Origin of the sequence: Nocardia sp. NPDC056952 (genome assembly GCF_042674185.1) — a bacterium.
In the GTDB taxonomy this organism is placed as follows: domain Bacteria; phylum Actinomycetota; class Actinomycetes; order Mycobacteriales; family Mycobacteriaceae; genus Nocardia.
This window is the reverse complement of the sequence record NZ_JBHURA010000015.1, coordinates 1-55,824: the sequence shown is the minus strand read 5'-3', so window position 1 is coordinate 55,824 and position 55,824 is coordinate 1. Positions and strand designations below refer to the sequence as shown.

Genomic DNA, 55,824 nt, shown 5'->3' with positions numbered 1-55,824 from the left:
AGCGAGACCGAGTCCGACTACTCGCGCTGGAAGGGCTACGACACCAAGACCACCGGCAAGGACTACGACCACGGCCCGGTGAGCGGCCTCGGCACGGAGGCGTACTACGCCAGCGAGCAGCACACCTACGGCTCCATCCCGAGCGACTACTCCGTCGTGGTGGCCGCACACGACAGCAACATCTCGGTGAAGGTGGAGATCGAGGTGTCGACGATGCGCACCGTCGACAAGGCGGCCATGCGCACCGCCGCCGAAACCCAGGTCCGCAAGGTACTGGCCGCTCTGAAGAAGTAGCAGGTCAGAACCGGTCGCGGGGGTCCGGTTTGGCATCGACCCCCTGCGACCCGCTATGCTGCTCCACGGAGGATTCGCCTAGTGGCCTATGGCGCTCGCCTGGAACGCGGGTTGGGTTAACGCCCTCAGGGGTTCAAATCCCCTATCCTCCGCAACAGCAGGGCCCTGATCGGTTCGCCGGTCGGGGCCCTGTTCGTTTAATCGGTGGATCTGTCAGTGGGCTTCCGTAGAGTGAGCCCCGATGGTGCGGGAGACCCCCACCACACCCACATACCGTCGTCGCCGCCCCAACACAGATGTGCGTGCCGACGCAGTCCAGTGGGTACCCAGCCTTCGCGCCGATCCGGAGTTCGGATCGCGCCGGTCGATGCCACGAGCGCGTCGATCGCACAGAAATCAGAAAGTACAGAACGAAGTGAATACATCACCTGAAACGAGCATCGGGCGCGACGCGTCCGGGCCGATCCGGCTGATGCTGCGTGACCGCACAGCCACCACCGGGCCGATCGACGGCGCCTGGTGGCCGCGAACCGACCAGCCGATGACCGAGTTGCACCAGTTGGTGACCGCGGTCGGACCGCGGATCGGCAAGCTGGCCCGGCTCGGATTCGACTGGACCACCAGCGAATCCGGCGACAGCACAGCCCGCAACGACCAGGCCGCGCGCATCATGCACGTGGTCGGCAGCAACGGCGCCGCGCTCGCGCTGCTGGTCATCCCCGCGGCCACCGAGGCACCCGCAGCCCGCAGCCAGATGCGCTGGGCGGCAGGAAAACCGCGCATCCAGGACCCGGCGCCCGCCGACACGGCGGCCGACGGGCCACGCACGCTCGTGCAGATCTGAACCTCGCCGATCTACCTCATCGGTCGCTGGTGAACGACGGATCGAAGTCGCGCGGCGCACCACGACGACTCAGCAACCGGTCGAACCATTCACCCAGGATGACGCCCGCGGCCAGCGCGCAGCCGACACCGAACGCCCCGAGGATCTGCCCGAAACCGAGCAGCGTTTCGTCCTCGAGCAGGGCATACAGCCCGCGATATACCTTCAGACCCGGCAGCAGCGGCGTGATGCCCGCCGCCGCGACGACCAGGGGCGGGGTGAGCGCGCGACGCGCCATCAGACCACCGGCGAGGCCGATCACCGTGGCCGCCAGGCCGGCGGACACCACCGGCCCGAAGCCGATGTCCTGCGCGCCGAGGAAGGCCATGGTGCCGCCCGCACCGCTGAGCCCGGCCGCGAACAATGCCCGCCGCTCCGCGTAACAGGCCATCGCGAAAGCGATCGCCGCGACCGCACCGGCCACCAGCTTGATCGCCAGATCATCGGTGTCGCGGCCCGCGCTGGCCGCGATCTCGGGCACCGCGATCCCCATCATCGTCGAGATCCGCAGGGCCAGACCGATGCCCGCCACGATGCCGCCGGTCATCATCACCACTTCGAGCATGCGGGCGGCCGCGGTGATCGGCGCGCCGGTGATGGCATCCTGCACCGAACCCACCAACTGCTGACCGGACAGCAGCACGGTGATGCCCGCCGCGACGATCAGCGCCGCGTCGGAACGCCAGTGGTCGCTGATCGAGGCGAGCGCGATGGCCGGGATCGTGGCGATGACACCACCGACCATGTGCTGGAAGAACATCGGCAGACCGAGCTGATGCAGGTACCGGTTCACCACATCGATCGCCGCGGTGCTCACGAAACTGATCGCGGCGAGAACGAACCCACCGCCGAGCAGCACCGCGATCGCCGCCGCCAGCAGCGACCAGCCCGCCGTCGACACCCAGCGCGGGTAGGGGTGGCGCGACGAGATCAGTTCGTCGAGGGCGGCGTGCGCCTGGTCCACGGGGACGATCTGGCTGCGTATGCGGCGCGTCAGCCGGTCGACCGCGGCCAACCGCGTGAAGTCGAGCGAGCGGTACTTCACCACGCGCATATCGCTGGCCGGTGGCAGGCTGGGTCCACGGTCGGCCCAGATACGGATCGCGTCGAAGGTGACGTCGATATCGCAGCTGTTCAGACCGTAGGTCGAGGCGATGAAGCGGACCTGCGCGGACGTGTCACCGACACCGGTACCCGCGGAGAGCACGACCTCACCCACTCGCACGGCCAGGTCGAGTACTTGCGACACCTCGGCGTCGTCGGCGAGGTCGATCGGTTGCAGCGGGGTGGGTGCGGCGACGATGTTGTCGGCGGTGGCCCGTTGCGACGGCAGGACGAACGGCCTGCGCAAGCGCCACCATCGCTGGCGCAGACCTGGGCGTTCGAGGATGGTGGCGCCGTCGCCTTCCGCCAAGGGGTCCGCACTCATACCTCGACGGTAACGGCGATCGCAGCACCTTCGCCGTCTCGCAATCAGTTCGTCAACGTGTCGGGTCCGGTTTCGGTGGTAGCCGCACGCGTGGTGACGTCCGGGGTCGCGCCGTAGGGTCAGATGTCGTCGATCAATCCGGTGCTGTAGGCCGTCGCCGCCAGGTGCTGTAGGCAGCGCGGGCCGCATCCGTTGTGCTGAGTCAGCACGAAACGGGCCTGCTGGAGCGAAGAAATGGAAGAATCGGCCAGACAGTCGGCATGTGCGGCGCGCCAGTGGTCTTCGTAGCGGAGGGTGGCGGCCCGCGATGTCGGCGGGTCTGGTGCGGAAGTGTCCAGCAGGGTGTGACGGGAGGGGCAGGCAATGGAGGCGATGACTGTATGAACACCGGGACGGGGAAGGTGATCCAGGAGCGGCGCAGGCTGCTCGGGCTCTCGCAGCCCGCGCTGGCCACCGCGATCGGGGTGAGCTCGCGCCAGATCACCAGGTACGAGTCCGAGGAGCAGTCGCCGACGCTGCCGGTCGCGGTCCGATTGGCCGACGCGTTGCAGGTCTCGCTGGCGGAGCTGGCGGGCATCGTCGACAACCGCGTCGACCTGGCGGGTGACTGGTGGGCAGCCTGGCAGAAACCGGCGAACCACGCGGACGAGGTCGAGGTAGCGGCGGTGACCATCCGGCACGAGGGTGACCATCTGATGCTCGACTCGGCCGCCGAACCGCCTGCGCCCGAGGCCGATCCGGTCACCCAGGTGCGTGGTGAGATGCGGGTCTGGGAGGGTGAGGCGCTCACCGGCTGGATGCGCGGCATGGATATCGCGTTCCCGGTCGGCACCATCTACTACTCGCTGCATCCCCAGGGTGCTCATGCCGTCGGCTCGTGGACGACGAAATCGGGCCCCGACGGTCTGGTGCGCGGCTGGAGCGTTCTGGCGCGGGAGAAATCCGACGCCGAGAAGCTGCTGGCGGAAATGCTGCGTACCGACGGCAATGTCGAGTCGTGGCCGGGACCCTCGCGCTCGGCCTGAAGCCGCCGCCTGATCTCGGCGACGCTCGGGCGCCCGCGTTCGGCGGGCGGTGTGAGTAGTAGGTAGCGGCTCAGCGCCCCGAACACGAACAGCCCCACGGCAATCCACAGATAGATCTCCATCGGTTCCCCTCCGAACGAGTCAGTGCTTGCACGAGTGGCGCGGTATGGTGGTCGCTGAGCCGCCACGAAAAAGTATGGTCGCCGACAAGACCTTTTGGACAGCAAAAAGCGTCTACAAACGTCTACAGTTCTCTACGATGAGCCCATGTCCAGTCGGGGCGAGCAGGGGAACGGCGTCGTCGGAGCTCGGTTGCGGCGATTGCGGGAAGAGTCGGGGTTGTCGCTGGCGGCGTTGGCCGCGCGCGTTCCGTACAGCAGGGCAGCGCTGGGACATTACGAAACCGGCACGCGAGCAGCGTCTTTCGAGGTGATCGCGTGGTACGAGCGGGTACACGCGCAATCGACGCCCGCGCTACCGGGTGCTCGTCGACGTGATCCGCGAGCTGCCGATGCTGCCCTCGCGACGGCGATCGCCGCGGCGCATCGGACCGGCCCGCTGATCGAGATCGGGCGGCCACACCGGGGAGACAGCGGAACCGGATACTTCTGCCCGTTCCGGATCGACGGGGTGATCGAGGGTGAAGCCGCGGGAACCGACCCGGCGACGGCCCTGCGCTCGGCGCTGCTCGCGGTGGGCGCGGAGCTCGATCGCGCGGGAAACAGCGTCGGCCACGGTCGACTTCGGTGAAAACCGGCCCTGCCCCGTGGATCAGCGGTGCGCGGCGACGACCGTATCGAGCGCGACGGCGAGCAATTCCAGGTAGCGGTCCGGATCGGACAGCACCCGCGGATCGGAATGCACTGACAGCGTGATCGTTTCGCCGATCCCGTGGACGCCGTGAGTCAGGTGCATGACGGTACCGAGGGCCGGAAAACCCCCAGTGAACAGGACCGGGGCGCCCGCGAAGGCGAGATCGGCCGGCCCGCGATACACACTGGACACGACGGTATTGCCATCGAGCGCCGCGGGGACATTGTCCAGTTCGGCCCGTTCGACATCACGCACCGCCAGGACCGCGGGGACGACGTCGCCGACTCGATCCCGCGCGGAGAGCAGCGGATTCAGTGCTCGTTCGCGGCGGGCAGCGAGTTCATCGGCGATGAGATTCGCGCGCGTAGGCAGGTCGGGTTCGTCGATGTGCAGGTCGATGGACAGTCCGCGGTAGTTGTTGCGGGCCGCACTCGGCCCCGGAAGTGCCATCGGTAATGCGGTACCCAGCCGTTCCGGTTGCTCGCCTCGCTGCGAGAGATAGTCGACCAGCGCACGCGAAATCGCCGTCAGAGCAACAACAGTGACGGTTTTGCCCGGAATGCGGAGGTCGTCCGCATCGACGACGAGCATTCTCACTGTGTGACCGTCGACCGCGGTCGCCGGATTCAGCGCACAGGGCGCGAACCCGGTTGTGGCCGCGGGGACCTCACCGGCGGCCGTCCGGGCCGCCAATTCCCGCTGCGCGAGGTACGCGGCCCGCCCGCGCCACACCGTCGCCGCGAGCTGCGCGGGAAGACGCAGCACCCCAAGCACTCTCGGATCGACCCGCCGAGCGATCCATCCACAGGGTTGTCCACAGGAATCCACAGGCTGTTCAGAAGTTTTACCAGGTCCGACCGGGTGATCTGCCGAGTTGTCCACAGGCGCATCGGGTGTGCTGTGGACAACGGCTTCATCCACAGTCATCCCGAAGAGCGCTCGCGCGATCGCGGCGGCACGGGTGCCGTCGGCCAGTGCGTGCGAAAGTTGCAGCACCACCACCACAACGGGCTCGGCCGACCGGGGCGCGGAGTGAACCGACCGGAAAACATGGACACGCCAGGGATATTCGGTCGCGACGACACCGGTTCCCAGGAGTTCGCCCAGATCCGCGAGCAACGCCTGCCACGACAGGCCGTCCGGCCGGTGGTGCACGAATTGCTGGGACGCGAATTCGGCCGGAACCCAGCGCGGGTAACCGAGATCGCCCGGAATCTCCTGCAACCGGATCCGCAGATCCGGAATGCGCGCGGCGCGCGCGGCGATGAAAGCGCGGAGTTCGTCGGTGGCGGAATCGGTTTCGGCGAAAGAGTAGAGCAGGAACACGTCGTTGGCGGTGCGCCGCGACAGCCAGTACATCGTCGCGTCACGCGCGGCCATCGTGGTCATCCGGCCACGATAGGCCACCCCGCCGAGATCACTGAGAAGGCCCCGAGTCCGCTCGACTCGGGGCCGGCATTGCCCATTCGAGATGCATCCCGCGGTTCAGCCGCGCGCGAACTCTCCCGCGGTGACATCGGCGAGGAAGGCTCGCCACTGCCCTGGACCGAAGGCCAGTACGGGTCCGCGACCGCGATCCTTGGTGTCACGAACGGCGATGTCGCCGCCGGCGAGAAAGGCTACTTCGACGCAGTTCCCATCGGGTCCGCTGTAGGTGCTCTTCCGCCACACAGCGTCGGTCACATCAACTTCCACGGCACTTGCTCCTTTGGTTCATCGAGAAGAGGGGATAACTCCTGGAATCGTTGCAACATTCCGAAATCCGGCGCGACCGATGAGTTACTTCGTGGCACACAAGGCACTGCCACACGGCGCGCGCAACCGACCGGCACGAACCAGCGCATCGAGGCGTTTCCGCCTCCGGGGGCTGCCCCCGCGGAAGAAACACTAGCAGGTCTTCCGCAATGTTGCGGAAGAGAATTTGCTTTCCCATATCGTTTTGCCAACCTTGCGAAGCTTCACGTTTGCGGGGGCATTGCCAGGCCCCTTACCCATTCCCGATCTGGTTGACACATCCCCATTTACTTCCATGTGATTAGTCCGTGATACGTCAATTTCTCGCGTACCTCAGCGGTCACATGAGCACCATCGAGGGCAGGCGTGGATCATGGGGGAATGATCTCCCGTGACCGTGACACCGCAGGTCGTGCCCGTAACGACCGCCCCCGCGATCGACTCGGCCGACCGCTGCCCCCAGGCAGTGCCGGAGTCGCCCGAATTCCCGACGACCTCGAGCTCGGGCCCCAGCAAACTCTCACCTTCGCTCAGCAACTGCTGGACGACGGATTGGCATTCAATGCCCACGAGGTATTGGAGGCGGCATGGAAGAACGGGCCGGTTGCCGAACGGATGCTCTGGCAAGGACTGGCCCAATACGCCGTCGGCCTCACCCACATCCAGCGCGGCAACGCCAAAGGCGCGGGTACTCTTCTGCGCCGCGCGAGCGAGCGGCTCGGGTCCTACCCGGCGAATGCCCAGCAGCACGATGTCGACCGCGCCGGACTGATCGCGCACGCGCGGGAGCTGCTCGACGCGCTCGATGCCGGCGACGTCATCGCCGAGGAGCGGCTACGTACGCGGCTGTGCCGCGAGCCCACCTAGGATCGTGGAGTGCCAACGAGTCGAGGCGCGGGCCGCTACGCGCCGAGCCCATCGGGTGAGCTGCACGTGGGAAACCTGCGTACCGCGGTGCTCGCCTGGCTTTTCGCGCGAACTTCCGCGCGCGAGTTCCTGATCCGCGTCGACGATCTGGACCGGGTCCGGCCCGGCGCCGCCGAGGGACAGCTCGACGACCTCGCCGCGATCGGCATCGACTGGGACGGCCCCGTGGTCTACCAATCCGAACGGCTGCCGAACTACGCGGCCGCTGTGGCCGAACTGACCGCAGCCGGGCGCACCTATGAATGTTTCTGCACCAGACGCGAAATCCAGCAGGCCGCCACCGCGCCGCACGGGCCGATGGGCGCCTACCCGGGCACCTGCCGTGAGCTCAGCGACGCCGAGCGCGCGGCCAAGCGGGCCGAAGGACGCGTCGGCGCAGTGCGATTGCGCGCCGATGTCACCGAGTACGAGATCACCGATCTCCTGCAAGGCCGATATCGGGGCGCTGTCGACGATTTGGTGTTGCGCCGCGGCGACGGTGTCCCCGCCTACAACCTCACCGTCGTCGTCGACGATGCCGCCCAGGGCGTCGACCAGGTGGTTCGCGGCGACGATCTGCTGCCGTCCACCCCGCGCCAGGCGTATCTCGCGGAACTGCTCGGACTCGCCGTCCCGACCTACGCCCACGTGCCGCTCGTGCTCAACGAGCAAGGCAAGAGGCTGGCGAAACGTGACGGCGCCGTGAGCCTTTCGGACCAACGTGCCCTGGGCCACACGCCCGAGGACGTCGTGGCGGCGATCGCGGAATCACTCGGGTATTCCGCGCGGACCACCGGCGAGCTGCGCGATGTTTTCGACCCGGCGCGCATCCCTGAGAAACCATGGATACTCGAGCCTATCGGGTTGTTCCGACCAGAGGGATGTCCGTAACGTACGCATCGACCGATCTAGAAGATCAAAACGAGGACTGAGATTATGACCAGCGGTGGTTACGACCCCAACCAGTACCCGCAGGGCGGTCAGCCCGGCGGCTACGGCCAGGACCCCTACGGCCAGCAGCAGCCGCAGCCCGGCTACGGCCAGCAGCAGCCGTACGGCCAGCCCGGCCACGGCGGCGCACCCCAGCCCGGTTACGGCCAGCCGGACCCCTACGGCCAGCAGCAGCCGGCCTACGGGCAGGACCCGTACGGTCAGCAGCAGCCCTACCCGCAGCAGGGCCAGTACGGTCAGCAGCAGGGCTTCGGCGGGGTACAGGCCGCCGACCTGGGAATCCGCCTCGGTGCGCGCGCGATCGACGGTGCGATCGTCGGCATTCCGATGTTCTTCGTGAACATCGGGCTCAGCTTCGCTTTCATCGACAGCCCCTTCCTCGGCGGCATCGTTATCTGGCTCCTCGCCGGTATCGCGCTCGTCGGCTACAACGTCGGCCTCGAGGTGACGCAGGGCGCCACTCTCGGCAAGAAGCTGCTCGGCCTGCGCGTGCTCGCTCCCGGCGGTGCGCCGAAGCTCACCCCCGAGGCTTCGCTCAAGCGCAACATCTTCCTGGCGCCGATGGTGGTCTACTGCCTCGGCGGCCTGGTGACGACCGGCCTGGCGATCTACATCGCGGTCACCATCAGCAACGACCCGAACAAGCAGGGCTGGCACGACAAGTTCGCCGGCGGCACGCAGGTCGTCAAGGGCTGATCCCCCACACCTGACGAAAACAACAGGGGCGCTTCCGGAATCCGGAAGCGCCCCTGTTTCGTTGTGCGATCAGTAGGTCGTGGACGAGTCGAGTCCACCGGCGATGCCGAGCACCACGAAGAAGAGAATGTAGAGGACCCAGCCCACGATCGCGGCGACACCGATCCAGATGCCTGCCTGCGCCATGCCCTTACCCTCGCCGCCGCGCTCCTTGATCTGGTTGAGCGCCATCACGCCGAGGATGATGCCGACGATCGCGCCGACACCGCAGCTGCACAGACCGATCAGCGAGGAGACCAGCGCGCCGATCGCCAGACCGTTGGTGCCCTGCGGCTGCGGGTACTGCCCGTAGGGCTGGTACGCGCCCGCCGCCGGATAGCCGCCGTAGCCGGGCTGCTGCCCGTACGCGGGCGGCTGCTGCGGGTACTGCGGCTGATTGGGCTGCTGGTACTGCGGCTGCGACGGTGGCTGCTGCGGGTACTGCGGCTGCGAGGGGGGCGGCGCCGGCTGCTGGGGATACTGCGGCGACGACGGGTATTGGGAAGGCTGCGACGGCGGGGCGGTCGGATGCTGCGGCACCGAACCCGGCGCGCCGGACTCCGGGGACACGCCGGAGCCGCCGTACTGCTTCCACCACTCGTCGGAATCGCCGGGATTCGTCATTGCTACAGGGTATTCCATACGCGTCTGTTGAGCGCTGGCGCGCTCGAGGCGGGGCCCTTCGGGCCGCCCTTGATAGAGACACATCAGGTTTGGCGGACCTGGGAGAATATGGGCCGTGACTGATACGAATTCGCTCGACAAGCCCGCCGAATCTGGGCACCCCGCGCCGGAACATGCGGCATTCGCCCAGGTTGCGCGGGGGTTCTATCCGGTAATCGTCGCCCTGTTCACCGCGACGCTGATCATCTCCAACATCTGCGCCACCAAAGGTGTGGAGTTCTTCACCGACAGTTCGGTGATGCTGGGCCCGATCCAGATCCTGCCGATCGCGACCGACGGCGCCTTCTTCCTGTTCCCGCTGGCCTACATCCTCGGCGACGTGCTCAGCGAGGTCTACGGCTTCCGCGCCACCCGCCACGCCATCTACACCGGTTTCGCCGCGCTGCTGCTGACCGTCGCCTGCTTCGCCATCGCCATCCAGCTGCCCCCCGCGGGTTTCTATGAGAACCAGGAAGCCTTCCGCACGGTCCTCGGCACCACCCCCCAGCTGGTGCTCGCCGGTCTCGCCGGCTACTTCGTCGGTCAGCTGCTGAACTCGGCCACCCTGGTACTGATCAAGGAGCGCACCAAGGAAAAGCACCTGTGGGCTCGCCTGATCGGCTCCACCGTTGTCGGCGAGTTCGCCGACACCCTGATCTTCTGCTCGATCGCCGCTACCGCCATCGGCATCAACACCTGGCAGTCGTTCATCAACTACGTCATCGTCGGCTTCCTGTGGAAGACCCTGTGCGAGGTGCTCGTCATGCCGATCACCTACCGCGTCATCGCCGTCCTCAAGAAGACCGAACCGACCTACGCCCCGGCGAAGGTCGACGCACTGCACGACTAGCCCGCAGGACGGGCGGCGGATCGCAAGGTCCGCCGCCTACTCCCCCGGCACCTTGATCCGGCCCCGCCACTGACCAAGGAACTCCTTCTTGAACTCGTCGAAGTAGCCGCCCTCGATGCTGGCCCTGATCCGGTCGACGAGACGAATCGTGAAGCGCTCGTTGTGGATTGTGCACAGCGTCGCCGAGAGCATTTCCTTCGCCTTGAACAGGTGATGCAGGTAGGCGCGGGTGTAGTGGGCGCAGGTGTAGCAGTCGCAGTTCTCGTCGATCGGAGTGAAGTCGCGACGGAACCGGGCCGTATTGATGTTGAACCGCCCCTCGTCGACATAGATCGCGGCATTGCGCGCCACCCGGGAGGGATTGACGCAGTCGAACGTGTCCGCCCCGTTCTCGATCGCGGTGAACATGTCCTCCGGTTCGCTGATTCCCAGCATGTGGCGCGGTTTGGCCTCGGGCAGCTCATCACAGCACCACCCGACGATCGTGCCGAGATTGTGCTTCTCCAGCGCCCCGCCGATGCCGTACCCGTCGAATTCCGTTCCACCACTGCCCCGGATCGACTCCAGCTCGCGACAGGCCTTGCGCCGCAGGTCTTCGTACTGCGCACCCTGGATCACCGCGAACAGCGCCTGATACGGCCGATGACTGCGCACGGCGGTGAGCCGTTCGTGTTCGTCGATGCACCGCTGCGCCCACTCGTGCGTGCGCTGCAACGACTTCTCCTGATAGCCACGGGTATTCATCAAGGTGGTCAGCTCGTCGAAGGCGAACATGATGTCGGCCCCGAGTTCGTGCTGGATGCCCATCGACACCTCGGGTGTGAAGCGATGCTTGGAACCGTCCAGGTGCGAACGGAAGGTGACCCCGTCGTCATCGACGGTGGCCAGGCGCTCCTTGCCCGCCGCGATCACCTGATCGGACCGGATGTCGACAGCCTCCATCGCGAGGACCTTCTTGAACCCGACCCCCAGCGACATCACCTGGAACCCGCCGCTGTCGGTGAAGGTGGGCCCCGGCCAGTTCATGAACTTCCCGAGCCCACCCGCCTCGTCGACAATGTCGGCGCCGGGCTGCAAGTACAGGTGGTAGGCGTTGGCCAGCAGCGCCTGCGCCCCGATCTCGCGCATCGTCTCCGGCAGCACGGCCTTCACCGAAGCCTTCGTCCCCACCGGAATGAAAGCGGGCGTGGCGATCTGGCCGTGCGGGGTGGAGATCACCCCGGTCCGACCGTGCCTGCCCCCGTCCAGACGGGTGCCTACTTCGAAGGAGAACTCGCTGCTGTCGGCCACCGACCCATCGTGCCAGGGCCTTACTGAGCGGCCGCGAACTGGGCGTTGTACAGGTTGTAGTACGGCCCGCGCTCGGCGAGCAGCCGCTCGTGGGTGCCGTGTTCGACGATGCGGCCCTTGTCCATCACGACGATCAGATCCGCGTCGCGGATCGTCGAAAGCCGATGCGCGATCACGAAACTGGTGCGATCGCGGCGCAGGGCCGCGGTGGCGTGCTGGACCAGCGACTCGGTGCGGGTGTCGACCGAGCTGGTCGCCTCGTCCAGGATCAGGATCGACGGCTTGGCCAGGAACGCGCGGGCGATCGTGATGAGCTGCTTCTCGCCCGCGCTCACCCCACCACCCTCTTCGTCGATGACCGTGTCGTAGCCGTTGGGCAGCGAGTGCACGAACCGGTCGACGTAGGCCGCCCTGGCCGCAGCCTGGATGTCGGCTTCCGGCGCCGTCGGATTGCCGTAGGCGATGTTCTCGCGGATGGTGCCCTTGAACAGCCAGGTGTCCTGCAGCACCATGCCGATGCGCGAACGCAGGTGGTCGCGAGTGATGGTGGTGATGTCGACGTCGTCGATGGCGATGGTGCCCGCGTCGAGTTCGTAGAAGCGCATCAGCAGGTTCACCAGCGTGGTCTTGCCCGCGCCGGTCGGGCCCACGATGGCGACCACGTGGCCGGGATCGGCCACCAGCGAAAGCCGTTCGATGACAGGGGTTTCCGGGTCGTAGCCGAAGGACACCGCCTCGAACTCCACCCGCCCGCGATCCACCGGGCGCGCGATCTCCACCACCGGATCGGGGGACTGCTCCTCGGCGTCGAGGATCTCGAAGATCCGCTCCGCCGAGGCGACGCCGGACTGCAGCAGGTTCGCCATCGCGCCGATCTGGGTGAGCGGCTGGCTGAACTGGCGCGAGTACTGGATGAACGCCTGTACGTCACCGAGCGACAGATTGCCGGTGGCCACCCGCAGCCCGCCGACCAGTGCGATGAACACGAAGTTCACGTTCCCGAGGAACATGATGGCGGGCATGATCAGGCCGGAGATGAACTGTGCCTTGAAGCTCGCGTCGTAGAGCTTGTCGTTGCGCTTGTCGAACTCCTCGCCGACCTCGCGACCTCGGCCGAACGCGGTGATGATCTCGTGGCCGGTGTAGGCCTCTTCTACCGAGGAGTTCACCTCGCCCGTGAATTTCCACTGGTTGACGAAGTGCGGCTTGGACCGCTTGGCGATCTGCGCGGTGACCACGATCGCGGCGGGCACCGTGAGCAGCGCGATCAGCGCCAGCAACGGCGAGATCCAGAACATCATGATCAGGATGCCGACCACGGTGAACAGCGAGACCAGCAGCTGGCTCATCGTCTGCTGCAGGCTCTGCGAGACATTGTCGACGTCGTTGGTGACGCGGCTGAGCACGTCACCGCGCGGCGCGGTGTCGAAGTAGCGCAGCGGCAGCCGGTGCAGCTTCTGCTCCACCTCGTCGCGCAGCCGCTTCACGGTGCGGTTGATGGCGATATTGAGCAGATAACCCTGCAGCCAGCCGAAGATCGCGGCGGCCACGTACAGCGCCAGCACGAGCATCAGCACGCGGCCGACGGCGTCGAAGTCGATGCCGGTACCCGGGATAACGTTCATCGCCGAGAGCATGTCGGCGCGGGTGGTCTCGCCTTGGCTGCGCAGCAGCTCGACGGTCTGGTCCTTGGTGAGCCCTGGTTCGAGCTGCTTGCCGACGAAGCCGTCGAACACCAGGTTCGTCGCCTTGCCGAGCAGGTACGGGCCGAGCGTATTGAGTACCACGGAGGTGATCACCAGCGCGACGATCAGGCCGACGGTGAACTTCTCGGGAGCCAGCCTGCTCAGTAGTCGCTTCAGCGACGGCTTGAACGACTTGGCCTTCGTTCCCGGCGCTCCGGGAACGGGTCCACCTGGCCTCATCGGGCTTCCTCCACGCTCAGCTGGGACTCGACGATCTCGCGGTACTCCGAGCAGCGCTGCATCAATTGGTCATGGGTTCCGATGCCAGCCATCGCACCGTCTTCGAGGACGACGATCTGGTCGGCGTCGCGAATCGTCTGGATCCGCTGGGCCACGATGATCACCGACGCGTCGGCGGTCTCGGGCTTCAGCGCGGCACGCAGCCGGGCGTCGGTGGCGACATCGAGCGCGGAGAACGAATCGTCGAACAGGAAGATCCGTGGCCTGCGCACCAGCGCGCGGGCGATACACAGCCGCTGGCGCTGACCGCCCGACACCGTGGTGCCGCCCTGGGCCACCGGAGTATCGAGACCCTGTGGCATCTCCCGCACGAAATCGGCCGCCTGGGCGACCTCGAGCGCATGCCAGAGTTCGTCGTCGGTGGCGTCGGGCTTGCCGTAGCGCAGGTTGGTCGCGATGGTGCCGGAGAACAGATAGGCCTTCTGCGGCACCAATCCGATCCCGCTGCGCAGGAGTTCGAGGTCGAGGTGGCGCACATCGGTGCCGCCGACGTAGACCGCGCCGTCGGTGACGTCGATCAGGCGCGGGATCAGGTTGATCAGCGTGGTCTTGCCCGCGCCGGTGGAACCGACGACGGCAGTGGTGGTACCGGGCGACACCTGAAAACGGATACCGCGCAACACCGGCTTCTCCGCGCCGGGGTAGGCGAATTCCGCGAACTGCAGGTCGACCGTGGCCTGGTCGCCCTTGAACGACTGCGGCAACCGCGGCGGGCGCACCGAGGACTCGGTCTCGAGCACCGCGCCGATCCGATCGGCGGACACGGCCGCACGCGGAGCCATCATCGCCAGGAACGAGGCCATCATGACGGCCATCAGGATCTGCATGACGTAGGACAGCATCGCGGTGAGCGAGCCGATCTGCATCGTGCCGTTGTCCACATGGTGACCGCCGAACCAGATCACGCCGACAGCGGTCAGATTGCTGATCAACATCACGGTCGGGAACATCAGTGCCATCAGCTTGCCGACGCGCAGCGACGCGTCGGTGAGCGCGGTGTTGGCCATCCCGAAGCGCCAGATCTCCTGCCGCTCACGCACGAACGCGCGGACCACCCTGATACCGGTGATCTGCTCGCGCAGCACCCGGTTGACTGCGTCGATGCGTTCCTGCATCTGCCGGAACCCCGGCACCATCCTGGCCACGATCGTGCCCATGGAGAGGGCGAGGGCGGGCACCGCGATCAGCAGCAACCACGAGAGCCCGAGATCCTCGCGCAGCGCCATGATGACGCCACCGACGCACATGATCGGCGCCATCACCAGGATCGTCACCGACATCACGATGAGCAGCTGGACCTGCTGAATATCGTTGGTCGAGCGGGTGATCAGCGACGGCGCGCCGAACATCCCCACCTCTCTGGCCGAGAACGTCTCCACCCGGTGCAGCACGCCACCGCGCATGTCGCGACCGGCGCCCATCGCCGCCTGCGCGCCGAAGTACACCGACGCGGCCGAGGCCACGATCTGCACACAGCTCACCGCGAGCATCCACAGACCGGTGGTCCAGATGAAACCGATGTCACCCTTGGTGACACCGTCGTCGATCAGATCGGCATTGAGACTGGGCAGGTAGAGCATCGCGATAACCGAGATCAGCTGGAGTACGAGGACACCCGCCAGCTGGGCGCGGTACGGGGCCAGGTAGGTCCGCAGCAGGGTGATCAACATGATGGTCGAAGGCTACAGCGCGCGGGTGAGCAGCGCCGAGCGCTTTTACCTGCCCTGTGGACAACTCTCAGCCTGTGGATAACTTCATGTGCCTGCGGGTGTACGCGGCTCGCGACGCGCCCAGGCGCCGGGGTCGGCGACCAGTTCACCGATGAAACCGGGCAGCCGGTCGGTGGCGACGTCGGCGATGGAGACGTTCTCCAGCACGGCGCGAATATTGACCCGCAGCGCGATCCATACCTGCTGCAGCGGTTCCGCCGCGCCCGGATACCGCACATCTTCGGGCCGCTGCCCGCGCACCGACGCCAGCGGCGACTCCACGGCGCGGATCACATCGGCCACCGAGATCTCGGTGGCGGGCCTGCCGAGGCGATACCCGCCGTCGGGACCGCGCCTGCTCAGCACGAGGTCGGCGCGACGCAGTTCGGCCAGCACCGTTTCCAGCACCTTCGGTGGGATCTGTGCGGCGGCGGCGATGGCCTCGGACTTGACGACTCCGTCGGCCGCGGCGAGCTCGAGCAGCGTTCGCACCGCGTAATCGACCCTGGCGGTGATATGCACGGTGTCGAACTTACGCGGTGCTCCTGGCGTGAGCGGTCAGCGGCCGGAGGCGGTAGCGAAGCGTCACCACGCGGGCCGCCCGCTCACGCCGGATTGACACAGCCGGTCAGTACGCAGGTTGCCGCGTCGAGGAGGGTTTTCTCGACCATCTCGTCGGTGGCGCCCGGTGCCAGCTCCGAGGACAGCAGCGCCACTCCGAGCACCTCGATGGCGGCGGCGGCACGCAGCATCGAGTTCTGGGTCGGACCGGGCCCGGCCAGCCACAGCCGCAGCTCACGGGTGGGTTCCATCAGGTCGGGGTAGCGATCGGCGATGGCGTTGACGATGGCCGCGGTGTCGCGCACGCACAGCGCGCCCGCGTCACGATGGCGGATCATGCCGCGCAGGTAGGTGCGCAGGACCGCGCGAATGCCCTCGTCGTTGTAGGGAACGGCCTCGATGTCCTCGACGATGTCGCGCATGTGATCGATGATCGGATCGATGATCGCCAGAAGCAGATCGAGCTTCGACGCGTAGTGGTAATAGAGCGAAGCCTTCGTGATTCCCACCACATCCGCCACCTCGCGCAGGCTCGTCTGTTCGAAACCCTTGGCGGCGAACAGCTGTACCGCGGCGTCGCGGATCGCCTGTTTTGTACCCCCACCTGCGGTGACGGTGTCGGCGATGTCTCGGGCGGGCATGGCGGCAATCCTCCCATGATTCGGTGTGACGGATCCGGCTCCCCCAATATTGAGGTTGCTCCTCCACTTATCCACTAGGTAGTCTACCTACCGCACGGTAGGCAGAAAACGATGTTGTGGAGGCGGGTCCCGCAGGGGTGGCCCGCGAGTGCTGTCTACGAGCCATGCCACCCACCCGTTCTTCGCGCTAGGAGCACACGCGTGTCCGTATACCTGTACAGATGGGGAAAGTTCGCTTTCCGCCGTAAATGGATTGTCCTGCCGGTCTGGCTACTGCTGTTCGTGCTGCTCGGCGGCCTCGGCGCCACCCTGAGCAAGCCGATGTCCAACGACTTCAGCATGCCCGAGCTCCCGTCGGCCCGCGCCAACGAGATCCTCGACAAGCACTTCGAAGGCATGTCGGAGCAGTTCTCGATGGATGCCGTCACCGGCACCTACGTGATCGGCGCGCCGGAGGGGCAGAAACTCACCGACCCGGCCAACCGGGCCGCGATCGACGCGTTCATCGCCAAGCTCAACGACCTGTCGATCGTCGATCACGAGAAGAAGCTGGCCAGCCCGGTCGCGGCCACCGAGGAGATGGGCTGCCTCGCCGCCCCTGACCCGTCGAAGTGTTCGTCGGCCCCGCTCAATGTGCTGAGCGAGACCGTACCCGGCACCGTCGGCGTGCTCAGCGTCCCGTTCACCATCAAGGCCGTCACCGACGTGACCGACGCCGAGCGCGATGCCGCCTTCGAGGTCGGCGCCGAAGCCCGCAACGCCGGGCTGACCGTCGAACTCAGCGGCTCGATCGCGATGAAGCAGGAACAGCCCAGCGGCAAGTCCGAACTGATCGGCATGGGTGTCGCGCTGATCGTGATGGTGGTGGCCTTCGGCGCCATCGTCGCCGCGGTCGTGCCCATCATCACCGCCATCGTCGGCCTCGGCGCGGCGACCTCGCTGATCATGCTCGGTACCTCGGTGATGGAGGTGCCCGGCTTCACCACCTTCCTGGCCTCGATGATCGGTATCGCGCTGTCGATCGACTACGCGCTGTTCATCGTCTCCCGGTACAAACACGAACTGGCCGTGCGTGATTCGGCCGAAGAAGCCGCTGGTACCGCGCTCGGTACCGCCGGTTCGGCCGTGGTGTTCGCCGGTCTCACCGTGATCATCGCGCTCGGCGCGCTCGGCATCGTCGGCGTGGAGTTCCTGACCTTCATGGGTCTGGGTGGCGCCATCGCCGCCGCGTTCGCCGTGCTCACCGCCGTCACCTTGATGCCGGCGCTGATGGGCGCCTTCGGCAAGTCGCTGTTCAAGCCGAAGCTGCCGATCGTGGCGCAGCACGATCCGGACGACGACACCTCGGTCACCAACGGCCAGCGTTTCGCCAAGGTGATCGCCAAGGCTCCGTGGGTCGCGCTGATCCTGTCGGTGATCGTGCTCGGTGCGCTCGCCGCGCCCGCCGCCGGCCTGAACCTCGGCCTGCCCGGTGACGACAGCATGCCGAAGACCTCCACCATCCGTAAGGCCTACGACCTGCGGACCGAAGGCTTCGGCGAGGGCAGCAACGGTGTACTCATGGTCGCCGCTGACCTGAGCGCGACGCCCGAGGGTGAGCGCGAGGCCGCCGTCGGCGCGCTGCGCGCCAAGCTCGAGTCCTACGAGGGCATGGATTACGTCACCGAGCCGATGTGGAGCAAGGACAACCAGGGCGCCATGCTCAACGGTGTCCCGAAGTCCGGTCCGAACAACCAGGACACCAAGGATCTGGTCGCCGAAGCACGTGGCGCGGAAGCGGATCTGAACGCGCAGTACGGCATGGAGTACGGCATCACCGGCACCACCGCCATCTACGCCGATGTCGACCATGTACTGCTCAGCAAGATCCTGCCGTACCTGGCGATCGTGGCCGGTGCCGCGTTCATCCTGCTGATCCTGGTGTTCCGCTCGATCCTGGTCCCGCTCACCGCCGCGCTCGGCTTCCTGCTGTCGATGGGCGCCACCTTCGGCGCGACCGTGCTGATCTTCCAGCAGGGCAAGTTCGGCCTGATCGAGGATCCGCAGCCGCTGGTGAGCTTCCTGCCGATCATGTTGATCGGCTTGGTGTTCGGCTTGGCCATGGACTACCAGGTGTTCCTGGTGACCCGGATGCGCGAGGAATTCGTGCACGGCAAGTCGCCCAAGGACGCGATGGTCGCCGGTTACCACCACGGTGCCCGCGTGGTGACCTCGGCCGCGATCATCATGATCTCGGTGTTCGGCTCCTTCATCCTGGAGACCGACGTCACCGCCAAGTCGTTCGGTTTCGCGCTGGCCGCCGGTGTGGCGATCGACGCGTTCATCGTTCGCATGGTCGTGGTGCCCGCGCTGCTGGTGATCATGGGCAAGTGGGCGTGGTGGATGCCGAAGTGGCTCGACCGCGTCGTGCCCGATATCGACGTCGAGGGTGCGAAGCTCGAGCAGCTGCGTACCGAGAACGTCGAAACGGTGAAGCACCCGGTTTCGGTCGGCTGACCCGCGACCTCCAGCACGGCCCCGCAATCCGCTACCGGATTGCGGGGCCGTTCGTTTTCGGCATCCGCGCTGCACCGGTGCTTGATATCGCCGTTGCTGGGCACCAGACTCAGGGCTAGTTCGACCCGGCTACACCTCCGATCCGCGCTCCGCACCGATCCACGAGGAGAAGAACCGTGTCCATCTATCTCTACCGGTGGGGCAAGCTGGCCTTTCGCCGCAAATGGATTGTGCTGCCCGTCTGGTTGCTGCTCTTCATGGTGCTCGCGGGGCTGGGATCCTCGTTGCAGAAGCCGATGACCGACGACTTCAGCATGCCGAACCTGCCCTCGGAACGGGCCACCGAAATCCTCGACAAGCACTTCCCCGGTATGTCGGAGGCGTTCGCGTTCGACGCGGTGACCGGCACCTATGTCGTGGGAGCGCCCGCGGGCCAGAAGCTCACCGACCCGGCCAACCGCGCCGCGATCGATGACCTGATCAGCAAGCTCGAGCAGCTCGACATCGTCGACCATGCCGAACCGATCGTGAATCCGATTACCGCGACCGAGAAAATGGGTTGTCTCACCGGGCAACCCGATCCGTCGACATGCAGTGGCGCGCCCCTGAATGTGCTGAACGAGACCGCACCCGAGACCGTCGCGTACTTCAGCGTCCCGTTCGCGATCAAGGATTTCGCCGACATCACCGCCGACGAACGCGAGGCCGCCTACAACGCCGGCGACTCCGCCCGCGCGGCCGGGCTGACGGTCGAGATCAGCGGCACCATCGCGATGGAACAGGAGATGCCGAGCGGCAAGTCCGAGATGATCGGTATGGCCGTGGCATTGGTGGTGATGATCGTGGCGTTCGGCGCCATCGTCGCCGCGTTCGTGCCGATCATCACCGCGATCGTCGGCCTCGGCGCGGCGACCTCGCTGATCTTCCTGTCGACCTCGGTGCTGTCGGTGCCGAGCTTCACTACGTTCCTGGCCTCGATGATCGGCATCGCGCTCTCCATCGACTACGCGCTGTTCATCGTCTCGCGCTACAAACATGAACTGGCGGTGCAGGATTCCGCCGAGGAGGCGGCCGGTACCGCGTTGGGCACGGCGGGCTCGGCGGTGGTGTTCGCCGGGCTCACCGTGATCATCGCGCTGGTCGGGCTGAGCATCGTCGGGGTCAGGTTCCTGACGTTCATGGGTCTGGGTGGCGCCATCGCGGCGGCGTTCGCCGTGCTCACCGCCATCACCCTGATGCCCGCGCTGCTCGGCGCCTTCGGCAAGGCGCTGTTCAAGCCGAAGCTGCCGCTGATCGCCCAGCACGATCCCGAGGACGACAGTGTCGTCACCAACGGCACCCGGGTGGCCAGGGTGATCGCCAAGTTCCCCGCGGTCACGATGATCCTGGCCATCGTGGTGCTCGGCCTGCTCGCCGCACCGGCACTGAACCTGAACCTCGGCCTGCCGGGCGAGGACAGCCTGCCCAAGTCGACCACCGTCCGTAAGGCCTACGACCTGCGCACCGAAGGCTTCGGCGAGGGCAGCAACGGTGTCCTGCAGGTGGCCGTCGACCTCAGCGACACCCCCGCCGACCAGCGGCAGGCGGCGCTGAATGCCTTGCGCGACAAGCTGCAGTCCTACCCCGACATGGATCTGGTCACCGAGCCGCAGATGAGCAAGGACGGCGCGGGCGCCCTGATCAACGGCATACCCAAGACCGGGCCCAACGCGCAGTCGACGAAGGATCTGGTGCAGTCGGCGCGCGCTGCGGAATCCGATCTGAACGAGCAGTACAAGATGTCGTACGGCATCACCGGAACCACCGCCATCTACGCCGACATCGACCATGTCCTGTTGAGCAAGATCGTGCCGTACATGGCGATCGTGGCCGGCGCGGCGTTCATCCTGCTGATCCTGGTGTTCCGGTCCATCCTGGTCCCGCTCACCGCCGCGCTCGGCTTCCTGCTGTCGATGGGAGCCACCTTCGGCGCGACCGTGCTGATCTTCCAGGAGGGCGAACTCGGGCTGATCAAGGATCCCCATCCACTGGTGAGCTTCCTGCCGATCATGTTGATCGGCTTGGTGTTCGGCTTGGCCATGGACTACCAGGTGTTCCTGGTAACCCGGATGCGCGAGGAATACGTGCACGGCGCCGACCCCACCGAGGCCGTGATCAAGGGGTATCACCACGGAGCGCGCGTGGTGACCTCCGCGGCGATCATCATGATCTCGGTGTTCGGTTCGTTCCTGCTGGAATCCGATGTCACCGCCAAGTCGATGGGCTTCGCGCTGGCTGCGGGCGTGGCCCTGGACGCGTTCGTCGTCCGGATGGTGCTGATTCCCGCTTTGCTTGTGCTGCTGGGCAAGTGGGCGTGGTGGATGCCGAAGTGGCTGGACCGGATCGTGCCCGATATCGACATCGAGGGCTCGCGGCTGCGCGAGGTCCAGGCCGAACAGCGGCAGGTCGTGCCGCTACCGCAAGGCTGAGCGCCGACGGCCGGGGAACTCTGGTTTCCCGGCCGTTTCGCTACTGACTCGGTTGCGGCACTTGGCATTCGGTGACGCGCGGATTGAGCCCGATGTAGTTCGCGGGCCCCGCCGCGGCGGTGACCGCGATGGTCGCCCAGTCCGAACACTGCTTGGGCAGGTGCGCGAAGTGGTGGCGCTGGCCTGCCGCGAGCAACCCGACAGCGACCCAGCCGAGCACGATGAGAACCAGAAGTTTTCCCCCGAGCCCGATCCCGGACTTCGCGGGTGGCGGCTGTCGCCCGCGCATAATCATCGTTCCTTCCCGGATTCGGTGTAACCCAGTCTATTACGCGAGGAATACACCGCAGGTCGGACGAGGTGAATACCCGACGACAGATCTTGCCGTTACCGGGTGGCCCGCGCTCCCCCGCACCGCGGCTTCCGGCTTTCGGGCCGAGCCGCGACAGGTGGGCGGATGCCGTGCCGGATCGCGTTCGCGGTGTGGATTCCGATGGCGAAGTCCTTCAGTTGCTTCAACATATCTCCATGGTCGGACTTCCGTGTCATCGGGAGAAGTGGCGTAGAAGACGACTATCGCTAAGATTTAGACATGAGGTCTGTCTCCGTGCTGGCGTACGACGGGATGACGGCGTTCGAAACCGGCATCGTCATCGAGGTCTTCGGCCTGACCTGGCCCGATATCGACCAGCCCTGGTACGACCTGAAGATCTGCACCGAAACCCCCGAACCCGTCCGCGTGATCGGCGGCGCGACCATGACCAGCCCCTATGGTCTCGCGGAATTCGCCGCCGCCGACACGGTCGTGGTCCCGAGCGTCGCCGACCCACGCGCGCGAACCTCACCGGAGTTGATCGACGCGCTGCGCCGGGCGCACAGCAACGGCTCCCGGATCGTGTCGATCTGCTCCGGCGCGTTCGCTCTCGCCGCCGCGGGCCTGCTCGACGGCCGCCGGGCCACCACTCACTGGCGATACGCCGACCTGTTGCGCGAGCGCTACCCACTGGTCGAGGTCGACCCCGAACCCCTCTACACCGACGAAGGCGACATCCTGACCAGCGCGGGCTGCGCCGCCGGGCTGGACCTGGCGCTACACCTGGTTCGCCACGACCTCGGCGCGTCCGTCGCCAACGCCGTCGCCCGCCGCCTCGTCATCCAGCCCCACCGCGCGGGCGGCCAAGCTCAATACATCGAATCGCCCATGCCCCCCGAACCCCTCGACGCCCCCATCGCCCGCAGCCTCTCCTGGGCACTCGAACACCTCGCCGACCCGATCGGCGTACCCGATCTGGCCCGGGTCGCGGGCCTCTCACCGCGCACCTACCTGCGCCATTTCGTCCGGGAAACCGGGGCGACACCGAGCAAATGGCTGATCGCCCAGCGGATTCAGGCGGCACTGGCCATGCTCGAGACCGGCGACGCACCCATCGAGGAAATCGCGACCGCGGCCGGTTTCGCCACCCCGGTTACCTTCCGGCACCATTTCACGCGAGCCGTGCGGACCTCACCGTCGTCGTACCGGCGCGCGTTTCGGACAAGAAAAAGCCCCCCACCTGCGTGAACAAGTGAGGGGCTCTTGGCGGTGGCGGAGGGATTTGAACCCTCGGAGGGGGGTTACCCCTCACACGCTTTCGAGGCGTGCTCCTTAGGCCGCTCGGACACGCCACCGCCGACTACGGTACCGGAGTGGGTGCGAGATTGTTAAATCGGCTGGTCAGCGTTGGTTTTTGAAGAAGGTGTCGAGGAGGGCGACGCAGTCCGGTTCGAGGATGCCGCCGCGGACTTCGGGGCGGTGGTTGAGGCGGCGATCGCGGACGACGTCCCAGAGCGAGCCGACGGCACCGGTTTTGGGTTCCCAGGCGCCGAACACGACCTTGCCGATTCGCGCCAGGACCAGGGCGCCCGCGCACATCGTGCACGGCTCGAGGGTGACCGCGAGGGTCGCGCCTTCGAGTCGCCAGCCGTCGCCGTGGACTGCCGCGGCCGCGCGCAACGCCAGGACTTCGGCATGCGCGGTGGGGTCGCCGAGTGCTTCACGCGCGTTGGTGGCGCGGGCCAGTTCACGGCCTTGCGCGTCGAAGACGACGGCGCCGACCGGCACATCGCGCGGGTCGGCGTCGGCTGCGGCCGCCAGGGCGGCGCGCATCATCTCCTCGTCGGTCACCTCGGCATTTTGTCCAGGACCGCGGCGAATTCGTCGGCGAAACCGAGCCGCTGGGCGATCATGCCGAGCTGCTCGTCGGGGTAGAGGTCGGTGTCGGCGATGATCACGCTGAGAACCGGTTCGGGCAGGCCCAGGTCGGCCAGGACGCCCAGGTCGCCCTCTTCCCACGGTTCGACGTCGTCGAGATCGTCGGGGTCGATGTCGGGGATCTCGACATTGAGCGCGTCGAGGACGTCGGCGGCGATGTCGTAGTCGATCGCCGCGGTGGCGTCGGAGACGAGCAGCCGGGTGCCGCTCGGCGCGGGACGCAACACGATGAAGAACTCGTCGTCGACGTCGATCAGGCCGAACACCGCACCTGAGCTGCGCAAAGCCTTCAGTTCGGTCTCGGCGGCCGACAGATCGTGCAGGGCATCGGAGCTGAGCGGGCTGACCCGCCATGTACCTTCTTCGCGGACCACGGCCACTGCGAACCCTTCGACGTCGAAGTCGTCATCCGACGTCGCCCTGTTCGTGCCCGAGCGCTGTGCTGCCATGGACCAAACGGTAGTCTGTCCCACCCCTAATGATGAACTCGTGTGCCAATCTGTTCCGATGAGCATCGACGAGCGTGGGGCTGTGTGTGTCCTCGGGACCGGCCTGATCGGCGGTTCACTGCTGCGCGCCGCCGTCGCGGCGGGGTATCGGGCATTCGGCTACAACCGCTCCGAATCCGGCGTCTCCGCGGCGTGCCAGGACGGTTACGAGGTGTCCGGCGACCTGTCCGCGGTGCTCGTGCGGGCTGCCGAGCTGGACGCGCTGCTGGTGATCGCGGTGCCGATGCCCGCGGTCGAACACCTGCTGGCCGACATCGCCGCGCTCGCGCCCCGGTGCCCGCTGACCGATGTGGTGAGCGTGAAGGGGCCGGTGCTGGACGCGGTGCGCAAGCACGGACTAGAGGCTCTGTACGTTGGCGGGCATCCGATGACAGGAACATCCCACTCTGGTTGGGCTGCCACTGATTCCGGCCTCTTCCAGGGTGCGGTGTGGGCGGTCGGAGTGGACGAGGGAACACGGGTGGATCCGTGGTCGCGGGTGGTGCGGCTCGCGCTGGACTGTGGTTCGGTGGTGGTTCCGGTGCTCGCCGAGGAGCACGATCGAGCTGTCGCGCGGATCTCGCACCTGCCGCATGTGCTGGCCGAAGCGCTGGCCGCGGCGGGGGCCGCGGGTGGGAAGCTGGCGCTCGGCCTGGCGGCGGGCTCGTTCCGAGACGGAACCCGCGTCGCGGGCACCGCGCCCGACCTCGTGCGCGCCATCTGCGAGCCGAACGCGGTCGCGCTGGAACGGGTGCTCGACGAGGCCATCGAGACACTCGTCACTGCCCGCGATTCCCTGCGCGCGGACAGCCGTCTCGGCGAACTCGTCGAGACGGGTTTCCGTGGCCGCACCGCCTACGACGACCGCACGACCTGGGACATCACCGGCATCACTCCCGGCGCCGGCGACTGGCTCGGTGAGCTTCACCGCGCCGGTCGTGACGGTGGGGTGCTCCGCGCGCTCTGACTACTTCTCGCGAGATCAGGCGCGTTCGGCCAGTCCCGGGTAGTCGAGGACGAAGCCTTCCGGATCGACCGTCAAGGTGGCGCTCGAGACCGGCGAGAGGACGTTGATCCCGTCGGACGCGCTCGAGTAGGTGAGCTCGGCCTCCTGCACCAGCAGATCGGGTAGTCGCACGTAGACGACGGGGACCTGGACGTCGCCGACGGCGTTCTGCAGGCCGAACCGGCGGATCGGCAGGGTGTTGAAGAACGGGCTCAGCACCACGTCGACGTCGAGGGCGCCGCCGAAGGTGGAGCGCACGTGGGTGCCGCCCGCGTCGACGAGCCAGTAGTTCTCTTCGTCGCGCGAGATCGAGGCGTGGCGTTCACCGGCCGCCGTGGTGGTGCGCAGCGACAGCCGTCGCGTCGCGCCCGCTTCGTCGGTGACCAGGTCGTACGACGCGCTGAACGCCGGGTGCTCATCGCCGGCGCAGCCGATCATCCGGCCCGCCGCCCTGATCCGATTGCCGTTCACCGTCACCCGCACCGATTCCATGCGGGTGTTGTCGTGGGCACGCCAGGTGAGCACCGCAGGCCACCGGGAGGCAGGTCTGATCTCGGTGGGGCCGTCGGCCGGGCCCGGGGCTGGGGTCGTCACCTCTCTACGGTAAGCGACACCAGCCCCGGCGCCGCACAACACGGGCGCATCACACCAGCGAATCCCGCCATGCGGCGTGCAATCCTGCGAAGCGGCCCTGGCCCGCGATCAGCTCGGCCGGTGCGCCGTCCTCCACGATCCGGCCGCCGTCGAGCACCAGCACCCGGTCGGCAATGGCCACGGTGGACAGCCGGTGGGCGATGATCACGGCCGTGCGGTCGCGCAGCAGGGTCTCCAGCGCGTGCTGCACCAGCCGCTCGCCGGGGATATCCAGGCTGGAGGTGGCCTCGTCGAGGACGATCACCGCCGGATCGGCCAGGAACACCCGCGCGAAGGCCACCAGCTGACGCTGGCCCGCCGAGAGCCTGCCACCGCGCGTGCGCACGTCGGTGGCGTAGCCGTCGGGAAGTCCGCCGACGAAGGCGTCGAGCCCCACCGCGCGCGCGGCCGCGGTGACCTCGGCGTCGGTCGCGTCGGGCCTGCCGAGCCGGATGTTGTCGGCGATGGTGCCGGAGAACAGGTATGCCTCCTGCGTGATCATCACGACGTGCCTGCGCAGCTCGACATCGGCCAGGTGGCGCAGATCCACGTCGTCGAGCGTGATCACGCCACCGCTCGGGTCGTAGAACCGGGTGAGCAGTTTCGCCAGCGTCGACTTGCCCGCACCGGTGGCACCGACCAGCGCCACCACCTGTCCGGCCGGGATCTCCAGGTCGAATTCCGGCAGCACCGACGTGGTGTTGTAGCCGAACCAGACCTGGTCCATCCGCACCGCACCGGTCGCCCGCTCGAGTGTCACCGGGCGTTCGGGTTCGGCGACCGCCGGTTCCTCCTCGAGCACGCCGGAGATCTTCTCCAGCGCCGCGGCGGCGGACTGGTAGGAGTTGAACACCTGCGCGAGTTCGTCGAGGGGACCGTAGAACTGGTCGAGGTAGAGCAGGTACGCGGCCAGCACACCGATCGCGAGGTTGCCCTCCATCACCTGCCAGGCGCCGACCAGCAGCACGATCACCGTGGTCAGCTTGCCGATGAAGTTGGAGAGCCCGACGTAGTCGCCCATCCCGCGGACCGCGGTGGTCGTCGCCTTCTGGTACGCCGAATCCTCGACGCCGAGGACCTCCTCGTTGCGGTGTTCGCGCCGGAACGCCTGCACCGCGCGCATGCCGCTCATCGACTCGACGAACTGCACGACAACGCGCGAGATCGCCCCGCGGGTGCGTCGGTAGCCCGCCCGCTGACGCCGCTGCGCCCACCGGGTGACCAGCACCAGCGGCACGAACCCGATCAGCACGATCGACGCGAGCAGCGGGTCGAGCCAGATCAGCAGGGCCGCGATGGTCACCACCGAGATCACCGCGCTCAGTGCCTGATTCAGCGCGCCTTCGAGCAGTTCCTGCAGTGCTTCGATATCGCTGGTGAGCCGGGTGACGACCTTGCCCGAGGTGTACTTCTCGTGGAACGACACGCTCAATCGCTGCGTGTGCCGGAACGCGCGCACCCGCAGGTCGAACAGCACCCGCTGACTCAGCGACCCGGAGGCCCGCAGAAAGGCGAAGGTGGTGAGCCCCGACAGCAACGTCACCGCGACGAATCCGGCGACGGTCGCGATCATCGGCGTCCAATTGCCCTGGCGGCCTTGGCTGATGCCGTGGTCGAGCCCGTAGGCGATGAACAGCGGCAGCGACACCTTGGCCGCGTTGTCGAGCAGGATCAGGACGAAGGTGAGAATCGCCTGCTTGCGGTAGGGCCGCACCAGATCGAGGAGCAATCGCCGGGATCGCCCGGCCAGCACCAGGTTTCCGGTGCCGGTGACGGCGTCGTCCTCTTTGGCGATACCGCGCCAGTCGGCCGCAAGATCGGACTTCTCCTCCGGCACATCCTTTTCCGTCGTCACCGTCTCGGTGCTCATGCTTCACCTCCCATCAGTTCGCGGTAGTGGCTGCTGGTGCGCAGCAGTTTCTCGTGGCTGCCCTCGGCGACAATGCGTCCGTCGGCGAGCAGCGCGACGCGGTCGGCCAGCGCGGCAGTGGACGGCCGGTGCGCGACGAGCAGAGTGGTAGCGCCGGAGAGCACCGCCCGCAGCTGATCCTGCACGCGCTCTTCGGTTTCCACGTCCAGCGCCGACAGCGGGTCGTCGAGGACCATGATCCGGCCGTGGGCGGCGGTATCGCCGGTGAGCACAGCGCGGGCCAGGGCCAGACGCTGACGCTGTCCGCCCGACAGACTCATGCCCTGCTCACCGATGCGGGTGTCGAGCCCCCACGGCAACGCGTCGACGAATTCGCTCGCCTGCGCGATATCGAGCGCCTGTCGCACGTCGACGTCGGTGGCACGCGCGTCGCCCAGTGCCACGTTCTCGCGCACACTGGCCGAGAACAGCACCGGTTCCTCGAAGGCCACCGTCACCACCCGGCGCAGCTGCGCCAGGCGCAGCGTGGCGATGTCGACGCCGTCGATGGTGATCCGGCCCCCGCTGACGTCGTAGAGCCGGGGAATCAGTTCGAGCAGCGCGGTCTTGCCGCTGCCCGTCGCGCCGACGAGCGCGACCGTCTCCCCCGGCCGGATCCGCAGCGAGATCTCCTCCAGCACGGTGTGTTCCGGACCGTCCCCGGATCGCGGGTAGGCGAAGCGGACCCGGTCGATGACCAGTTCCCCGCGCAGCGGGTCAGGGAGTTCCGCCGGGTGCGGCGGGTCGGTGATGTCGAGCGGGGTGTCGATGATCTCCCAGAAGCGATCGGCGGCGGTGCGCGCCTCGAACAGCTCCGACAGCAGGAAGCCGAGCCAGATGATCGGCCACTGCAGGAACGTGGCCAGCGTGATGCTCGCGACCAGCGTGCCCATCGTCATCGAGCCGTGCACCACCGAGTAGCCGCCCACCCCGAGTGACACCGCGATCGACACGGTCGGCAAGGTCACCAACGCCGCCCACAGCGTGGCGTCCAGGCGCACCTTCTCCATTTCCGTGCGCTGCAGCTCGCGCGAGAGCGCGGTGAAACGCGTCCCGAAGAAGCGGCCGCGCCCCAGCGCCTTGAGCACCCGCACGCCCTGCGCCGATTCCTGGGCGATGGTGGCCAGGTCGCCGGACTGGTCCTGCGAACGCCGCGAGGCCACCTCGAAGCGGCGGACGAAGCGCGCGCAGAACAGCGTCAGCGGCAGGGAGGTCACCGTGAAGATCAGTCCCACTTGCCAGTTCATCGCGAACAACACGATCAGCCCGGTGGGCATGATCACCCCGTTGACGATGAGGAACGGACCGGCGAACGCGACGAACCGCCGCAGCACCGACAGATCGTCGATGGCGCGCGAGAGCAGCTGACCCGACTGCCAGCCGTCGTGGCGGCCGATCGCGAGAGCCTGCAATTGCGTGAAAAGCTTGGCGCGCATGGTGATTTCGAACATCGTCGAGGGCTTGGACACCAGCCATCGCCTGCCCCACATACCGAACGATTCGAGTGATCCGAGCAGGAAGATCAGCGCGACCGGCGCCAGCAGACCGACGAAATCGCGTCGCGCGATCGGCCCGTCGACCACCCGTGCGATGACGAGCGGAATCGCGATCGCGGTGCTCGCGGTGACGATCGCCAGCACGTTGGCCAGCAGCAGCGGCGCCCGGTACGGCCGGAGAAAGGGCAGAAATCGCCGCAACGACCGCATTCCCCCACTCGGCTGCGGCGACGGCCGCTCCGATCTGTCGGCCTCCGATTCGGCGGCCGCCAGCTCTGATGTGACAGACAAAACTCCCCCTTGATGCCCGGTCGGCTGGTTGGGTTTCCGGTACGGACGCCAGGTGATGTTCGCACCGGGGTCCGACAAGTTCGGCCCATCAAGAGTCCCAGAGCACCCCCACCCCCGGCCACCGATTTTCCTCGGCCCGAGCCCACCCGTCTACCCCCTGCCGAGGCACGCGGCACCCGTCGTCGGGAAGGATTCGTTCGCGGCCCGCGCCTGTTCAGGGGACCGATACAATTCGCCCCAGGCGCGAGGGAACGGGTCGCTGAAGAGCGGACCACCCGGTGGCCGCTAACCCGAGCGCGCCGGCGCTCCGAAAACACAGGAGTCTCGTTGTCGCGGATGGTCGGGTTGTTCGCCGGGATCGGCGGGCTCGAACTCGGTCTGAGCAGGCATGGTTGGGCGTCGGAGCTGCTGTGTGAGATCGATCCCGGCGCCCAGGGTGTGCTCGCGGCGCGGTTTCCCGACACCGATCTGCACGGCGACATCACCCGCCTGCGGTCGCTTCCCGCGGGCACCGAGCTGGTCGCCGCGGGTTTCCCGTGCCAGGACCTCTCCCAGGCCGGGCGCACCGCGGGCATCACCGGTCGTCGATCCGGCCTGGTCGACGAGGTGTTCCGCCTGGTTCGCAGGCAGCGCGGGCCGCGGTGGCTGTTGATCGAGAATGTCCCGTTCATGCTGCAGCTGGGTCGCGGCGCGGCCATGCGCCACATCACCGCCGCGCTGGAGGAGCTCGGGTACGCCTGGGCCTATCGGGTCGTCGACGGCCGCGCGTTCGGCTTGCCGCAACGGCGTCAGCGCGTGCTGATGCTGGCTTCGCGCACCGAGGACCCCCGCCAGGTGCTGTTCGGCGACGACGCCGGTCCCCGCGACTACGGCGATCCGGACTGCGATCCGTGCGGTTTCTACTGGACCGAGGGTGTGCGCGGCCTCGGCTGGGCGGTGAACGCGGTGCCGACCCTCAAGGGCGGTTCCGGTCTCGGCATCGCCAGCCCGCCCGCGGTCCGGTTGCCCGCGGGCGAGATCGTGACGCCGGGGATCGTCGACGGTGAACGATTACAGGGGTTCGACGCCGACTGGACCGCCCCCGCCCTCGATGTTCCCGGCGTGCGCCACGGTCATCGCTGGAAACTGGTGGGCAACGCGGTGAGCGTGCGGATGGCGAACTGGGTCGGCGAACGCTTGGCCGCGCCGTCGGACCCGCTGACCGTGGGCGAGCCGATAGCCGCGGGCCAGCCGTGGCCGAGCGCCGCCTGGGGTCACGCGGGCGTCGTGCACCGCGTTCCCCTCTCGACCTGGCCGGTCCACGAGCCCTACGAGGACCTGAAGAACTTCCTCACCGAGCCCCGCCTGCTCTCTCCTCGCGCGACGGCGGGATTCCTGCGTCGCACCGAGATGGGAAGCCTGCGCTTCCCGCCCGGATTCCTCGACGACGTCCGGGATCACCTCGACCGCATGGGCGGCTGGGCGGCATGAGCACGCGGCGGGCAGACAACCGGGAATCGCCCGACGAGTCCGCCGCCTCGTCGACGTCATCCGCTGCGCGCAAGCTCGTGACCGACGCCGCGACCAGCGCGCGCATGTCCAAGCAGCGACGCGCTGATACCGCTCCCGAGCTGGCACTACGCCGCGAATTGCACCGGGCGGGCCTGCGCTATTTCGTCGACCGCCCGCCCGTCAAAGGTCAGCGCCGTCGCGCGGATGTGGTGTTTCCGCGACTGCGCATCGCGGTCTACGTCGACGGCTGTTTCTGGCATCGCTGCCCTGAGCACGCGACCGATCCGAAGAACAACGCGCAGTGGTGGGCCGACAAGCTGGCAGGCAATGTCGCCCGCGATCGGGCCACCGACATCGCGTTGACAGCGGCGGGCTGGGCGGTCGTCCGGGTGTGGGAGCACGAGGATCCGCAGGCGGCAGCCGAGCGGATCACCGCACTGGTGAAACGCTCCAAACCTGACCGGTGACTATCGAGTACTTCAGCGACGACGCGGACTGCGTTCGGCGCGAACCCGCACCCGTGCGCGCGACGCATCCGCCGCGACGAATCCGGACACGGCCAGCGCGAGGATCGTGGCAAAACCCGCCAGCGCGATCACGTAGCTCATCGAGGACCTCTCCGTTGGTTACCGACCACCCTGCACGGCGAACCTGACAGCAACCTGTGCGTGCCTGTGATGCCACGATGAAACCACGTCCCCGCTCTCGACGCGCCTGATCGGGGCGGTGGCGGCCGGACACGCACAATGGTCGGTGTGACCGAATTCGCACGGCACACCCGTGGCTACTCGTTGCTGATCGCGCTCGCGATCGCGATCGCGGGCCTGTGCTACTCGTCCTGGCTGCTGGAATTCGTGCTGCCGATCGACACCGACCCGGTCAACGACTTCCTCAGCGAACTCGACGCCGAGGGCAAGCCCTACCGCGAGGTGTTCGGCACCGCCGACAAAGTGGTCGGCCTGTTGCTGATCCCCGCGGCACTGGGTGGACTGCTCGTTTTCCGGCGCCGCCGGCTGACCACGATCGGCTGGACAGCCCTGTTGTGTTTCGGCGCGTCCACCATCGCCGACGCCCTGCTCCCGCTCCACGACTGCGCCCCGGGAGACAGCGCGTGCGGCGGCGACAGCGGGCTGTTTCCGCAACTGCATCAACCGCACGCGCTCACGAGCACGCTGGCCGTCACCTCGATCGCGGTGGCGGCGTTCGCCTTCAGCGCCGCCGCCTACCGGTACCACCGCTGGCGGATCCTGCGGGAATTCGGCGTCGCCGTGCTTGTTCTCGGGTCGGCGGCGACCATCTGGATGATGGTCGCCGACAACCTGTCCGGCTCCTACGCGCTCGGCATAGCCCAGCGAATCCAGGTCGGCACCATGTCGCTGTGGTTGCTCGCCCTGGCCACCGCGGTGCTCGTCGAAGCCCGCGAGTGGACTACTTGACGGTGATCTTCACCGTGTAGCCGTCGATCTTCGCCGGCAGCTTGGTGGTGTCCACCGCGAGCACCTCGCCGGTGTCCTGCGCACCGTTGGGCAGCGTCTTGGGCTTCAGCCCGAACGGGGGCTGTTCGCCCTGACTCGCGGCCAGGCCGAAGTCGCTGTCGTTGGCGATGTAGACGGTCTTGCCGCCGTCGAGGGTGGCGATGCCCTCGATCTTGTCGTGACCGAAGAACCGGCCCTTCTCGTCGAGTGCGGCGACCAGCGCGGAGAGGTCGAGGTTGCTCTTCTTCGCGACCGGGGTGACGCCCGCCTTGGTGAGCGCGGCGACGGCTTCGGTGGTCGGGGTGACCCCGATCAGCGTCTCCAGGGGCTTGCCGTCGATCAGCAGGCCGCCCTTCTCGGCGTCATAGGTCGCGCCCGGCACGGCGGACTGCGGGCCGACATCGGTCGCGCCCGCGATGTCGATGGTCCAGATCTTCTTGTCCGACTTGGGCGCGAGGTTGCCGTCACGCTCGTCGACCAGGAATGTGGTGGCGCTCAGCGCGGTGATCTCCGAGACCGCGACCTTCGACTGCTTCGGGTTTTCCAGCGGGTACAGGAATTCCTTCTGCGCCTTGGTCTTCAGGTCGACCGTCACGATCCGCGCGAACGGCACCTCCTTGGCCGAGCCGTTCAGGCCGGGGGTGTTGAGCGCGCTCTGCACCATGCCGACCAGGGTGCTGCCGTCGGGAGTGATGGTCAGCCCTTCCATGCCCTGGTTGGGTGTGCGCAGCGCGATCTCCTTCGGCAGGCCGCTGCCGGGCGCGAGCCGCTCGATCTCGGTGCCCGTGGCATCGAAATGCACCAGGAACGGACCGTATTCGTCGGAGATCCAGAAGGTGCCGTCGGCCAGTGCGACGAGGCCTTCGGGGTCGATGCCGTGATCGGTGGGCGGCAGGACAGTGCCCTGGAGGTCCTTGATGGTCTCGCCGGTGCTCGCCGAGGTATCGACCTGCCCGTTGAACGGCACGCCCGACTTGCTCCGCAGCTCGATGCTCGACTGCAGCACGGCCTTGGTGTCGACCAACTTGAACCGGCCGATCTTGGGCACGAAATTCGGTGTGGGCGAGAGCTTCTCGTTCTTCGCCGGACCGTCGACGTTCGGGCCGCGGTCGGTGAGCCCGTAGAACTCGTCGGCGCTACCGGGCACCGCGGTCCAGGCCGAGCCGAACCCACTGCCCTGCACCGTGGTGCCACCGAACTCGCCGAGCACCGGAATGTCGGTCGTGTAGAGGCGAACCGCGTCGGTGGTGGTGACGGTGAACTGGTCGAGACCGGTGTAGCCGGCGCTCGGGGTGTAGACGTAGGCGCCGTCGGCGCGGCGGGTGACATTGCCGTGCTCGGGCTCGAGGCTGACCCCCAGCACCGCGCTGGTACCCGCCTTGGCGACCAGGTCGTCGAGCGAGATCACCAGCGGCTGGTCCTTGCCCGCGGTGAAGCCGGCCGCGGACTCCGGCGACGAGCAGCCCGCGACCACGGCGGCGGCGCACAAGGCGGCGGTGAGAGGGAAAAGACGAAGACCTGGACGCACGTTCATTTGCCATGCATACCGTCGCGATCCGACCACGAGACGACCGGGAAATGAATTGTCCTCCACCACTCGGTGGACCATTCTGGCAATCATGACCACAACTCGGGTGAACATTTCCTCAGCCTCCGATTTCGAAGATGTCGTCGGGTATTCGCGAGCGGTGCGGGTCGGCAACCAGGTCGTCGTCAGCGGCACCACCGCCGCTGTCGCCGGTGGTGGCGCTGTCGGCGGCGACGATATCGGCGCCCAGACCCGCGAGGTCCTGGCTCGCATCGCCACCGCGCTGGAGCAGGCCGGGGCAAGCGTGCGCGATGTGGTGCGCACGCGCATGTTCGTCACCGATATCGCCCGCTGGCCCGAGGTCGCGGCCGCCCACACCGAGGTGTTCGGCACGATCCGCCCCGCCGCCTCGATGTACGAGGTCACCGCGCTGATCGCGCCTGACCTGCTGGTGGAGATCGAAGCCGACGCGATCATCGACGACGGCGCACTACCCTCGAAGCCGTGACCAGCGAAACGGCAACGCCCACCGACCTGCTCGATCAGGTCGCCGCCTCCACCGCGCGCTTCGACGCCGCCATCGGCACACTCACCGATACGACGTTGGCCGGACCGTCCCTGTTACCGGGGTGGACCCGCGGTCATGTGCTGGCCCACATGTCACGCAATGCCGACAGCCTGTTGAACTTGCTGCTGTGGGCACGCACCGGCATCGAGATGCCGCAGTATCCGAGCGTCGCCGTTCGTGATGCCGATATCGAGGCAGGAGCACCCCGCCCGCTGCTCGTGCAGCACGCGGACTTCACCGCCACCGCGCACCGCTGGCAGGCCGTCGCCACCACCATGCCCGCCGGCGACTGGCAGGCCGAGGTCCGCAACCGCCAGGGCGGCACCCTCACCGCCGACCAGATCCCCTGGATGCGCTTGCGCGAGACAGAGATCCACCACGTGGACCTCGACGTGGGCTACACCCCCGCCGATTGGCCTGCCCCGTTCGTCGCTCGGCTTCTTCCCGAGACCGTCGCCGATCTCTCCGCCAAGCTCCTTCCCGAAGCCACCCCCACCTTCGACATCCAGTCCACCGACACAGATTTCATCGCCACCTTCGGCCCTGGACGCCCCCACCACACCGTCCTCGGACCCGCCACCGCCCTCCTCGGCTGGCTGGTCGGCCGCACCTCGGGTAGCGACCTGACCGGCCCCCTGCCGCCACTGCCTGCCTGGAAGTAGCCAGGAGTCAGCGAATGCCGATCTTCGGATCGGTGAATCGGTTGGTGAAGATCTCGCCCGCTGTCAGCGCCGGTGGGATCGCGGCTCCGCCTGCCACCAGGATCGGCCGCAGCTCGTCGAGGTTGCGCTGGGTTCGAGCCTGCTCGTAGGTGCCGAAGGAGCCGTCGGCCTCGTTGGCCAACAGACCGAGCTCGACGAGCTGCTTCGCGGCGAACTCGGCTTCACCGGCCGGGTACGGGGTGAATGCCGGTGTGCGGGAGACGATATCGACGACCTTGGCATTGGTGTCGGCCGGTGCGGCGGCGAAGTCGGCGCCGGACTGCTGCACGATCGGCACCAACTTGGCCAGGCACGGCGCCAGTCCGTCGAGCTTGTCGGCACGCGCGGTGAGATTCGAGGCGTAGGTGTCGAAGCCGGAGTTCTTGATCAGGTCGTAGGCCACCGGCTTGTTCCAGGCACGGGCCTCGTGCTCGTAGACGTACGGTTCCGCGCTGGCGAAACCCTGCTGGGCGATCGTGGGGTCGGCGACGAAACGGGCTGGGGCGCCGTCGTATCCGGTATCGATCTGCGACTGTTTCAGCAGGCCCTTGGCCACCAGCCACTGCGGAAAGATCTGCTCCTTCGACACGACGACGGGCGCGTTCGAGCGGCCGATGTCGGTGATCGAACGCCAGTCCGGGTGACTCACCGGATCCCACATCAGAATGGACGGGCTGTATTTCAGCAGCGGGGTGACGGCGACGACAGACTTGGCGGCACTCGCCGCGATCACCTGCTCGCCGTGTACCACCCCGAGCGTGACAGTGTCGTCTACGTACATGCGCGAGGGGACGGACTGGAACCCGATCGCGGGCCCGCCCGCTCGCAGCTGCAACCGCACGCCGGTGTCCTTACCACCTGCCACCAGCGGCCCTTCGACCGATTTGGTCTCCTCGTCCACGCGGTACCCGGGGCCGAGCAGCTGGAACAACCCGCCCTGATCGGACTGCGGCTGCCACTGCAGCTGAATGGTGACCGTGTCCGGGCACACCCCACGCAGAGTCTGCGCGGGCGCGGCGGGTTCGAGCGCGACAGCGGCGCCACCCTGATCCGCGGAATCGGTGCCGCAACCGGCGACGGCGAGCAGCGCCGCCAACAGCACTGCTCCCGAGGTCGCGGCGCGCCTGGGGTGTCGGTGGTTCTGCATGTCGTCCTCCTCGTCGTCGCGCCCTTCTGCGCGACATCTACATGCAACTTCCGGTCGGTTTCCAGCCCGTTACGTGCTCACTACATGTCTGCTCTTCCCTCCGTTCTGTAATGCGGAGGCAATACATGCAATAGACCCTGAAGAGATGACGTCCCCGTTCACCGTCCCCACCATCGACATCACTCCCTTTCTGACCGACACCGACGATGCCGGTCGCGCGGCGGTCGCCGCCGAAATCGACACCGCTTGCCGCGAGGTCGGCTTCATGCAGATCGTCGGCCATGCCATCCCCGACGAGGTACTCGCCGGGCTCACCGACGCGCTCGACGAGTTCTTCGCACTGCCACTCGACATCAAGAAGCGCTACCGCCGCTCCACCTCGGAGAACCGTGGCTACTCGCCGCCGAGGTCGGAATCGCTGAGCCTGAGTCTGGGACTGCCCACGGCGAATCAGATGAACGACTTCTACGAGGCCTTCATCGTCGGCACCCAGTTCACCGATTTCCCCGGCCTCGACCTACCCGCCTCGTCGTATGCCGCCAACAACTGGCCCGAGGCCGCTCCGGGCTTCCGTCCCGCGATCGACACCTACTTCGCCCACGCACAGCGGCTGTCGCGAATCCTGTTGCGCGCCTTCGCCGCAGCCCTGCGGCTACCCGCCGACTACTTCGACACCCTCACCGACCATTCCATCGACGCGCTGAAGATGAACAACTACGCCCTGCCCGAGGGCGAACTGCGCCTCGACGGCGACATGACCGGAATGGGCGCGCACACCGACTTCGGCATCCTCACCATCCTGTGGGCCGACCGCGTCCCCGGTCTCCAGGTGCTCGACGAACACGGCCACTGGCACAACGTGCAGCCCGCGGAAGGAGCCCTGCTGATCAACCTCGGCGACGCGATGGCCCGCTGGACCAACGACCGCTGGATGTCCACCCTCCACCGCGTGGATCCGCCGATCATCGACGGCCACATCCGCCGCCGGCGCTCCGCCGCCTTCTTCTTCGACGGCAACCACGACGCGGTGATCCAAGCCCTCCCCGGCACCCTCGCCCCCGGCGAACAGGGCTACCCCCCGATCACCGTCGCCGAGAACATCAACGCGAAAGTCGCCGGTCTCAAAGGAATAGCCACCCCCGCCCCGACCGCCCGCGAAACCGCCAGAGTCCTGGCAGCGACCAGCCCGGATTGACCACAGCCCCCCACGAAAAAAATCGACCCCGTATCTGCTGATACGGGGTCGATTTCGGTGCGCCCGAAGGGATTCGAACCCCTAACCTCTTGATCCGTAGTCAAGTGCTCTATCCGTTGAGCTACGGGCGCATGGTGGTGCATCTTCAGTTGTTACCCAGCAAGCTGGGTGTGGCGGAGGCGAGAGGATTTGAACCTCCGGTCCCCGTGAAGGGACAACTCATTAGCAGTGAGTCCCATTCGGCCGCTCTGGCACGCCTCCTGGAGCCTTCTCTTTCGAGGGCACCGGTCCTTGTCGAACCGCCGGGAATGAAGATTACACGAGCAGTGGTAGTAGTCCAAAACGCCTGGTCAATCAGCGTAAGTTGCTGTCGAACCAGTCGTAGATACGGGTCTGGGAGTCGATGCGAATGGCGGTGGCCGCCTCGTCTTCGGGATCGGGTCGGTCGACCCGGTGACTCAGACCGGGATAAGTGATTGTGAGACTGGCCACATCGGCCTTCGCCGTGGCCTCACGGAGGCGTTCGACCGCCTCGGGCGGGGTGGCCGGGTCGTCCGCGCCGAAGATCCCGAGCCAAGGGGCCTGGAGGTCGGCGGCGATGTCGATGAGGGCCGCGTTCTGGTCGGGAAGCGGTTCGGCGATGCCGGGGGCGGCCACGCTCACCGCGGCGCCGATCGGGCGGGTGGCGGCGACGAGGAAGGCCGCGGTGCCCGCGCTGTCGAACCCGAGGACGCCGATCGTGTCGGGGAAGACGCCGCGGCCGGTGAGCCAGTCGAAACCGGCATCGAAGTCGTCGAAGAGTTCGTCACCGAATACCTCGTGTACTTGCGCGTCGGCGATGCGGTCGAACAGATGCGGCGCGACGACGATCCAGCCCTCGAACGACAGCGCCCGCATCAGCTCGAGGAGCTGGGGGGAGAATTCGCGGGATTCGTGCAGGACAACGATGCCGCCGCGGGCCACCCGTTCGGGCTCCACCACGGTGATCGGCACGGCAGTGCGCCGCGCGACGGCGGCGGTGTCGGCATCCACCGGCCGCAGGGGGGCGACGTCGTCGTAAGTGCCCGGCATAAACCCAGCGTAGGCGGCAGAACTGGACTTGGGTAGGTCTGGACGGCCGCGCCGCATGTCGCGGCAGCCGATCATCGTAGGGTGGAGGCGTGACCGCGCACATCCGCCCCGACCTCGCCACCATCCCGGCCTACGTTCCCGGCCGTAACCACCCGGATGCGGTGAAGCTCGCGTCCAACGAGACGACCTTCGGTCCGTTGCCGAGCGCCGCCAAGGCGATCGCGGAGTCCGCCGAGCTGGCCAACCGCTATCCGGACAATCAGGTCAGCGAGCTGCGGGCGGCGCTCGCCGAGTTCCTCGAGGTCACCGTGGCGAATGTCGCGGTCGGCTGCGGCAGCGTGGCGCTGTGCCAGGAACTCGTGCAGATCACCTGCGACGCCCCCACCGACGAGGTGGTGTTCGCGTGGCGTTCGTTCGAGGCGTACCCGATCGTCACGCAGGTGGGCAACGCGACCGCGGTGCGGGTACCGCTGACCGAGGATCATCTGCACGATCTGGACGCGATGGCCGACGCGGTCACCGAGCGCACCAAGCTGATCTTCGTGTGCAACCCGAACAACCCCAGCGGCACCGCACACGGGCGCGCCGAGCTGGAGCGCTTCCTCGACCGGGTGCCCGCGCACGTTCTCGTCGTGCTCGACGAGGCCTACTACGAGTACCTGCGGCTGACGCCCGAGACCCGCCCCGACGGCGTCGAGATCAGCCGCACCAGGCCGAATGTGGTTGTGCTTCGCACATTCTCGAAGGCCTACGGTCTGGCCGGGCTGCGCGTCGGCTACGCAGTGGGCGATCCCGAGGTGATCGCGGCGCTGCTGAAGGTGCACATTCCGTTCAGCGTGAACCGGATCGCGCAGGCGGCCGCGATCGCCTCGCTGCAGGCGCGTGGCGAACTGCTCGATCGCACCGATGTGCTGGTGGCGCAACGGCATCAGCTGCGCGAGGCGCTGCTGGCCGCGGGCTACGAGGTGCCGTCGAGCGAGGCCAATTTCGTGTGGTTGCCACTGCGCGAGCGCAGTATCGAGTTCGCCGAGGCGAGTGCCCTTGCGGGCGTGCTGGTTCGGCCGTTCGCCGGTGACGGTGTGCGGGTCACGGTCGGCGATCCGCACGAGAACGAGCAGTTCCTCAGCTTCGCCACCGCACCCGAGACGGCGGCCCGATTCCGTTAGTCCGGCGCACGGTCAGCAACCCTTGACGCGGGTTGCCGTGGGATTACCGCGAATTCGAGCACACTGCCAGCACACCGGTCGTAGGCTTGCCGAAGCTGATTTCGGGTCGACCGATCACCCGGTCGGCGCGCGCCACCGGTCGAGTGAATGTGTTCTCGGCGGGCAATCTTCCCGCGTCGGAGGGTGCACCCGCACGGCCCCGCACCCTGCTGCCCGACCGGAGATGTACCGTGAACCAAAGCTCTCGCCCTGCCGTCTGCGAAAAATCAACCCCCACAGTGACTTTGGCGGCTGACGTCGATGTCGCCGTGCCGCCGCCGGTGGAGCTGGATCGCCGCTTGCGCGACTGCGACGAGTTCTTCCGCTACCCCGAACTCGGGCACCTGCCCACCCAGCGTCGCCTCGGCGCGCTCGCCGAACTGCGCGATACCGGCACCTATACCCAGACCGCCGAGGAGATCTTGATCGGCGCGAAACTGGCGTGGCGCAACCACGCTCGCTGTGTCGGCCGCAAACATTGGCGATCGCTGAAACTACTCGACGCGCGCCGAGTTACTTCTGCGCGGGAACTTTCCGAGGTGTGCTGGCAACATCTGCGCCTGGCCACCAACGGCGGCGCGATTCAGTCGATGATCACGGTCGGCCCGGCGGCCGAACCCGGCGGCGGCGAGTACCGGATCGAGAGCTCGCAGCTGATCCGCTATGCCGGCTACCGCAACGGTGACGGCACCGTCACCGGCGATCCGGCCAATATCGCGGCCACCGAACAGGCGCTGGAGCTGGGCTGGCGCGGGGCGCGTACGCCCTTCGACGTGCTGCCGGTGCTGATCAGCACACCCACCGAGGACGTGCGGTATTTCGACGTTCCGCGCGAGCTGGTCCGCGAGGTCGACCTGACCCACCCCGACTACCCGTGGTTCGCCGCACTCGGCCTGAAATGGCACGCGCTGCCCGCTGTTTCGAACATGGATCTGGAGGTGGGCGGAGTTTGCTACCCCTTCGCTCCCTTCAACGGCTGGTACGTCGGCACCGAGATCGGCGCGCGCAACCTCAGCGACACCGATCGCTACAACATGCTGCCGCTGATCGCCGACATGATGGGTCTCGACACCTCGTCGGTGCGCACGCTGTGGCGGGACAAGGCGCTGATCGAGCTCAATCATGCTGTGCTGCACAGCTTTCGCGCGTCCGGCGTGCACATGGTCGACCACCACACCGTGGCCAAGCAGTTCTGCGATCACGTACAGCGCGAGGAAGCCGCCGGGCGCGCGTGCCCGACCGACTGGAGTTGGGTCAATCCGCCCATCTCGTCCGGGCTGACGCCCACCTTCCACCGCTACTACGACGCGCCCGACATGGACATTCGACCGAATTTCGTCCGCCGGGACTGATCTACGGCGGGCTGTTTGGCTCATGACCGACCGGGTATTTGCTGTGACGTAGCCGAATCCGGACGTGCCGGGCGCTACGACCGATTGATCATCCAACAACCCCCAGCGGAGCCGGCGAACGAGCCCAACATGCCCGCGACCGGCCTCCGTACCAGGTAGGAGGGATCATCATGAGCAAATCGACCCTGGAATCGCTGATCGGAGCCACCGCCTACGACGAACGCGGCGACAAGATCGGCAAGGTCAAGCAGATCTACCTCGACAACCAGTCCGGAGCGCCCACCTGGGCCGCCGTCTCGACCGGATTCTTCAGCCACGACTCGCTGGTTCCGCTGGCCGGCGCCGAACATCTGCCCGACGACGACTCGCTCAGACTGCACGTCGACAAGGATCTGGTGAAGACGGCGCCGCACCACGACGGGTCCCGGATCAGCGCGCAATCGGAGCAGGAACTGTTCCAGCATTACCACGTCGATCCACGGGCATCCGGCTGGAATGCCGAGGGCCGCCCGCGGATTCGGCCCGAAGACGACCTGCCGATGACCCAGGGCAACCCGGCGCGGACTATGGACGGTTTGTCCGACACCGCTCGCTATGGTGACGACTCGATGGTGCGCTCGGAGGAGCAGTTGCGCGTCGACACCGAGAGCGAAGAGGTCGGCACCGCACGGTTGCACAAGTCCGTGGTCACCGAGGAACAGACGTTCAAGGTGCCCGTGACGCACGAGGAAGTGCACGTCGAACGCGAACCGATCACCGACCGCACCGGGCGCGCGACCATCGGCGAGGAGGACCGCGAGGTCGTCCTGCACGCCGACCAGGTGCACGTCGAGAAGGAAACCGTCCCGGTGGAGCGCGTACGGCTGGCGGTCGACGAGGTCGACGACGAGAAGACGGTCTCCGAAACGGTCCGCAAGGAACGCGTGGAAACCGAGGGTATCGACGACCGCCGCCGCCAGGAACCCTGACTCCGCGCGGCGACAACCCGCTCGGCCGAACCGGCCACCCACCCGGTGGGTGGCCGGTGGTCGACGGGTTACGCGCGTTCGGCGGCGAGCGTAGGGTTCTCGATACGGGCCGAATCGCCCTGGTCCGGCTCGTTTCGACGAGCGAGGGAGCCCCCGATGAGCACCGCATCCAGTTCGGGATTCGATGCCGACGCACTGCGCCGCGGAATCGAAAGCCGTGATGCCGCGACACTGCTGACGCTCTACAGCGACGATGCCGAGATCCGCATGGTCGACCACCGCGACCAGCCGAGCCACCCCCGGGTGATGCACGGCCGCTCGGCGATCAGCGCGATGTTCGACGACGTGTGCTCCAGGGAGATGACCCACTCCCTCGACAGCGTCTTGATCGACGGCGACCACATCGCCTTCGTGGAATCGTGCCGATATCCGGACGGCACGCGCGTCCTCGCCCACTCGATGGCGAATCTGCGCGACGGTCGCATCGTCGACCAGACGTCGATCCAGGCGTGGGACGAAGAGTAGTCAGCGGAAATCGGCGACGTGGTCGGCGGCCCATCGGCGATAGTCGCGGGCCGGTGACCCGGTGACGTCGTGCACGGTGGAGGTCACCGAGCCTGGTGTTCCGACGAGTCCGGCGAGTCCGCGCAGCACCACGCGCGCGATGTCGGGCGGGAGCCAACCCATGTACGCCACCGCTTCTTCGGGGCTGATCTCCTCCCACACCAGCGTGCGGCCGAGTGCGGCGCCGATCGCTGCGACCTGGTCGATCCGGCTCAGCGCGGCCGGGCCGGTCAGGTGGTACTTCGCCCCGGCGTGGCCGTCGGTGGTCAGTGCGCGCACGGCGACCGCGGCGATATCCGCCTCGTGCAACAGGGGCATCGTGGCGGCACCGTACGCGCCGCGCACGACGTCGCCCGCGCGAATCTGCGGCGCCCATTCGACAGTGTTGGTGGCGAAACCACCGGGCCGCAGGAAGGTCCATTCCAGTGACGACTCGGTGATCGGCTGCTCGATGAGGGCGTGCGCCCGGCCGATCGGGTGGTCCTGCTCGTCCAGTTCGTCGCGGACCGAGGCGGAGGAGAGCAGGACGATGCGGCGCGCGTGTGCGGCGATGCGGGCGACGACCCGCTCCGCGATCTCCGCCGGCAACATCGGCCAGGTCAGGTACACCGCGTCGATGCCGTCGAGTGCGCTGTCCAAGGTGTCCGGGATGGTCAGGTCTCCCTGCACCACCTCGATAGCCGAAAGGCAGCGACGCCGCGCGCGGGTCGCGCGCCAATGCCCGCACCCGCGTTCCGCCCGCGGCGAGCTGCGCCGCCACCTGACCGCCGACATGACCGGTCGCCCCGATCACCAGAACCCTGCTGATATCCACCATGGGCCCAACCGTAGGAAGGCGACTTACCATTGGAAAGGGCATACCGATAGGTAAGCTCATGGCATGGTGGTAGGAGTCCCGGACAGCGACCGGCCCGCACTCGGTCAACGTGACGTATTCGACAAAGAGTGTCCGGCCCACGCCATCCTCGGCAAAGTCACCAGCCGCTGGGGCGTGCTGATCCTGGCCGCGCTACTCGACGGCTCGATGCGATACCACGTCCTGCGAGACCGAATCGGCAGCATCAGCGAGAAGATGCTGTCGCAGAACCTGCGCACCTTCACCGACTACGGCCTGGTCGAGCGCACCGTCGAACCCACTGTGCCCCCACAGGTTTCCTACGCCCTGACACCGATAGGCCACGAGGCAGCCGACAAGCTCCACGGCCTGCTGGAATGGGTGAGCACCCGAGCCGAAGAAATCGAAACCTTCCGAACGGGTGGGCCCGTGCCAGGACCGAAGCTCCTCGACCGATCCTGACCTGCGGGTCTTTGGCGGAGACGGAGGGATTTGAACCCCCGATGGTGTTACCCATGCTCGCTTTCAAGGCGAGTGCATTCGGCCGCTCTGCCACGTCTCCCTGGGAAGGATGGTAGCCGACCCGATCCGGCCCTCCGCAAGTCTGGGCGGACCTGGGCCGGGTTGTCTCACGCCGGCGAGAACTGTCCGCGACATGGGCGCGGGGTTCTGGCTACCGGCGGGGTGTGGGGAGAGGATTGGTGTCATGTACGCGATTGAGCTGAACGGGTTCGGTGGGCCGGAGGTCATGGAGTGGACCGTGACGGTCGATCCGGAGCCGGGGCCCGGTGAAGTGTTGGTGGAAGTTGTTGCTGCGGGGGTCAATCGGGCCGATGTGATGCAGCGGAAGGGGTTCTATCCGCCGCCCGCGGATGCGAGTTCGATCCTCGGGTTGGAGTGTTCGGGGACGATCGCGCGGTTGGGGGCGGGGGTGACGGACTGGCAGGTCGGGGATCGGGTCTGCGCGTTGCTCGCCGGGGGTGGGTACGCCCAGTTCGTGGCGGTACCCGCGACGCAGCTGTTGCCGATTCCGGAGGGGATGGACGCTGTCGCGGCCGCGGGGTTGCCGGAGGTGGCGGCGACCGTGTGGTCGAACCTGGTGATGACGGCGGGGCTGCGATCGGGGCAGCTGGTGTTGATCCACGGCGGCGGTGGCGGGATCGGGACGCACGCGATCCAGGTGGCGCGCGGGCTCGGAGCGCGGGTCGCGGTGACGGCCGGGTCGGACGCGAAGCTGACCAAGTGCGCCGAGCTGGGAGCGGAGATCTTGATCAACTACCGGACCGGCGACTTCGTCGCAGCGGTCGCGGATCAGGGTGGGGCCGACGTGATTCTCGACAACATGGGTGCGAAGTACCTGGAACGGAACGTGGAGGCGCTCGCACCCTATGGGCAGCTGGTGGTGATCGGGATGCAAGGGGGCGTCAGCGGAACGCTGAATATCGCCGCACTGCTGCGTAAGTGGGGCACCGTCGCGGCGACCAACGTGCGCGGCCGTCCACGATCGGGGCCGGGGAGCAAGGCCGAGATCATCGCGGCGGTCCGCACACAACTGTGGCCACAGGTGGCCGCCGGCGAGATCGTGCCGGTGATCTCCACCGAGCTGCCGATCACCGAGGCCGCCCACGCGCACGAACTGCTCGACGATTCGCAGACCTTCGGCAAGGTGATCCTGCGGGTTCGCGACTAGCGCACGCTATTCGAGGGCGGTGAGGGCACGGCCGAGCTGGTCGATCTCGTAGCGGGTCGTATAGGGCGCGAGCCCGATCGTCACCGCACCGCCCTCATCGTTCACACCCAGCGCGTCGAGTAGTCGGCTACCGCCGTGCACACCGCTGACCGTCCCGATCCTGGCATCGGCCAGCTTGGCCGCCACCTTCTCCGCCTGCATCCCGGCCATCGTGAAACTGACCGTCGGGATGCGGGTGGAGGCCCGGCCGATCACGGTGAGGTTGTCGACCTTCTCCAGCACCTGCATGAGGTGATCGAAGAGCTGGTCGTGATAGTCCTGCAGCGAGGTGATCGACATCTCGAGGCGTTCGCGGCGGGTGCCGGAGGCGCGCTCGTCGAGCCCGGCGAGGAAGTCGATCGACTCGGTGAGCCCGGCCAGCAGCGCGTACTGATGCCCGCCCACCTCGAGGCGTTCAGCGCCCTTGGCATAGGGGTTGAGCGACATCGAGGGGATGCGGTCGAGGAACGCCGGGTCGCGGAAAACCAGTGCGCCCACCTGCGGTCCACCCCACGACGGCGCGCTCAGCGCGACGACGTCGGCATTGAGTTCGTCGATGTCGATCAGCGCGTACGGCGCCGCGCCGAACGCGTCGGCCACCAGCAGTCCGCCCACATCGTGGACCCGATCGGCGGCCACCCGGACACCGGGCGCCGACCCGACGATCGGTGACGCGGCGGTGAGCGCCACCAAGCGCGCGGTCGGCCCGATCAGCTCCTCGAACTGCCACGACGGCATCTCACAGGTCTCGATCTCCACCTCGGCCCAGCGCACGTGCGCGCCGTAGCGGTTGGCGATGCGCAGCCACGGGGCCACATTGGCCTCGTCGTCCAAACGGGAGAGCACGATGCCGGTGCCGAGACCGAGGCGTGAGCTCAGCGATTCGGCCAGCCAGGCCAGCAGTACCGCGCGATCGGGACCGAGGACGACGCCGGCCGGATCTCCACCGACCAGATCGGCGACAGCTTCCCGTGCGGCGTCGAGGATCGCGCCGCTGCGCGATGCCGCACCGTGGCGGCCGATATGGGAAAACGAAGAGGTGCGGAAACCCGTTGAGACGGCACGAGATACCGAATCGGGAACCAGCATCCCCGCCTGCGGGTCCAGATGGATCCAGCCGTCGCCCAGGGACGGTATCAGGCCCCGAACCCTCGCGACGTCATAAGTCATGGTGGCCACTTTAAGGGCAGGGGGCCTCCCGGGGTAACCGCGTGGGGGTTTTAGCGCGAACCCGGCGCACACGCAATGATGGGGATATGACGCACTCGGAGGATGTCCCCGAATCCATCGTCGTGATCGGTCCCGACGGCCGTCCACTGACCGTGCCCGCCGACGCCGACAGCGGGTCCGCGTTCACCGCGCAGGTCGTGCCGGACGACGAGAAGGCCGCGAGCGAGTCGGCGGAGTCGCTGACGGACATGGTCGAGCAGCCCGCCAAGGTGATGCGCATCGGCACGATGATCAAGCAGCTCCTCGAGGAGGTTCGCGCCGCACCGCTGGACGACGCCAGCCGCTCGCGCCTCAAGGAGATCCACAAGTCCTCGGTCCGTGAGCTCGAACAGGGCCTCGCCCCGGAACTGCGCGAGGAACTCGAACGCCTCACCCTCCCGTTCACCGACGACTCGGTGCCCTCGGACGCGGAACTGCGCATCGCCCAGGCCCAGCTCGTCGGCTGGCTGGAGGGCCTGTTCCACGGAATCCAGACCGCGCTGTTCGCCCAGCAGATGGCCGCCCGCGCTCAGCTGGAGCAGATGCGCCAGGGTGCGCTTCCGCCCGGAATGCACGCGGCGGACGCCAAGGCGGGCGGCCATGTGGGCGGCGGTCAGTACCTGTAAACCCCCCGAGTCTCTTGTTCGCGGCCCGCCTCGATCTGGACTGAGCGGAGGGTGCGACGAAGGAGTACCCGGAGGGAGGGAAGATCGAGGCCCCCCAGGGCCGCGACACCCGGCGCCAGCCGGAAAACAACACTGTAAGGTCGGGGACCGTGCCCGCCGCTGCCGCTCGTCCTGATTCGGTCTCCGATCGCAGTGACGCGCGTACCGAAGAGAGCCCCGTGCATTCCGAAGACACCCCCACCGACGCAGAGGTGACCGAAGCCGCCGCTGCCGAGCACACCACCGACGCCGCGCTGCTGGTGAGGACGCCGATGGTGTCGGATTCGCAGACCTTCGGGCGTGCGTTCAAAGACATGCGCGACGGACTACACCAGCGCGAGCTGTGGTTGTCGCTGGGTTGGCAGGACATCAAGCAGCGCTACCGCCGGTCGGTGCTCGGTCCGTTCTGGATCACCATCGCGACCGGTTTGCAGGCGCTGGCGATGGGTCTGCTGTATTCGACACTGCTGGACCAGCCGATCAGTGAGTACCTGCCGTATGTGACCGTCGGCCTGATCGTGTGGAACGTCATCAGTGCCTCGATTCTCGAGGGCTCCGACGTGTTCATCGCCAACGAGGGACTGATCAAACAGTTGCCCTCGGCGCTGAGCGTGCACGTGTATCGCCTGGTCTGGCGGCAGTTCCTGTTCTTCATCCACAACGCGGCGATCTACGCGGTGCTGGTGGTGGCGTTCTCGATCTGGCGTGATCTGGATCTGTCGTTCCTGCTGGTGGTTCCCGCGATCCTGCTGCTGTTCCTCAACGCGATGTGGGTGACGATCGTCTTCGGCATCTTCTCCACCCGCTACCGCGATATCGCCCCGATCCTCGGCTCGATGACGCTGATGCTGTTCGTGCTGACCCCGGTGATGTGGTCGACGAAGGCGCTGGAGAACTCGGTCGGTGGTGCGGGCGACCGCGCCAAGCTCCTCGAGATCATCCCCACCTATCACTACCTGGAGATCGTGCGCGCTCCCCTGCTCGGTGAGCCCTCGGAATGGCACCACTGGGCGATCGTCGGTGCGATCACCGTCGTCGGCTGGGCCGTCGCGATCCTGGCGCTCAAGCAGTACCGTGCCCGCGTCCCGTACTGGGTTTAGGAGCAGTTCTCGATGAGCCGTGTGAGTATCGAAACCCATGATGCGTGGGTCGAGTTCCCGATCTTCGACGCCAAATCCCGGTCGCTGAAGAAGGCGTTCCTCGGCAAGGCGGGCGGCGCGATCGGGCGCAACAGCTCCGACGTGGTGGTGGTCGAGGCGCTGCGCGACATCAACCTCTCCCTCAAGGAAGGCGACCGGGTCGGTCTGGTCGGCCACAACGGCGCGGGCAAGTCGACGCTGCTGCGTCTGCTCTCGGGCATCTACGAACCCTCCCGCGGCAGTGCGCGCATTCGCGGTCGGGTGGCCCCGGTGTTCGACCTCGGCGTCGGCATGGATCCGGAGATCTCCGGCTACGAGAACATCATCATCCGCGGCCTGTTCCTCGGGCAGACGCGCAAGCAGATGATGGCCAAGATCGACGAGATCGCCGACTTCACCGAGCTCGGTGAGTACCTGTCGATGCCGCTGCGCACCTACTCCACCGGTATGCGGGTGCGGCTGGCGATGGGTGTGGTCACCTCGATCGACCCCGAGATCCTGCTGCTCGACGAGGGTATCGGCGCGGTCGACGCGGAGTTCATGAAGAAGGCCCGCACGCGGCTGCAGTCGCTGGTCGCACGGTCGGGCATCCTGGTGTTCGCCAGCCACTCCAACGAATTCCTCGCCCAGCTCTGCGATACCGCGATGTGGATCGACCACGGTCAGATCCGCGAACAGGGCGGGATCGAGGACGTTGTGCGAGCGTATGAAGGGCCCGAGGCGGGTAATCACGTGGCACAGGTGTTGCGTGATCTGGAAACCGAGGGCGCACTCGGCGCGGCGGGCGAGAAGAAGCTGGAGCAGAATCAGGTATGAGCGGTCAACGTGACGAGGCTGCCCCGGCTGCCGTGCCGGGTGGGTTCAGCATGACCGACCGTCTCGAGGCGACGCTGGCACCCGTCGAGCCTGCCGCCGTGCTGCCCGACGACGCGCTGCCCGCGGTCGTGCTGCCCGACGACGCGGAACTGCCCCCCGGCGCCGAACCCGCCGACATCACGACCGAGACCGGCCCCACCGCGCGGATCATCGCGGTGGTCGTCACGCACAAGCGCCGCGAACTGCTCGCCGAGTCGTTGAAAGTGCTCGCCTCGCAGACGCGTCCGGTCGACCATCTGATCGTCGTCGACAACGCCAACGAGGACGCGGTGGCCGAGCTGGTCGCGCAGCAACCGATCGAGGCCACCTACCTGGGTTCACGCCACAACCTCGGCGGCGCGGGCGGTTTCGCGCTCGGCATGCTGCACGCGCTCACCCAGGGCGCGGATTGGGTGTGGCTGGCCGATGACGACGGCCGCCCCGACGGGCCCGAAGTGCTCGCGACACTGATCGATTGCGCGCGCAGGCACAACCTGGTCGAGGTGTCGCCGGTGGTCTGCGACATCGACGAGCCGGACCGTCTCGCGTTCCCGCTGCGCCGCGGCGTGGTGTGGCGGCGGCTGCGTTCGGAGCTCGGCGACGAGGACTTCCTGCCCGGCATCGCGTCGCTGTTCAACGGCGCGCTGATCTCGGCGAAGGCCGTCGACCTGATCGGTGTGCCCGACCTGCGGCTGTTCGTGCGTGGCGACGAGGTGGAGGTGCATCGCCGCCTGGTCCGCTCCGGGCTGCCGTTCGGCACCTGCTTGCAGACCGCCTACCTGCATCCCAACGGCGCCGAGGAATTCAAGCCGATCCTGGGCGGGCGGATGCACACCCAGTACCCGGACGATCCGGTGAAGCGCTACTTCACCTACCGCAATCGCGGCTACCTGATGTCGCAGCCCGGCATGCGGAAGCTGTTGCCGCAGGAGTGGATCCGATTCTCCTGGTTCTTCCTGGTGACCCGTCGCGACCCGGCCGGGCTCAAGGAATGGTTCCGGCTGCGATCGCTGGGGCGCAACGAGCACTTCGGTAAACCCGACTAGCCCCTGAAACTAGGGGGTAGTTCGCTCTGGCAACAATCGGCGATTCGGTCTTACTATGCGAAACGTGACCTTCGCAAAGAGTTTCGCATCCGCCGCGGCGACCGTGCTCGCCGGCACCGCGCTCTGTCTCGCCGCACCCGGCACCGCCCAGGCGGACGACCAGTGCCAGCTCGGCTGGTCCAATGTCGGCCCGCGCTCCTGCGTGATGAACGAAGTCAGGACCGCGCCGGTGGCGACCCTGGGCAACGGCGTCTGCGTCGGCATCCTGAACGTGGCGGGCACCGCGTTCGACGGACCGCTCAATTCCCCGAGCGTGGCGCCCGGCGCCACCCACAGCATCGCCCTGCGCGTCTCGCAGGGCTTCTCCCCACTCGGTAACTGGGCGCCCACCGTGCTGGCATGCGATGTGAACGTTGTCGTCGACTGGCGGAACCTGGACAGCGGCGCCACCGGCTCGGTGACCCGCTTCATCCCGGCCACCAGCACCAGCACCTACCCGGTCCAGGACGTGATCGCGAACACCGGCCCCGGTCGAGTCCAGGTCACGGTCCGCACCGACAAGCCCAACATCCCCCAGTCGACCGAAGTCTTCGTGCCGTAAGCCCCGAACGCCTACCTGCGGGACAGCAGGCGTGCCGTCATCAGGCCGCGCGACAGCGCGAGTTCGCCCATGTGAAGACGGCGCGAGACCGCGCACGGAAAATGAGTTGCCGGGTGTCGGCGTGGTCGGGCACAGTGGTGTTCGAACGTTGGAGAGGAGGTGGATGTCCGTGAGTACACACGTGTGGATTGCCGTGGCCGGGCGGCGCGATTGTGCGCCTGCCCAGGTTGCTCCGGACATCACCTCAACTCGCTGAACCCGTCGTTCGGGTTCGGCACCCGACGAAGGATTCCTTACGATGGTCGACTACGACCTGCTCGTCCCTTACGGCTGGACCGAAGCCGTAGCTTCTGAATATCTGCCGCTCCTCGGCGATCTCGCACCCGCTCGCATCGTGAGGATGGACCGCAGCGAATGCGATGTGGTGACCCCGCGCGGCCCGGCGCGAGCCGCCTGCCCGCGCGACATCACCGGACTGTGCACCGGTGACTGGGTGGGACTCGATGCCGAGGGCACTGTGCGACAACTGCTCCCACGACACTCGGCGATCATGCGGTCGTCGGTGTCCGGGCGCTCGGTGGCCCAGGTGCTGGCCACCAATGTGGATACCGTGCTGATCTGTTCTGCCGCCGACGGTGATGTCGACCTGGGGCGGATCGAACGGATGCTCGCGCTGGCCTGGGAGAGCAATGCCCAGCCGGTCGTCGTGCTCACCAAAGCTGATGCGGCGGAATATCTTCCGCTCGATGAGGTGCGCGCGGTAGCGCCCGGCGCCACCGTGGTCGCGGTGAGTGCCGCTGTCGCGGTCGGTCTCGATGTGCTCACCGCGGTGCTCAGCGGCACCGTCGCCCTGATCGGGCCGTCCGGTGCGGGCAAGTCCACTCTCGCCAACGCACTGCTCGGCGCGGAAGTGTTCGCCACCAACGCGGTTCGTGCCGTGGACGGTAAAGGCCGCCACACCACCGTGCATCGGGAACTGCGGCCTCTCCCCGGCGGCGGGACGCTCATCGATACCCCGGGACTGCGCGGCATCGGCCTCTATGACGCCGCCGACGGCATCGGCAAGACCTTCAGCGACATCGAATCCCTCGCCGCCGATTGCCGTTTCGCCGACTGCGCCCACGAGACCGAACCCGGGTGCGCGGTCCAGTCCGCCCTCGCCGACGGCACCATCGCCGAACGCAGGCTGACCAGCTATCGCAAGCTGGCCAAGGAGAACGAGTGGATGGCCGCCCGCACCGACAAACGTCTGGCCGCCGAACGCGAACGAGTATGGCGCGACATCAGCAAACAGCAGCGGAAGAACTACCGCGAACGTGGCCGCCGCTGAGCCGGAGCAGTTGATCATCAGGCACTCACGCGAACAACGGCCGAGAGCCGAACCGCGTCAGTGCCTGATGATCTCGCTAGTCCTGTTCGAAGGTGACGTGGGCGCGTTGCGATGCGGTGCCCTCGGCCAAGTCGATCAAGTAGTCGATGGTGCCCGAGTCGGAGCCGAAGTGATTGCCGGCGTAGTAGGAGTAGTTCACCATGAGCCGGCCGTCGTCCATGGCCACCGCGAGCGCGGGCCGGTTCTCCGCTCGTGACCAGCTGTGGTCGATCTCCAGCCCGCCTATCGTGCGCAACTCCCGACCGGACAGGGCCAGCGTCCAGCGGTTCTCCGGGCCGTGGCCGAGGTATTCCTCGACATGGATCGTCCGGAATCGCGCCGTGACCACCCGGCCGTCGGGCAGCAGGATGAACGGGACCTCGCCCTCGGCATAGAGGTGGCCGGGCTCGGGATCGTCGTGGAGTTCGGTGTGCCACAGGTCGTTGAGTCGTGGTGCGGGCCAGCCTTTTTCCTCGGCCTCGGCACGCAGCGACGACCAGTGCCCGGCTCGGGTCCGCTCGTAGGCGAAGTCGATGACGTGGGAGCCGAGGTAGCGTTCCGCGGTCGTGAACACATCCGGGTCGGCCTGGTTCGGCTCGCTCACCGCTACTCCTGCGGCGCTCGCGACCTCGTGGACGGCGGCGAGCAGGGTCGCGCCCGCGCCGGTGCCGCGCGACGACTCGGTGATCAGGAATTCCGAGATACGCAGATCGCCCGCCGACCACTTGCTCGGTCGGGACAACTCGTAGCTCGCGAAACCGACGGGTGTCTCGTCCTCGACGATCAGCAGTGGCGCCGGTCGCCAGTCGGAAGAGTCGTTGTGGGTGAGCTGCCGTGTGCGGCGCAGGATGTCGGCCGGACGGCGCACCTCGAAATGCGCGTGCAATTCGGCGTGCAGCCCGGCGGCCGCCTCCGCGTCAGCAGCGGAGGCGGCCCGGACGAAACGGGTCATGGGTCAGCTCGGGTCGATGCCGTACAGCCGCGCCCAGTTCTCCCGACTCGTGAGTTCCGGTACGGCCCTGCGGTATTCGGCCTGCAACGCCGGGAGTTCCTTACGGAGCTTGCGCAAGGTGCGGTAGGCGCGAATGAGCAGTGCGCGAGCACGAGCCTTGTCCCGGCGACGTACCCGCACGCCGGACTGGGAAGCGTCGGTGACCACCACGTGCTCGAACAGCCCGATGTGCCACCAGTGCGCGTCCTCGCGGGTGACGCCGATCAGACCGGGCTGGGTGCGGCCGGTCCACTGGGTGATCGCGCGCTTGATCAGCACCAGGGTGACGCGGCTCGGTTCGCCGCTGGCCCGGCGCACGGAGATGTCGGCGGAGTTCACCGGCGGGGTGGCCGCGGGGTGCTTGATGGTTTCGGGGTAGTCGTTGCGGCTGCTGCGGGCGGCGGCGAGGGCGTCGATACCGCCGTCGCGCAACGCCTTCGGGCCCTTCATGAAGTCTTCGATGCCCTGCAGGGTGGTGTGCACCAGCCCGTACTGCATGCCGACGAGGTGTTCGGCGATATAGCGGAAGAACTCGCGTGTGATCGCCTTGCCGTCGAGATCGGTGTGCAGGGCGCCGACGATGAGCGAGTTACGGGTGGAGAAGTACCGCGCCCAGTCGTCGTAGTCCTTCCAGTAGAAGTCGGCGTGCCAGACGGCGGCGTTGGGCAGGGTGACGGTGACGAAACCGTGCTCGCGCGCCCGGATGCCGTATTCCACGTCGTCCCACTGGAAGAAGATCGGGACCGGCAGCCCGATCTTGGCGACCACCTCGGCCGGGATCAGGCAGGTCCACCAGGCGTTGTAGCCCGCGTCGACGCGACGCTCCTGGTTCTTCTTGAGCATGGAGGTGTTGCGCAGTGCCTTGGGCACCTTCTGGCCGTGCTTGAGCTCGTGCAGATGCACTTCTTCCGCGCCGACATTGAGGTAGTCGGGGTTGAGCAGGAACAACATCTGCGCGCCGACCAGAGTCGGTTCGACGGTCAGATTGGCGAACGCCTGTAGGCGCAGGACGGTCTCGGGCTCGCAGAGGATGTCGTCGTCCATCAGGATGACGTCGGCGTGCTCGTTGGCCGCCGACACCTCGTACAGGCCACGGGTGAAGCCGCCCGCGCCGCCGAGGTTGGGCTGGCGGATGTAGCGCAGCTTGTCGCCGAAATCAGGACGGACCTGCTGGAACAGCGGGCGGTCCTCGACCAGGTCGGTGCCCTGGTCGACGACGTACACCGCGTCGATCGCGGCCAGCACGGTCGCGTCCGAGGCCAGCGCGGCGACGGTGTGCGCGCAGTCCTCGGCCCGGTTGAAGGTGCAGATCGCGATGGCGACCGGGCGCACCTTCTCGGGCGCCTGCGCGGTCCAGGCGAGTTCGGTGATGTCGAGTTCGCCCCCGACCGCGTCGAACTCGAGCCACAACGCGCCGCCGTCGACGTACTGATCCAGCGGTGCCGTCAGCGAGACGACCCCGCTGCTGGTCGCCACCAGCGAGGCGATGATCCGGCGGTGCCCGGCGATATCGGAGGCGACCAGCCGCACATTCGCCAAGTTGGCGACCACCAGATGCGCACCCACCGACACCTCGGTGACGGTGGTCCAGCGCTGCCAGTAGCTGGCGGCGAATCGGCCGAAGTAGGTGTTGGTGTGCGCGGTCGCGCCCTTGGGCAGGTGCAGCGAGTGCCGTTCGCGGACGGCGGCACCCCCCTTGACGACGGCGTAAAGGTCGTCGTTCACCCGCGCCGAGGGCCCGGTGAAGATGCCTCGGGCCAGCACGAGCCGCTCGGGCGCTGAGTGTTCACCGCGCAACGATGCGGGCGCGGCCTCGCGCCGATCGTTCGATTCGGTCACGGCTTTGGTAGCCGACTGCTCCATGAAGTCCTCGAAATTCTCGGTATCGACTGCGCCGGCGCAGGCAGTCACGTAAAGAAGGGCGTCGCGGCGGGCGGGGCGAGGATATCAATCACACGCCACCCGCGCGTTGTCAGTGAGGAGTTGCCGCACTCCGCGCGTGTTGCTCATCGCTTGCCGATGAGCCGGTGAAAACGAATTTGCTGTAGGCCCAATAGCGGAATACGACCGCCATCGTCTGCCCGATCACCGTGGCGGAAATGTTGTCCGCCAGCGGCGACGACAGGTCGAGCACATATCGGGAAAAGCCGAGGCAGCCGAGTTGCAGGAGGATCGCTACGACATTGACGATCGCGTACAGAACATATTCCCGAACAGGGCTGCCGGACTTGCGGTGCGAGTAGGTCCACCACTTGTTGCCGAAGTAGGTGACCACCGTCGCCACCACGATCGCGATGATCTTGGCGACCAGCGGCGAGTGATAGAGCACACCTTCGGAGAAGGAGAAACCCCCGCCCCAGAACACCAACAGGTTGTAGGTCCCCGCATCGACGAGAAACCCGATCGCCCCGACCACGAGAAACGCCGCACCCTGCCGCAACCCAGCCACCACCTTCGACACAAAGGGCACAGCAGGCGGTTCAACTGATTGCGACACGCCCTGACGGTAGCCAACCACCACCCCGACCCCTAGGGAGGGTCGGCCACGCAGTGGCCGGTTCGCGGCCGGGTCGCCGGTTAGCCGCCGTTGCGTAGGCGACGAAGGAGCAAGCA

Annotated in this window: 54 protein-coding genes, 5 tRNA genes and 1 pseudogene (1 of these 60 only partly in view); 31 read left to right on the top strand and 29 right to left on the bottom strand. The window is 67.2% G+C overall.

Annotated features, from left to right (window positions below; genetic code table 11):
• The 3 genes from ACFTS5_RS32200 to ACFTS5_RS32190 all read left to right on the top strand — a co-directional run.
• A protein-coding gene (locus tag ACFTS5_RS32200; RefSeq protein WP_378638569.1) for a hypothetical protein crosses the window boundary here: on the top strand, nt 1–294 show its end. The gene continues 693 nt to the left of window position 1, outside the view; 294 of the gene's 987 nt are visible here — the last part of the coding sequence; its start codon lies beyond the left edge, outside the window; it ends in the stop codon at nt 292–294.
• 67 nt (nt 295–361) lie between these two features.
• Nucleotides 362–446 (top strand) — tRNA-Ser (locus tag ACFTS5_RS32195).
• 263 nt (nt 447–709) lie between these two features.
• A complete protein-coding gene (locus tag ACFTS5_RS32190; protein WP_378638566.1) occupies nt 710–1,138 on the top strand; it encodes a DUF5994 family protein in 429 nt (142 codons plus the stop codon).
• A gap of 16 nt (nt 1,139–1,154) precedes the next feature.
• Here ACFTS5_RS32190 and ACFTS5_RS32185 read toward each other — a convergent pair whose 3' ends face one another.
• On the bottom strand, nt 1,155–2,606 hold the full coding sequence (locus ACFTS5_RS32185; RefSeq protein WP_378638563.1) for a threonine/serine exporter ThrE family protein: 1,452 nt from the start codon (nt 2,604–2,606) through the stop codon (nt 1,155–1,157).
• Between the two features lie 380 nt (nt 2,607–2,986).
• On the opposite strand from ACFTS5_RS32185, the gene ACFTS5_RS32180 reads away from it, so the two are divergent.
• Nucleotides 2,987–3,631 carry a helix-turn-helix domain-containing protein gene (locus tag ACFTS5_RS32180; protein WP_378638560.1) on the top strand — a complete coding sequence of 215 codons (645 nt, stop codon included), beginning with the start codon at nt 2,987–2,989 and terminating at the stop codon, nt 3,629–3,631.
• Nucleotides 3,632–3,898: 267 nt separating this feature from the next.
• Nucleotides 3,899–4,381, top strand: coding sequence for a helix-turn-helix domain-containing protein (locus ACFTS5_RS32175; RefSeq protein ID WP_378638558.1), 483 nt, complete (start codon nt 3,899–3,901; stop codon nt 4,379–4,381).
• 21 nt (nt 4,382–4,402) lie between these two features.
• Here ACFTS5_RS32175 and ACFTS5_RS32170 read toward each other — a convergent pair whose 3' ends face one another.
• Nucleotides 4,403–5,833, bottom strand: a complete 1,431-nt coding sequence (locus ACFTS5_RS32170; protein ID WP_378638555.1) for a hypothetical protein — start codon at nt 5,831–5,833, stop codon at nt 4,403–4,405.
• A 96-nt stretch (nt 5,834–5,929) separates the two neighbouring features.
• On the bottom strand, nt 5,930–6,139 hold the full coding sequence (locus ACFTS5_RS32165) for a DUF397 domain-containing protein (RefSeq protein ID WP_378638552.1): 210 nt from the start codon (nt 6,137–6,139) through the stop codon (nt 5,930–5,932).
• A 420-nt stretch (nt 6,140–6,559) separates the two neighbouring features.
• On the opposite strand from ACFTS5_RS32165, the gene ACFTS5_RS32160 reads away from it, so the two are divergent.
• The 3 genes from ACFTS5_RS32160 to ACFTS5_RS32150 are packed head-to-tail and all read left to right on the top strand — an operon-like array spanning nt 6,560 to nt 8,731.
• The gene (locus ACFTS5_RS32160) at nt 6,560–7,045 is read left to right on the top strand and encodes a DUF309 domain-containing protein (RefSeq protein WP_378638550.1); all 486 of its coding nucleotides are present in this window, start codon (nt 6,560–6,562) and stop codon (nt 7,043–7,045) included.
• Between the two features lie 9 nt (nt 7,046–7,054).
• Complete coding sequence (gene gluQRS, locus ACFTS5_RS32155) at nt 7,055–7,975, top strand: tRNA glutamyl-Q(34) synthetase GluQRS (RefSeq protein WP_378638547.1); 921 nt, start codon at nt 7,055–7,057, stop codon at nt 7,973–7,975.
• 45 nt (nt 7,976–8,020) lie between these two features.
• The gene (locus ACFTS5_RS32150; RefSeq protein WP_378638544.1) at nt 8,021–8,731 is read left to right on the top strand and encodes an RDD family protein; all 711 of its coding nucleotides are present in this window, start codon (nt 8,021–8,023) and stop codon (nt 8,729–8,731) included.
• A gap of 69 nt (nt 8,732–8,800) precedes the next feature.
• Here the strand turns inward: ACFTS5_RS32150 and ACFTS5_RS32145 are convergent, their stop codons facing one another.
• Complete coding sequence (locus ACFTS5_RS32145) at nt 8,801–9,394, bottom strand: DUF4190 domain-containing protein (RefSeq protein WP_378638542.1); 594 nt, start codon at nt 9,392–9,394, stop codon at nt 8,801–8,803.
• A gap of 115 nt (nt 9,395–9,509) precedes the next feature.
• On the opposite strand from ACFTS5_RS32145, the gene ACFTS5_RS32140 reads away from it, so the two are divergent.
• Complete coding sequence (locus tag ACFTS5_RS32140; protein ID WP_378638539.1) at nt 9,510–10,283, top strand: queuosine precursor transporter; 774 nt, start codon at nt 9,510–9,512, stop codon at nt 10,281–10,283.
• Nucleotides 10,284–10,319: 36 nt separating this feature from the next.
• Here the strand turns inward: ACFTS5_RS32140 and tgt are convergent, their stop codons facing one another.
• The 5 genes from tgt to ACFTS5_RS32115 all read right to left on the bottom strand — a co-directional run bounded on the left by tgt (nt 10,320) and on the right by ACFTS5_RS32115 (nt 16,469).
• Nucleotides 10,320–11,573, bottom strand: coding sequence for a tRNA guanosine(34) transglycosylase Tgt (gene tgt / locus ACFTS5_RS32135; RefSeq protein WP_378638538.1), 1,254 nt, complete (start codon nt 11,571–11,573; stop codon nt 10,320–10,322).
• Nucleotides 11,574–11,593: 20 nt separating this feature from the next.
• Nucleotides 11,594–13,498, bottom strand: coding sequence for an ABC transporter ATP-binding protein (locus ACFTS5_RS32130; RefSeq protein WP_378638536.1), 1,905 nt, complete (start codon nt 13,496–13,498; stop codon nt 11,594–11,596).
• Entirely contained in the window at nt 13,495–15,228 is a 1,734-nt protein-coding gene (locus ACFTS5_RS32125; RefSeq protein ID WP_378638534.1) for an ABC transporter ATP-binding protein, read from the bottom strand. Before ACFTS5_RS32125 ends, ACFTS5_RS32130 begins: the two co-directional genes overlap by 4 nt.
• A gap of 84 nt (nt 15,229–15,312) precedes the next feature.
• Nucleotides 15,313–15,789: an RrF2 family transcriptional regulator gene (locus ACFTS5_RS32120; RefSeq protein WP_378638533.1), complete on the bottom strand. Its 477-nt coding sequence runs from the start codon at nt 15,787–15,789 to the stop codon at nt 15,313–15,315.
• An 83-nt stretch (nt 15,790–15,872) separates the two neighbouring features.
• Nucleotides 15,873–16,469, bottom strand: coding sequence for a TetR/AcrR family transcriptional regulator (locus ACFTS5_RS32115; RefSeq protein ID WP_378638532.1), 597 nt, complete (start codon nt 16,467–16,469; stop codon nt 15,873–15,875).
• A 201-nt stretch (nt 16,470–16,670) separates the two neighbouring features.
• Between ACFTS5_RS32115 and ACFTS5_RS32110 the strand changes: the two genes are divergently transcribed.
• Both ACFTS5_RS32110 and ACFTS5_RS32105 read left to right on the top strand, forming a co-directional pair.
• Nucleotides 16,671–18,965, top strand: a complete 2,295-nt coding sequence (locus tag ACFTS5_RS32110; RefSeq protein ID WP_378638531.1) for an MMPL family transporter — start codon at nt 16,671–16,673, stop codon at nt 18,963–18,965.
• 176 nt (nt 18,966–19,141) lie between these two features.
• Nucleotides 19,142–21,433, top strand: a complete 2,292-nt coding sequence (locus ACFTS5_RS32105; RefSeq protein ID WP_378638530.1) for an MMPL family transporter — start codon at nt 19,142–19,144, stop codon at nt 21,431–21,433.
• 40 nt (nt 21,434–21,473) lie between these two features.
• Here the strand turns inward: ACFTS5_RS32105 and ACFTS5_RS32100 are convergent, their stop codons facing one another.
• Complete coding sequence (locus tag ACFTS5_RS32100; RefSeq protein ID WP_378638529.1) at nt 21,474–21,722, bottom strand: hypothetical protein; 249 nt, start codon at nt 21,720–21,722, stop codon at nt 21,474–21,476.
• Nucleotides 21,723–22,025: 303 nt separating this feature from the next.
• Here ACFTS5_RS32100 and ACFTS5_RS32095 point away from each other — a divergent pair, with 303 nt between their 5' ends.
• Nucleotides 22,026–22,994 (top strand): GlxA family transcriptional regulator, encoded by a 969-nt coding sequence (locus ACFTS5_RS32095; protein WP_378638528.1) that lies wholly within the window; start codon nt 22,026–22,028, stop codon nt 22,992–22,994.
• Nucleotides 22,995–23,010: 16 nt separating this feature from the next.
• On the opposite strand, the gene ACFTS5_RS32090 is transcribed toward ACFTS5_RS32095, so the two are convergent.
• From ACFTS5_RS32090 to ACFTS5_RS32080, 3 genes are all read right to left on the bottom strand, one after another.
• Nucleotides 23,011–23,101: transfer RNA gene (locus tag ACFTS5_RS32090), tRNA-Ser, on the bottom strand.
• A 46-nt stretch (nt 23,102–23,147) separates the two neighbouring features.
• Nucleotides 23,148–23,582: a nucleoside deaminase gene (locus ACFTS5_RS32085; RefSeq protein WP_378638685.1), complete on the bottom strand. Its 435-nt coding sequence runs from the start codon at nt 23,580–23,582 to the stop codon at nt 23,148–23,150.
• An 11-nt stretch (nt 23,583–23,593) separates the two neighbouring features.
• Nucleotides 23,594–24,133, bottom strand: coding sequence for a tRNA adenosine deaminase-associated protein (locus tag ACFTS5_RS32080; protein WP_378638527.1), 540 nt, complete (start codon nt 24,131–24,133; stop codon nt 23,594–23,596).
• Nucleotides 24,134–24,191: 58 nt separating this feature from the next.
• Between ACFTS5_RS32080 and ACFTS5_RS32075 the strand changes: the two genes are divergently transcribed.
• Nucleotides 24,192–25,139, top strand: coding sequence for a prephenate dehydrogenase (locus tag ACFTS5_RS32075; RefSeq protein ID WP_378638526.1), 948 nt, complete (start codon nt 24,192–24,194; stop codon nt 25,137–25,139).
• A gap of 15 nt (nt 25,140–25,154) precedes the next feature.
• Here ACFTS5_RS32075 and ACFTS5_RS32070 read toward each other — a convergent pair whose 3' ends face one another.
• Genes ACFTS5_RS32070 through ACFTS5_RS32060 form a run of 3 tightly spaced genes read right to left on the bottom strand, consistent with a single transcriptional unit; the run spans nt 25,155 to nt 29,507 of the window.
• On the bottom strand, nt 25,155–25,772 hold the full coding sequence (locus ACFTS5_RS32070; protein ID WP_378638524.1) for a putative glycolipid-binding domain-containing protein: 618 nt from the start codon (nt 25,770–25,772) through the stop codon (nt 25,155–25,157).
• Between the two features lie 49 nt (nt 25,773–25,821).
• The gene (locus tag ACFTS5_RS32065) at nt 25,822–27,681 is read right to left on the bottom strand and encodes an ABC transporter ATP-binding protein (protein WP_378638522.1); all 1,860 of its coding nucleotides are present in this window, start codon (nt 27,679–27,681) and stop codon (nt 25,822–25,824) included.
• Complete coding sequence (locus tag ACFTS5_RS32060) at nt 27,678–29,507, bottom strand: ABC transporter ATP-binding protein (RefSeq protein WP_378638521.1); 1,830 nt, start codon at nt 29,505–29,507, stop codon at nt 27,678–27,680. The genes ACFTS5_RS32065 and ACFTS5_RS32060 overlap by 4 nt, the downstream gene beginning before the upstream one ends.
• Before the next feature lie 336 nt (nt 29,508–29,843).
• On the opposite strand from ACFTS5_RS32060, the gene ACFTS5_RS32055 reads away from it, so the two are divergent.
• Both ACFTS5_RS32055 and ACFTS5_RS32050 read left to right on the top strand, forming a co-directional pair.
• Nucleotides 29,844–30,977 (top strand): DNA cytosine methyltransferase, encoded by a 1,134-nt coding sequence (locus tag ACFTS5_RS32055; RefSeq protein WP_378638684.1) that lies wholly within the window; start codon nt 29,844–29,846, stop codon nt 30,975–30,977.
• Nucleotides 30,974–31,465 carry a very short patch repair endonuclease gene (locus tag ACFTS5_RS32050; RefSeq protein WP_378638520.1) on the top strand — a complete coding sequence of 164 codons (492 nt, stop codon included), beginning with the start codon at nt 30,974–30,976 and terminating at the stop codon, nt 31,463–31,465. Before ACFTS5_RS32055 ends, ACFTS5_RS32050 begins: the two co-directional genes overlap by 4 nt.
• Before the next feature lie 12 nt (nt 31,466–31,477).
• Here the strand turns inward: ACFTS5_RS32050 and ACFTS5_RS32045 are convergent, their stop codons facing one another.
• Complete coding sequence (locus ACFTS5_RS32045) at nt 31,478–31,606, bottom strand: hypothetical protein (protein ID WP_378638519.1); 129 nt, start codon at nt 31,604–31,606, stop codon at nt 31,478–31,480.
• Between the two features lie 147 nt (nt 31,607–31,753).
• Here ACFTS5_RS32045 and ACFTS5_RS32040 point away from each other — a divergent pair, with 147 nt between their 5' ends.
• Nucleotides 31,754–32,434: a DUF998 domain-containing protein gene (locus ACFTS5_RS32040; protein WP_378638518.1), complete on the top strand. Its 681-nt coding sequence runs from the start codon at nt 31,754–31,756 to the stop codon at nt 32,432–32,434.
• On the opposite strand, the gene ACFTS5_RS32035 is transcribed toward ACFTS5_RS32040, so the two are convergent.
• On the bottom strand, nt 32,427–34,007 hold the full coding sequence (locus tag ACFTS5_RS32035) for an esterase-like activity of phytase family protein (RefSeq protein ID WP_378638515.1): 1,581 nt from the start codon (nt 34,005–34,007) through the stop codon (nt 32,427–32,429). The genes ACFTS5_RS32040 and ACFTS5_RS32035 overlap by 8 nt on opposite strands.
• An 85-nt stretch (nt 34,008–34,092) precedes the next feature.
• On the opposite strand from ACFTS5_RS32035, the gene ACFTS5_RS32030 reads away from it, so the two are divergent.
• Nucleotides 34,093–34,509, top strand: coding sequence for a RidA family protein (locus tag ACFTS5_RS32030; protein ID WP_378638513.1), 417 nt, complete (start codon nt 34,093–34,095; stop codon nt 34,507–34,509).
• Nucleotides 34,506–35,231 (top strand): maleylpyruvate isomerase family mycothiol-dependent enzyme, encoded by a 726-nt coding sequence (locus tag ACFTS5_RS32025; protein ID WP_378638510.1) that lies wholly within the window; start codon nt 34,506–34,508, stop codon nt 35,229–35,231. Before ACFTS5_RS32030 ends, ACFTS5_RS32025 begins: the two co-directional genes overlap by 4 nt.
• Before the next feature lie 7 nt (nt 35,232–35,238).
• On the opposite strand, the gene ACFTS5_RS32020 is transcribed toward ACFTS5_RS32025, so the two are convergent.
• On the bottom strand, nt 35,239–36,417 hold the full coding sequence (locus ACFTS5_RS32020; RefSeq protein WP_378638507.1) for a nitrate ABC transporter substrate-binding protein: 1,179 nt from the start codon (nt 36,415–36,417) through the stop codon (nt 35,239–35,241).
• Between the two features lie 145 nt (nt 36,418–36,562).
• Here ACFTS5_RS32020 and ACFTS5_RS32015 point away from each other — a divergent pair, with 145 nt between their 5' ends.
• A complete protein-coding gene (locus ACFTS5_RS32015; RefSeq protein ID WP_378638505.1) occupies nt 36,563–37,612 on the top strand; it encodes an isopenicillin N synthase family dioxygenase in 1,050 nt (349 codons plus the stop codon).
• A gap of 58 nt (nt 37,613–37,670) precedes the next feature.
• Here the strand turns inward: ACFTS5_RS32015 and ACFTS5_RS32010 are convergent.
• From ACFTS5_RS32010 to ACFTS5_RS32000, 3 genes are all read right to left on the bottom strand, one after another.
• A tRNA-Arg gene (locus ACFTS5_RS32010) sits at nt 37,671–37,743 on the bottom strand.
• A 40-nt stretch (nt 37,744–37,783) separates the two neighbouring features.
• Nucleotides 37,784–37,873: transfer RNA gene (locus ACFTS5_RS32005), tRNA-Ser, on the bottom strand.
• Between the two features lie 93 nt (nt 37,874–37,966).
• Nucleotides 37,967–38,683, bottom strand: coding sequence for a dienelactone hydrolase family protein (locus ACFTS5_RS32000; protein ID WP_378638502.1), 717 nt, complete (start codon nt 38,681–38,683; stop codon nt 37,967–37,969).
• 89 nt (nt 38,684–38,772) lie between these two features.
• Between ACFTS5_RS32000 and hisC the strand changes: the two genes are divergently transcribed.
• The 4 genes from hisC (at nt 38,773) to ACFTS5_RS31980 (ending at nt 42,733) form a co-directional block, all read left to right on the top strand.
• A complete protein-coding gene (hisC, locus tag ACFTS5_RS31995) occupies nt 38,773–39,849 on the top strand; it encodes a histidinol-phosphate transaminase (RefSeq protein WP_378638499.1) in 1,077 nt (358 codons plus the stop codon).
• Nucleotides 39,850–40,127: 278 nt separating this feature from the next.
• On the top strand, nt 40,128–41,240 hold the full coding sequence (locus ACFTS5_RS31990) for a nitric oxide synthase oxygenase (protein ID WP_378638496.1): 1,113 nt from the start codon (nt 40,128–40,130) through the stop codon (nt 41,238–41,240).
• 170 nt (nt 41,241–41,410) lie between these two features.
• Nucleotides 41,411–42,208 carry a DUF2382 domain-containing protein gene (locus ACFTS5_RS31985; RefSeq protein ID WP_378638494.1) on the top strand — a complete coding sequence of 266 codons (798 nt, stop codon included), beginning with the start codon at nt 41,411–41,413 and terminating at the stop codon, nt 42,206–42,208.
• Nucleotides 42,209–42,364: 156 nt separating this feature from the next.
• Nucleotides 42,365–42,733 (top strand): nuclear transport factor 2 family protein, encoded by a 369-nt coding sequence (locus tag ACFTS5_RS31980; protein WP_378638491.1) that lies wholly within the window; start codon nt 42,365–42,367, stop codon nt 42,731–42,733.
• On the opposite strand, the gene ACFTS5_RS31975 is transcribed toward ACFTS5_RS31980, so the two are convergent.
• Complete coding sequence (locus tag ACFTS5_RS31975) at nt 42,734–43,444, bottom strand: NAD(P)H-binding protein (protein ID WP_378638489.1); 711 nt, start codon at nt 43,442–43,444, stop codon at nt 42,734–42,736.
• A 73-nt stretch (nt 43,445–43,517) separates the two neighbouring features.
• A pseudogene (locus ACFTS5_RS31970) lies at nt 43,518–43,589 on the bottom strand (hypothetical protein); the annotation flags it as partial.
• 63 nt (nt 43,590–43,652) lie between these two features.
• Here ACFTS5_RS31970 and ACFTS5_RS31965 point away from each other — a divergent pair.
• Nucleotides 43,653–44,069: a winged helix-turn-helix transcriptional regulator gene (locus tag ACFTS5_RS31965; protein ID WP_378638487.1), complete on the top strand. Its 417-nt coding sequence runs from the start codon at nt 43,653–43,655 to the stop codon at nt 44,067–44,069.
• Between the two features lie 12 nt (nt 44,070–44,081).
• Here the strand turns inward: ACFTS5_RS31965 and ACFTS5_RS31960 are convergent.
• A tRNA-Ser gene (locus tag ACFTS5_RS31960) sits at nt 44,082–44,169 on the bottom strand.
• A gap of 144 nt (nt 44,170–44,313) precedes the next feature.
• Between ACFTS5_RS31960 and ACFTS5_RS31955 the strand changes: the two genes are divergently transcribed.
• A complete protein-coding gene (locus ACFTS5_RS31955; RefSeq protein WP_378638485.1) occupies nt 44,314–45,297 on the top strand; it encodes an NAD(P)H-quinone oxidoreductase in 984 nt (327 codons plus the stop codon).
• A gap of 6 nt (nt 45,298–45,303) precedes the next feature.
• Here the strand turns inward: ACFTS5_RS31955 and ACFTS5_RS31950 are convergent, their stop codons facing one another.
• Nucleotides 45,304–46,506, bottom strand: a complete 1,203-nt coding sequence (locus tag ACFTS5_RS31950) for a cysteine desulfurase-like protein (RefSeq protein WP_378638484.1) — start codon at nt 46,504–46,506, stop codon at nt 45,304–45,306.
• A gap of 86 nt (nt 46,507–46,592) precedes the next feature.
• Here ACFTS5_RS31950 and ACFTS5_RS31945 point away from each other — a divergent pair, with 86 nt between their 5' ends.
• The 6 genes from ACFTS5_RS31945 (at nt 46,593) to rsgA (ending at nt 52,181) form a co-directional block, all read left to right on the top strand.
• Nucleotides 46,593–47,171 carry a bacterial proteasome activator family protein gene (locus tag ACFTS5_RS31945; RefSeq protein ID WP_378638481.1) on the top strand — a complete coding sequence of 193 codons (579 nt, stop codon included), beginning with the start codon at nt 46,593–46,595 and terminating at the stop codon, nt 47,169–47,171.
• 311 nt (nt 47,172–47,482) lie between these two features.
• A complete protein-coding gene (locus ACFTS5_RS31940; protein ID WP_378638681.1) occupies nt 47,483–48,310 on the top strand; it encodes an ABC transporter permease in 828 nt (275 codons plus the stop codon).
• Between the two features lie 12 nt (nt 48,311–48,322).
• Nucleotides 48,323–49,165 (top strand): ABC transporter ATP-binding protein, encoded by an 843-nt coding sequence (locus tag ACFTS5_RS31935; protein WP_378638478.1) that lies wholly within the window; start codon nt 48,323–48,325, stop codon nt 49,163–49,165.
• Nucleotides 49,162–50,250 carry a glycosyltransferase gene (locus tag ACFTS5_RS31930; protein ID WP_378638475.1) on the top strand — a complete coding sequence of 363 codons (1,089 nt, stop codon included), beginning with the start codon at nt 49,162–49,164 and terminating at the stop codon, nt 50,248–50,250. The genes ACFTS5_RS31935 and ACFTS5_RS31930 overlap by 4 nt, the downstream gene beginning before the upstream one ends.
• 64 nt (nt 50,251–50,314) lie before the next feature.
• Nucleotides 50,315–50,851, top strand: a complete 537-nt coding sequence (locus tag ACFTS5_RS31925; RefSeq protein WP_378638472.1) for a hypothetical protein — start codon at nt 50,315–50,317, stop codon at nt 50,849–50,851.
• Between the two features lie 298 nt (nt 50,852–51,149).
• Complete coding sequence (gene rsgA, locus ACFTS5_RS31920; RefSeq protein WP_378638470.1) at nt 51,150–52,181, top strand: ribosome small subunit-dependent GTPase A; 1,032 nt, start codon at nt 51,150–51,152, stop codon at nt 52,179–52,181.
• A gap of 76 nt (nt 52,182–52,257) precedes the next feature.
• Here the strand turns inward: rsgA and ACFTS5_RS31915 are convergent, their stop codons facing one another.
• The 3 genes from ACFTS5_RS31915 to ACFTS5_RS31905 all read right to left on the bottom strand — a co-directional run.
• Nucleotides 52,258–53,172 carry a GNAT family N-acetyltransferase gene (locus ACFTS5_RS31915; RefSeq protein WP_378638467.1) on the bottom strand — a complete coding sequence of 305 codons (915 nt, stop codon included), beginning with the start codon at nt 53,170–53,172 and terminating at the stop codon, nt 52,258–52,260.
• A 3-nt stretch (nt 53,173–53,175) separates the two neighbouring features.
• The gene (locus ACFTS5_RS31910) at nt 53,176–55,074 is read right to left on the bottom strand and encodes a glycosyltransferase (protein ID WP_378638464.1); all 1,899 of its coding nucleotides are present in this window, start codon (nt 55,072–55,074) and stop codon (nt 53,176–53,178) included.
• 109 nt (nt 55,075–55,183) lie between these two features.
• Nucleotides 55,184–55,824: GtrA family protein (locus ACFTS5_RS31905; RefSeq protein WP_378638461.1), on the bottom strand; the 641-nt coding region annotated here is incomplete at its 5' end.

Coding starts and splice junctions, on each gene's coding strand:
- ACFTS5_RS32150 (WP_378638544.1), top strand. CDS start 8,021: ATGACCAGCGGTGGTTACGACCCCAACCAGTACCCGCAGGGCGGTCAG.
- ACFTS5_RS32045 (WP_378638519.1), bottom strand. CDS start 31,606: ATGAGCTACGTGATCGCGCTGGCGGGTTTTGCCACGATCCTCGCGCTG.
- rsgA (WP_378638470.1), top strand. CDS start 51,150: ATGGTCGACTACGACCTGCTCGTCCCTTACGGCTGGACCGAAGCCGTA.
- ACFTS5_RS32055 (WP_378638684.1), top strand. CDS start 29,844: ATGGTCGGGTTGTTCGCCGGGATCGGCGGGCTCGAACTCGGTCTGAGC.
- ACFTS5_RS31945 (WP_378638481.1), top strand. CDS start 46,593: ATGACGCACTCGGAGGATGTCCCCGAATCCATCGTCGTGATCGGTCCC.
- ACFTS5_RS32015 (WP_378638505.1), top strand. CDS start 36,563: ATGACGTCCCCGTTCACCGTCCCCACCATCGACATCACTCCCTTTCTG.
- ACFTS5_RS31955 (WP_378638485.1), top strand. CDS start 44,314: ATGTACGCGATTGAGCTGAACGGGTTCGGTGGGCCGGAGGTCATGGAG.
- ACFTS5_RS32020 (WP_378638507.1), bottom strand. CDS start 36,417: ATGCAGAACCACCGACACCCCAGGCGCGCCGCGACCTCGGGAGCAGTG.
- ACFTS5_RS32030 (WP_378638513.1), top strand. CDS start 34,093: ATGACCACAACTCGGGTGAACATTTCCTCAGCCTCCGATTTCGAAGAT.
- ACFTS5_RS31915 (WP_378638467.1), bottom strand. CDS start 53,172: ATGACCCGTTTCGTCCGGGCCGCCTCCGCTGCTGACGCGGAGGCGGCC.
- ACFTS5_RS31940 (WP_378638681.1), top strand. CDS start 47,483: ATGGTGTCGGATTCGCAGACCTTCGGGCGTGCGTTCAAAGACATGCGC.
- ACFTS5_RS31950 (WP_378638484.1), bottom strand. CDS start 46,506: ATGACTTATGACGTCGCGAGGGTTCGGGGCCTGATACCGTCCCTGGGC.
- ACFTS5_RS32095 (WP_378638528.1), top strand. CDS start 22,026: ATGAGGTCTGTCTCCGTGCTGGCGTACGACGGGATGACGGCGTTCGAA.
- ACFTS5_RS31930 (WP_378638475.1), top strand. CDS start 49,162: ATGAGCGGTCAACGTGACGAGGCTGCCCCGGCTGCCGTGCCGGGTGGG.
- ACFTS5_RS32145 (WP_378638542.1), bottom strand. CDS start 9,394: ATGACGAATCCCGGCGATTCCGACGAGTGGTGGAAGCAGTACGGCGGC.
- ACFTS5_RS32085 (WP_378638685.1), bottom strand. CDS start 23,582: ATGATGCGCGCCGCCCTGGCGGCCGCAGCCGACGCCGACCCGCGCGAT.
- ACFTS5_RS32050 (WP_378638520.1), top strand. CDS start 30,974: ATGAGCACGCGGCGGGCAGACAACCGGGAATCGCCCGACGAGTCCGCC.
- ACFTS5_RS32075 (WP_378638526.1), top strand. CDS start 24,192: ATGAGCATCGACGAGCGTGGGGCTGTGTGTGTCCTCGGGACCGGCCTG.
- ACFTS5_RS31965 (WP_378638487.1), top strand. CDS start 43,653: ATGGTGGTAGGAGTCCCGGACAGCGACCGGCCCGCACTCGGTCAACGT.
- ACFTS5_RS32125 (WP_378638534.1), bottom strand. CDS start 15,228: ATGTTGATCACCCTGCTGCGGACCTACCTGGCCCCGTACCGCGCCCAG.
- ACFTS5_RS32185 (WP_378638563.1), bottom strand. CDS start 2,606: ATGAGTGCGGACCCCTTGGCGGAAGGCGACGGCGCCACCATCCTCGAA.
- ACFTS5_RS32180 (WP_378638560.1), top strand. CDS start 2,987: ATGAACACCGGGACGGGGAAGGTGATCCAGGAGCGGCGCAGGCTGCTC.
- ACFTS5_RS32130 (WP_378638536.1), bottom strand. CDS start 13,498: ATGAGGCCAGGTGGACCCGTTCCCGGAGCGCCGGGAACGAAGGCCAAG.
- ACFTS5_RS31910 (WP_378638464.1), bottom strand. CDS start 55,074: ATGGAGCAGTCGGCTACCAAAGCCGTGACCGAATCGAACGATCGGCGC.
- ACFTS5_RS32160 (WP_378638550.1), top strand. CDS start 6,560: ATGATCTCCCGTGACCGTGACACCGCAGGTCGTGCCCGTAACGACCGC.
- ACFTS5_RS32115 (WP_378638532.1), bottom strand. CDS start 16,469: ATGCCCGCCCGAGACATCGCCGACACCGTCACCGCAGGTGGGGGTACA.
- ACFTS5_RS32000 (WP_378638502.1), bottom strand. CDS start 38,683: ATGCCGGGCACTTACGACGACGTCGCCCCCCTGCGGCCGGTGGATGCC.
- ACFTS5_RS32100 (WP_378638529.1), bottom strand. CDS start 21,722: ATGCGCGGGCGACAGCCGCCACCCGCGAAGTCCGGGATCGGGCTCGGG.
- ACFTS5_RS32080 (WP_378638527.1), bottom strand. CDS start 24,133: ATGGCAGCACAGCGCTCGGGCACGAACAGGGCGACGTCGGATGACGAC.
- ACFTS5_RS31980 (WP_378638491.1), top strand. CDS start 42,365: ATGAGCACCGCATCCAGTTCGGGATTCGATGCCGACGCACTGCGCCGC.
- ACFTS5_RS32170 (WP_378638555.1), bottom strand. CDS start 5,833: ATGACCACGATGGCCGCGCGTGACGCGACGATGTACTGGCTGTCGCGG.
- ACFTS5_RS32065 (WP_378638522.1), bottom strand. CDS start 27,681: ATGAGCACCGAGACGGTGACGACGGAAAAGGATGTGCCGGAGGAGAAG.
- ACFTS5_RS31985 (WP_378638494.1), top strand. CDS start 41,411: ATGAGCAAATCGACCCTGGAATCGCTGATCGGAGCCACCGCCTACGAC.
- ACFTS5_RS32035 (WP_378638515.1), bottom strand. CDS start 34,007: ATGAACGTGCGTCCAGGTCTTCGTCTTTTCCCTCTCACCGCCGCCTTG.
- ACFTS5_RS32175 (WP_378638558.1), top strand. CDS start 3,899: ATGTCCAGTCGGGGCGAGCAGGGGAACGGCGTCGTCGGAGCTCGGTTG.
- ACFTS5_RS31935 (WP_378638478.1), top strand. CDS start 48,323: ATGAGCCGTGTGAGTATCGAAACCCATGATGCGTGGGTCGAGTTCCCG.